Genomic DNA, 54,932 nt, shown 5'->3' on the forward strand with positions numbered 1-54,932 from the left:
AGGGCCACCAGGCGCCCGCCGCGAGGCATTCAGCGCCTGTGAGATCGAGCGCCGCCCGTGCGGCGCTCGATCTCACAGGCGCCACACATCTAAAGCCAAGCACACCTAACCACTCATCGCCCATCCGCCCTGCCTGTCGATTCCCCGCCCCCTCAAATCGACCAAAAGCTGAATCCCCCAAGCGGAGTCAGCACCATGAGCCCCCCCGATCAGAAACACCCGGTCACCTCACGCGAGGAATGGCTGGCCGCCCGCCGCCAACTGTGGCTGCACGAAAAAGCCTTCACCCACCAACGCGACGAACTGGCCGCTGCCCGCCGTGCCCTGCCCTGGGTCAAGGTCGAACAGCCCTACCGCTTCCACGGCCCGGACGGCGAACTGAGCCTGACCGACCTGTTCGCCGGGCGTAGCCAGCTGCTGGTCTATCACTTCATGTTTGCCGAAGGCTGGAGCGAAGGCTGCCCAGGCTGCTCGTTCCTCGCCGACCATTTCGATGGCGCCAACCTGCATCTGGCCCATCACGACGTCTCGCTGGTCACCGTGTCACGCACGCCCTACCCCGAATTCCAGGCTTTCCGCCGGCGCATGGGCTGGCGCTTCCCCTGGTATTCATCCCACGGCAGCAGTTTCAACGAAGACTTCGGCGTCAGCGTCGGCACCGAGGGCCAACGCCAGTACAACTACGCGCCGTACACCGGCAATGAGGCCGAGCTGCCGGGCCTGAGCGCGTTCTACAAGGACCCGGATGGCACGCTCTACCATACCTACTCCACCTACGCCCGTGGCCTGGACATCCTGGTCAACACCTACAACTTCCTCGACATCGCGCCGCTGGGGCGCAACGAGGCCGGGACCATGGACTGGGTACGGCACCACGATCGCTACGAGGGCCAGCCCGGCAAGCCCCATTGCTGCCATGAGTGACCCGTCGCCCAAGTGCCGCCTGCCGCAAGGTGGCGGCACTTGGGGCAGCAGCCGGGCAGAAACCGGCCATACTTGAGCCCGTCACCCTTGCCGGACAGGCCCACCATGCCCAAGCGCTTGCCCATGATCGACCTGCGAACCCTGGTACTCGGCATCGTCGTGCTGGCCTGCCTGGCGACGCTGGGCAATGCCCTATATGTCGCCTACCGGGTGCAGCACAACACCTTGGTGCAATTCTCCCTGCGGGCCAACCAGGCCTACGCCAGCAAGGTGGCCTCTAGCATCACCGAGTTCCTGCGCTCGGCCCGCAGTCACCTGACCTACAGCGCCCAGCAACTGGCCAGCAACCTGGAAGACCCGGCATTGCTGGACGCCGAAGCCAAGCGCCTGCAAGCCCAGGATGATGACTTCAACTCCATCGTCATCGTCGATGCGCAGGGGCAAGTGCGGGTGGCCTACCCGGATATTCGCCAGATCGCCAGCCACCGCCAGCGCGCCTCGGAAATCCAGCAGGCCATCGATGCCCGCAAGCCGCGGGTCAGCCCTGCGTATACCTCGCGGGGTGGCGAGCTGGTGGTGTTCGTCTCGGAGCCGATCTTCGCCGCGGATGGCCGCTATCTGGGCCTTGTCGGTGGCTCGGTGTTTCTCAAGAAAGAAAGCGAACTGCACTCGGTGATCGGCCAGCACTACCAACATGACGGCACGTTTGCCTTCGTCGCCGACGCCAACCAACGCCTGCTGTACCACCCTGACCATGAACGCATCGGCGCCTTGGCCACCGGCAGCCCGACCATCGAGGCAGCCCTGCGCGGCGAGACCGGCAACCTCGATGCACCCAACTACATCGGCATTCCCATGCTCGCCGGCTTCGCCCCGGTGCCTGACACGCACTGGGCAGTCGTCGCCCAGCAGCCACGCGAACTGGCGCTGGCCCCGCTGCATGAATTGATGCGCAAAGTGCTGTTGTACATAATTCCGGCCAGCCTGATCGGCTTTCTCCTGTTGTTGTGGCTGACCTACTGGCTGATCAAGCCGCTGCGCCAGTTGGCACACGGCGCCACGCACCTTTCAGCCAGCGAAACCGCCAATGAACTGCACCGCATCGACGCCTGGTATGCCGAAGCCGCTGCCATCCGCCGCGCGCTGATCACCGCCGAACGCCTGTTGCAGGAAAAGTTCGGCAAACTGCGCCAGGAAGCCCAGAGCGATGCCCTTACCGGCCTGGCCAACCGCCGGGCGCTGCAACTGGCACTGGATGCCTTGATGGAAAGCGAACGGGCCTATGCCGTGCTGGCCCTGGACATCGATTTCTTCAAACGGGTCAATGACACCTATGGCCATGACGCCGGCGATGACGTGCTCAAGCACCTGGGGGAAGTGCTGCGGCAGAATTCCCGCCTGCATGACCTGCCTTGCCGGGTAGGCGGCGAGGAGTTCACCATGCTGTTGCCCGATACCACCCTGGCCGATGCCCGGCGTATCGCCGAGCGCATCCGTGAGGCGGTCGAGCAGGCCGACACGCCCCACTGCGGCAAACTCACCCTGTCGGTCGGTGTGGCCTGCCGCCAGCCCGACACCGAACTGGCCGAGACCCTGCTCAAACAGGCCGACGAGATGCTGTACAAGGCCAAGCAGAATGGCCGCAACCGCGTCGAGGTGCTGGACTTCAGCCCCTCACACCCAGCATCCCCCGCTCCACGATGAAATCGATCACGGCTTGCAGGCCTTCGCCTTTCTTGAGGTTACTGAACGTCCACGGGCGCTGCGGGCGCATACGCTGGGTGTCACGCTCCATCACCTCCAGCGAAGCCCCCACGTAAGGCGCCAGGTCGGTCTTGTTGATCACCAGGAAATCCGACTTGGTGATGCCAGGCCCCCCCTTGCGCGGGATCTTCTCGCCCTCGGCCACGTCGATCACATAGATGGTCAGGTCGGCCAGTTCAGGGCTGAAGGTGGCACTGAGGTTGTCGCCACCGCTTTCGACGAAGATCACTTCAAGGTTGCCGAACTTGCGCGCCAGCGCTTCGACGGCGGCCAGGTTCATCGAGGCATCTTCGCGGATGGCGGTGTGCGGGCAGCCACCGGTCTCGACGCCGACGATACGTTCAGGCTCCAGGGCACCGGCCTCGGTGAGGATGCGCTGGTCTTCCTTGGTGTAGATGTCATTGGTGACCACGGCGATCTGGTAGTGATCGCGCATGGCCTTGCACAGGCATTCGAGCAGCGCGGTCTTGCCAGAGCCGACCGGGCCGCCGACACCGACGCGCAGGGGTTGCTGATAGCTTTGCATGTAGGCAGTCCTCAGGAACGGAACAAACGGGTGTATTGGGTTTCGTGACGCGAAGAAGCGATTGCCAGCAGCGGCAGGCTGCCGCCGAGCTGGTCATCGGCCAAGGCCAAGGCCTGGTCCAGTACGCCGGGCAGTTCAGCCCCCAGGTCGCGCAGCAGGGTCTGCGCCGCCTGCTGGCCGAACGGCACCAGCTTGACCCCGGCCATCACCGCGCCTTCGAGCCAGGCGAAGGCATGGCCGAGGGCCAACTGGCGCAGCGGAATCTGCCAGTGGGCGGCCAGCCAGGCCATGCCGCCAAGCTGGCTGAGTTCAAGGCTGGCGCGCCAGGCCGGGCCCTGGCCCAGCTGCCAGCCATCGAGCAGGCGCGCCAGGGCCGAGCCACGCTGCTGCTCTTCCAGCCGCAGTTCGGCGGTTTCGCGGTTGGCCAGCAGGAACCTGCTCCAGTGCGCAAAGGCCTCTGCATCGCCTGCCTCGCAGGCGCGATACAGGCGCGCCAGCACCGGCCAATCCAGACAAGCCAGGGTGTCGTGCAGCTGCTCCCGTTGCCAGGCGCTGAAGCTGGCAGTGTCACGCACCCAGCCAGCCTCCACGGCCCACTCCAACCCTTGTGAGTAGGTGAAGCCACCCACCGGCAGGCCAGGGCTGGCCAGCTGCAGCAGACGCAGCAGTGCCAGGTCGCTGTTCATCAACCGGCCAGCACCAGCGCGGCGCCAGCCAGCATGCCGCCACCGAAGGCCTTCTGCAGGCCGCTATGACGGCGCAGCAGGCATCCGACGCCGAAGCCGACGGCCAGCAGCAGGCCGCTGACCGTGACGAAGCCAGCGCTGAACATCCAGAAAGCGCTTGGCGTGGCTTCCACGCCGTGCGCCCAGCCGTGGAACAAGGCAAACACCGGCATGGCCAGGGCCAGCAGCAACTGACGGCGCGGCAGCAGCACGGCAACGGCAGCCACCAGCACCGACACGGCAATCATGCTTTCCATGCCCAGCACATCGCCGAACAGGTGGCCACATACGGCACCTGCGAACATCGAGGCCAGGGTGGCCAGTGGCAGGGCGAGGTTGCGACGGGTCAGCGCAGCCAGCACACCGGTACCCAGCAGCATCAGCAGGTGGTCAAGACCGGTCAGCGGGTGCAGCAAGCCATCCTGCAGCGGGTTGCCGTCGTGACCAGGGTGGGCGAAAGCTGGCAGTGCGACCATCAGCAGGGCAAGGGCGAAAGTCTTTTTCATGGTGGGCTCCTTGTATGAGGGATTCAGGAATGGGCTGGCAGGCGCACGAACGGGTGGTCGTTGCCATGGCTGTGACTGTGGCTGTGCGGTGCGCTCTGGTAGGCGCCGGCTTCAGGCTCGAACGGTGCCTGCTCGGCCAGCACCGTCAGGCCCAGGCCACGCAGCATCTCGTCGAGCACATGATCGTGCTGGTAACGCAGCAGGCCTGGCTCGATCTGCAAGGGCACATGACGGTTACCCAGGTGATAGGCGGCACGGGCCAGCAGATGCGGGTCGTCGCAGCGCACCGTCGAAACCGCTTCAGCTGCAGCGAGGATGCGGATCACCTGGTTGCCTGCGGCATCGGCAAGCAGCTCGCCACCGCGCAGCAGGTGGCCACGTTCGAGCATCAGGCCGGCTTCGCGGCCGTCATCGAGGACCACGCGCAGGCGGCTCTTGATGCGGCTGTCGACGTCCAGGGTCACAGTACCGGTGACGCTCTCGGATGCCTCGATCCGACGGGTCAGGACAATCATCTTCACTCCTTCAGAACAGGAAATAACGCTGGGCCAGCGGCAGTTCGCTGGCCGGCTCGCACACCAGCAACTCGCCGTCGGCGCGTACCTGGTAGGTCTGCGAGTCGACTTCGATCACTGGCTGCAAGGTGTTGTGGACCATGTCGGCCTTGCGCACCCGGCGGCAGCCGTGGGCCACGCCGATCAGGCTCTGCAGCCCCAACGCCTGGTGCAGGCCACGGTCCATGGCGGCCTGGGGCAGGAAGGTCATGCGCGTGGCGTGACGGGCCGCACCCAGGCCACCGAACATCGGCCGGTAGTGCACTGGCTGCGGGGTTGGAATCGAACCGTTGATGTCGCCCATCGGCGCGGTGGCGATCATCCCGCCCTTGATCACCAAGGCCGGTTTGACCGCGAAGAACGCCGGTGACCAGAGCACCAGGTCAGCCAGCTTGCCCACTTCCACCGAACCGACTTCATGGGCGATACCGTGGGTCAATGCCGGGTTGAGGGTGTACTTGGCGATGTAGCGCTTGACCCGGAAGTTGTCACTGTATGCGCTGTCCGGCGCCAGCGGGCCGCGACGCAGCTTCATCTGGTGCGCCACTTGCCAGGTGCGCAGCACCACTTCGCCGACCCGGCCCATGGCCTGGGAGTCGGACGAGGTCATGGCGAAGGCGCCCATGTCGTGGAGGATGTCTTCGGCGGCAATGGTCTCGCGGCGGATTCGCGACTCGGCAAAGGCCACGTCCTCGGCAATGCTCGGGTCCAGGTGGTGACAGACCATCAGCATGTCGAGGTGCTCGTCGACGGTGTTGACCGTGTACGGCAGGGTCGGGTTGGTCGAGGACGGCAGCACGTTGGCCTGCCCTGCCGCACGGATGATGTCCGGGGCGTGGCCGCCACCGGCACCTTCGGTATGGAAGGTATGGATGGTGCGGTCACCAATGGCAGCCAAGGTGTCTTCGATGCAGCCCGACTCGTTCAAGGTGTCGGTGTGGATCGCCACCTGGATATCCATCTCTTCGGCCACACCCAGGCAGCAATCGATGGCGGCCGGGGTCGAGCCCCAGTCCTCGTGCAGCTTCAGGCCCACGGCACCGGCGGCGATCTGCTCGCGCAGCGCTTCGGGGCGCGAGGCGTTGCCCTTGCCCAGCAGGCCGATGTTGATCGGCAGGCAATCGGCGGCCTGGAGCATCCGCGCCAGGTACCACGGCCCGGGCGTGCAGGTGGTGGCATTGGTGCCGGTGGCCGGGCCGGTGCCGCCGCCAATGAAGGTAGTGACGCCACTGGTCAGCGCCTCATCGACCTGCTGCGGGCAGATGAAGTGAATGTGCGAATCGATGCCGCCGGCGGTGACGATCTTGCCCTCGGCGGCGATCACCTCGGTACCTGGGCCGACCGGCACGGTCACGCCCGGTTGCACGTCGGGATTGCCGGCCTTGCCGATGGCAGCGATGCGCCCGCGCTTGACGCCGATATCGGCCTTGACGATGCCCCAGTGATCAATGATCAGCGCATTGGTCAGCACCAGGTCCATGGCCTCGGCCGCGAGCATCTGGCCTTGGCCCATGCCGTCGCGGATGACCTTGCCGCCACCGAACTTGACCTCTTCGCCATAGACCGTAAAGTCCTTTTCGACCTCAACCCACAACGCGGTATCGGCCAGGCGAACGCGGTCGCCGACGGTGGGGCCGAACATGTCGGCGTAGGCCCGACGGGAAATACGGCTCATGCCCTACCCTCCAGTGCGCCATTGACCTTGCCCTGGAAGCCGTACACTTCACGCTTGCCGGCGTAGGCCACCAGTTGCACGGTGCGCGCCTGGCCCGGCTCGAAGCGTACGGCGGTGCCAGCCGGTATATCGAGGCGAAAACCACGGGTCGGCTCACGCTCGAACACCAGCGCATCGTTGACCTCGTAGAAGTGGTAGTGCGAACCGACCTGCACCGGCCGGTCACCATGGTTGGCCACGCTGACGCTGACCGTGTCACGGCCGACGTTGAGTTCGATGTCGCCAGCGGCGACCTGAATTTCACCTGGGATCATGCTGGGCTCCTGCTCCAGGTCAGACGATAGGGTCGTGCACGGTCACCAGCTTGGTGCCGTCGGGGAAGGTCGCCTCGACCTGCACGTCATGCAGCATCTCGGCGACGCCCTCCATGACCTGCTCGCGGCCAATCACTTCGCGGCCCAGGCTCATCAGCTCGGCCACCGTGCGGCCATCGCGGGCGCCTTCGAGCACCGCAGCGCTGATCAGCGCAACCGCCTCCGGGTAGTTGAGCTTCAGGCCACGGGCCAGCCGCCGTTCGGCCAGCAGCGCGGCGGTGAACAACAGCAGTTTGTCTTTCTCTCTCGGGGTCAGCTCCATGGCGCTCTCTCAAGTGGCCCAGATGCGCGGCGGGCATGCAGCCAGGCCGAGAACGGCCGGGCGCAGGGCATGCCAGAGGCGCTGCAGGGTGTGTTGCAGGTGTTGGTTGTCATGATCGAGCAGGCGGATCACCAACAGCGAACCGAGCAAGGTGGCGCCTGCGGGGGTATCCAGTTCATCGAGCAGCGCGCGCACCTGCTCCAGCACGGCCGGGGTCGCAGGCGCTGCGCAGAAGGTGGCGACCAGCGGGTGGCCGCCGACCTTGGCCAGTTGCCCGCCGGCAATGCGCAGCCGCTCGTGCAGGCCGGGGTCGCCGGGCAGCTCGATGCACAGGCGGCTGTCCAGTGCACCCTGTTCGAAACGCTCGTTCATCACCGGCCGGCCCAGGCACAGGGTTTCCCAGGCCAACAGCTTCGCCCCCGGTTCCAGGGTGAAGCGGCTGTCGAGGCTGGCGCGGGCGCCGTTGAACAAGATGCTGTCCTGCGGCAGCCATTCCAGGGTGCTGCCGGCCTGCAGGTGGAAGCGCTGGGCCAGCCGGGCGGTGGGGCCGATGCTGCGGTAGAACTTGCTGGCACCCGGCATGGTCAGCAGCGCATGGCTGCCCGGCTCGAGGTGGATATCCAGCTCCAGCCGGTCACCGGCAACGATGCCGCCGGGCGGGTGCAACACATACACGTGGCACGGTCCACCCTCTGGGTAGAACGGGCGCTGCACCAAAAGCGGGCCGAAATGCCGGCGCGCACCAATGCGGGTCACGCCATTGCGCTCGACGAAGCGCAACTGCAAGTGCGCGCTCCAGCCGGCGTCCTGCTCCGATGGTTCGATCTGCTCCGCGAGCGACATCCTGCGGCCCCTTGATATCCGTGGCCTGACGGCCGTTTTGAGGGTCATGCGTGGCCTTTTCGGGCAACTGCAGACTGACCACTCGATCAAATTTCGCTGGCTGGATATAGCAGGTTGCGGGCCAACTACGCAGGTGAATGAAGATGAAACCTTCACGGCGACGGCTCTGGCATGGGGCATAGGGGGTTAAATCGCACATTGCCGGGGCGGCACTTGGCCCTGTTTCGGTGCTGCGCTACAGTCTCTGTTTTACCTACGGCCAAGGAACCGCCATGCCCCTCGCCCCTGCCATTCCGGTCCTGCGGATTTTCTCGGTCGACAAGGCCAAGGAGTTTTATCTCGACTTCATGGGCTTTCAGCTCGACTGGGAGCACCGCTTCAGCCCGGACCTGCCGCTCTACGCGCAGATCCACCGGGACGGCCTGATCCTGCACCTGAGCGAGCACCACGGCGATGCCTGCCCAGGCTCGACCGTGTTCGCCCGCACTGAAGACCTGCGCGCACTGGAGCGGGAACTGCTGGACAAGAAGTACGGCTACGCCCGCCCCCAGGCCGAGCGGGTGGACTGGGGGTTGCAGATGCAGATTCGCGACCCGTTCGGCAACCTGTTGCGCTTCTGCCAGCAGATTGATGATGAGAGCGCTCAATGAAAGCCCTGAGAAAACGCGACCTAGCGCGCCTTGAGCGTGAGCTGGTCGCCTGCCTGACTGACGCTTGCGAAGCCGCCAAGGCAGAGATCTTAGGGTTCAGCTGGCTGACCCATCGGCTGGATCCGGATGACTTTCCGGCTAGCTTGCGCATTACCTGGGTGTTCGAGCGTGAGGCCGAAAAAGCAGCAGCGTTGGCTGGGGAGACCAAGGCACGCATGCTGGCGCTGACGACACAGGCGCTCGATGAGGCCGGTGTGAAGCTGGACCACGTTGCCTGGCATGTACGACTCGACAGTGAAGAGGCCTGTAATCGCAGCCATGCTGGCGATTGGAGTCGACGGCTTGCGGGTGCCAGCCGATAGAGGTTCAGCGCCTGTGAGATCGAGCACCGCCCGCGCGGCGCTCGATCTCACATGCCATGAAAAACCACCGTCCTACACCTGCCAGCCCCCCAATTCGTGACTGACCGTTCCCGATCCGCGATGGATGTATTATCGTGGCGAGGTGCGCATATAACAGCAGCCCGAGCGATCGGGCACTTGCAAGACAATCGAGGGTGTCATGAGTAACGAAAGCATTAACTGGGACAAGCTGGGTTTCGACTACATCAAGACCGACAAGCGCTACCTGTCCGTATGGCGCAATGGTGAGTGGGACAAAGGCACCCTGACCGAAGACAACGTGCTGCACATCAGTGAAGGCTCCACCGCCCTGCACTATGGCCAGCAGTGCTTCGAAGGCCTCAAGGCCTACCGTTGCAAGGACGGCTCGATCAACCTGTTCCGCCCAGACCAGAACGCCGCCCGCATGCAGCGCAGCTGCGCGCGCCTGCTGATGCCGCAGGTGCCGACCGATGTCTTCATCGAAGCGTGCAAGCAAGTGGTCAAGGCCAACGAGAAGTTCGTCCCGCCGCACGGCAAAGGCGCCCTGTACCTGCGCCCGTTCGTCATCGGCACCGGCGACAACATTGGCGTGCGCACCGCCCCCGAGTTCATCTTCTCGATCTTCGCAATCCCGGTTGGCTCGTACTTCAAGGGCGGCATGAAACCGCACAACTTCCAGATCTCCAGCTTCGACCGTGCCGCCCCTCAGGGCACTGGCGCAGCCAAGGTCGGTGGTAACTACGCGGCCAGCCTGCAGCCAGGCGCCGAGGCCAAGAAGGCCAACTTCGCCGACGCCATCTACCTCGATCCGCTGACCCATACCAAGATCGAGGAAGTCGGTTCGGCCAACTTCTTCGGCATCACCGCCAACAACGAATTCGTCACCCCGAAATCGGCCTCGGTACTGCCAGGCATCACCCGCCTGTCGCTGATGGAACTGGCACAAGCGCGCCTGGGCCTGACCGTGATCGAAGGCGACGTCGAGATCAACAAGCTCGACCGCTTCGTCGAAGCCGGCGCTTGCGGTACCGCTGCGGTGATCACCCCGATCGGTGGTATCGAGTACAACGGCAAGCTGCACGTGTTCCACGATCTGGAAAAGGTCGGCCCGGTCACCCAGAAGCTCTACAACGAGCTGACCGGCATCCAGAGCGGCGACGTCGAAGCGCCAGCCGGCTGGATCGTCAAGGTCGCCTGAGACGCTGCACCACGCTGATCGACGGGGCATGCCAGACACTGGCATGCCCCGTTTTGTTTTACCCGGCGTAGATGAATTTTTCTTAAATCGCCGTTTGGCTATTCTTTGGCACAATCAAGTCTCCAATAGACGCCCAGGAACGAGCATGCCACGCGTACTGACCATCGAAGACGACGCCGTCACCGGCCAGGAAATCGTCGCCGAACTCTCCAGCCACGGCCTGGAAGTGGATTGGGCCGACAACGGCCGCGAGGGCCTGGCCAAGGCCATCGCCGGCGGTTACGACCTGATCACCGTAGACCGGATGCTGCCCGAGGTCGATGGCCTGACGATCGTCACCACCCTGCGCAACCTGAAAATCACCACGCCGATCCTGATGATCAGCGCCCTGTCCGACGTGGATGAGCGCGTGCGCGGCCTGCGCGCCGGCGGCGACGACTACCTGACCAAGCCGTTCGCCTCCGACGAAATGGCGGCACGGGTCGAAGTGTTGTTGCGCCGCAACAGTGTACCGATGACCCAGACCCGCCTGCAGGTCGCCGACCTGCAGCTGGACCTGATCAGCCACGAAGCCCGCCGCGGCGAGCAGACCCTCAACCTGCTACCCACCGAGTACAAACTGCTGGAATACCTGATGCGCCACAGCGGCCAGGTGATCACGCGGATGATGATCTTCGAGGAAGTCTGGGGCTACCACTTCGACCCGGGCACCAACCTGATCGACGTGCACATCGGGCGCCTGCGCAAGAAAATCGACTCCCCCGGCCAGTCGCCGCTGATCCGTACGGTACGGGGCTCGGGCTATGCCATTGCTGAACCCGTCTAAGGGCTGGAGCTCGTCCACCAGCCGCCTGCTGGCGCTGTACAGTTTCCTCTTCGTGGCCTGGAGCAGCATCCTCATGGGGGTGCTGTATTTCGAGGTGTCCAGCTACCTGAACAAGCTGACCCGCCACTCGATGCTGCAGCGCCAGCACCTGTTCGCACACATGAGCGGCAAGCAGCTCGACGATGCCCTGGTCGCCAGCCAGGCGTTCGAGGAACGCAGTTTCGATGCCTATGGCCTGTTCGACGCCCAGTTCAACCCGGTGGGCGGGCGGATTCGCGCGATCCCCCCGGACCTGGGCCTGGACGGCAAGGTGCACGAACTCAAGCGCTGCCTGGATGCCGATGACCCGCACATGCCACGTGACAGCTGCGATGCGGTGGCGATCAGGGTGCAAGATGGCCGTTGGCTGGTGCTGTTCCGCGACAATGGCTCACTGTTCGTGGTCACCCGCATCATCCTGCATGCCTTGCTGTGGGGCATCTCGCTGACCCTGATTCCGGGGTTTGCCGGCTGGTACCTGCTACGCCGCCGCCCGCTCAAGCGCATTCGTGCCATTCAGGCCCAGGCCGAGCTGATCGTTGCCGGCGACCTCACCCACCGCTTGCCACTGTCAGCGCGCCGCGATGAGCTGGACATGCTGGCCGATATCGTCAACGCCATGCTCGACCGCATCGAGCGGCTGATGCATGAAGTCAAAGGCGTCTGCGACAACATCGCCCACGACTTGCGCACGCCCCTTACCCGCTTGCGGGCCCAGCTTTACCGTATTCGTCAGCAAAGCGCGCACGATTCACCACAAGCCGAAGCGCTGGACCAGGCGATTGGTGAGACCGATACGTTGATGGCACGCTTTCGTGGCTTGCTGCGCATCAGCGAGCTGGAAGACCGCCAGCGCCGCGCCGGCTTCGTTCAGCTTGATCCGCACGACTTGCTGGTGGAACTGCACGACTTCTATCTGCCGCTGGCCGAAGATGGCGGCATTCGCCTCAACCTGGAACAGCCGGCCCAGTTACCGGCGCTGCACGGTGATCGCGAGTTGCTGTTCGAAGCACTGGCCAACCTGGTGGGCAATGCCATCAAGTTCACGCCCGAAGACGGCCGGGTTGCCATCAAGGCGACCCAGGATGAGCTGGGGGTGCACATTGCCGTCGAAGACAGCGGGCCGGGGATTCCCGAAGAGGAGCGCGCTGCGGTGCTGAAGCGGTTCTATCGCAGCGAGGAAGGCCACCGCCATTCCGGGTTCGGGCTGGGGTTGTCGATCGTTGCCGCGATCGTCGACCTGCACGGGTTCGGGCTGGAGATTGGCGAGAGCGAGCTGGGTGGGGCGAAACTGGTGTTGCACTGCCCGCTGGCCGGGGTAGCCAAGTAAAAGCCGGGGCCGCTTTGCGGCCCATCGCGGCCAAAGCTGCTCCTGCAGGGGCTGCACCACGCTTGCATGCTGCGCGGTCCCTGTAGGAGCGGCTTTAGCCGCGATGGGCTGCAAAGCAGCCCCCGTTACGCCGATCAGTCAGCCAGACGCCAGGTAGTAGCGCCCTTGCTGTCTTCCAGCACCACACCCATGGCCGTGATCTGGTCACGGATACGGTCGGACTCAGCCCAGTTCTTGTCCGCACGCGCCTGCAGACGCGCCTGGATCAAGGCTTCCACCTGCGCCGCATCGACCTTGCCTTCGGCGCCGGCACGCAGGAAATCATCGGCCTCCAGCTGCAGCACACCCAGCACATCGCCCAGCTCACGCAGGCGACCGGCCAGGCCCGCCGCCGCATCGACATCGCTGTCACGCAGGCGGTTGATCTCGCGCACCAGGTCAAACAGCACGGCGCACGCTTCCGGGGTACCGAAGTCGTCGTTCATCGCCACGCTGAAGCGCTCTACGAACGCCTCGCCACCCTTGGCGGCAACCCGCGGCAGGCCACGCAGCGCGTGGTAGAAGCGCTCCAGGGCGCCCTTGGCATCGCGCAGGCTGTCTTCGGAGTAGTTGATGGCGCTGCGGTAGTGGCTGGCCACCAGCAGGTAGCGCACCACCTCCGGGTGATACTTGTCGAGCACGTCGCGAATGGTGAAGAAGTTGTTCAGCGACTTGGACATCTTCTCGCCGTTGATACGGATCATGCCGCAGTGCATCCAGCTGTTGGCGTACTGCTTGCCAGTGGCCGCCTCGCTCTGCGCGATCTCGTTCTCGTGGTGCGGGAACTCCAGGTCGCTGCCACCGCCGTGGATGTCGAAGCTCTCACCCAGGCAGCAGGTGGACATCACCGAGCACTCGATGTGCCAGCCCGGACGGCCCGGGCCCCACGGCGAATCCCAGTACGGCTCGCCCGGCTTGACGCCTTTCCACAGGACGAAGTCCAGTGGGTCCTGCTTGGCCTCGTCGACCTCGATGCGGGCACCGATGCGCAGGTCTTCGATCTTCTTGCGCGACAGCTTGCCGTAACCGGCGAACTTGCCGACCCGGTAGTACACGTCGCCGTTGCCGGGCGAGTAGGCGTAGCCCTTGTCGATCAAGGTCTGGATCATCGCGTGCATGCCGGCGATATGGTCGGTGGCACGCGGCTCCAGGTCCGGCTTGAGGATGTTCAGGCGGCGCTCGTCTTCGTGCATCGCGTCGATCATGCGCGCGGTCAGGGCATCGAACGCCTCGCCGTTTTCGTTGGCGCGGTTGATGATCTTGTCGTCGATGTCGGTGATGTTGCGCACGTAGGTCAGGTCGTAGCCGCTTTTACGCAGCCAGCGGGTCACCAGGTCGAACGCCACCATGCTGCGGCCATGGCCAAGGTGGCAGTAGTCGTACACGGTCATGCCGCACACGTACATGCGCACCTTGTTGCCATCGAGCGGCTTGAAGGCCTCCTTGGTCTTGCTCAGCGTGTTGTAGATGGTAAGCACGGCGGTTCCTTAGCTGCCCCAGGAGTCACGCAGGGTGACGGTGCGGTTGAACACCGGGCGACCCGGCTGGCTGTCCTTGAGGTCGGCGCAGAAGTAGCCTTCGCGCTCGAACTGGAAGCGGTCCTCAGGCTGCGCCTGGCCCAGCGATGGCTCGGCGCGGCAGGCCTTCAGCACTTGCAGCGAATCCGGGTTGATGTTGTCGAGGAAGCTGCCGCCGTCTTCGGTCTTTTCCGGGTTGGCGGAGCGGAACAGGCGGTCGTACAGGCGCACTTCGCACTCGACACTGCCTTCGGCCGGTACCCAGTGGATCACGCCCTTGACCTTGCGGCCTTCCGGGTTCTTGCCCAGGGTGTCCGGGTCATACGAGCAGCGCAGCTCGACGATGTTGCCGTCGGCATCCTTGATCGCCTCGTCGGCGCGGATCACGTAGCTGCCGCGCAGGCGCACTTCACCGGCGGGCTCCAGGCGCTTGTAGCCCTTTGGCGGCTCTTCCATGAAGTCGTCGCGGTCGATGTACAGCTCGCGGGCGAACGGCAGCACGCGCATGCCCATGTCTTCCTTCGGGTGGCGCGGCAGTTCAAGCTGCTCGACCTGGCCTTGCGGATAGTTGGTGATGACCACCTTCAGCGGGCGCAGCACGCACATGGCGCGTGGCGCGGTGCGGTCGAGGTCGTCACGGATACTGAATTCGAGCATCGACATGTCGACCACGCCGTCGGAACGGTTGGTACCGATCATTTCGCAGAAGTTGCGGATCGACGCCGGGGTATAGCCGCGGCGGCGGAAGCCCGACAGGGTCGACATGCGCGGGTCGTCCCAGGCACTGACGTGCTTTTCGTCGACCAGTTGCTTGAGCTTGCGCTTGGAGGTGATGGTGTAGTTCAGGTTCAGGCGGCTGAACTCGTACTGGCGCGGGTGCGCCGGGACCGGCAGGTTGTCGAGGAACCAGTCGTACAGCGGGCGGTGGCCTTCGAACTCGAGGGTGCAGATCGAGTGGGTGATGCCTTCGATGGCGTCCGACTGCCCGTGGGTGAAGTCGTAGTTCGGGTAGATGCACCACTTGTCACCGGTCTGGTGGTGGTGGGCATGGCGGATGCGGTACAGGATCGGGTCGCGCAGGTTCATGTTCGGCGAAGCCATGTCGATCTTGGCACGCAGCACGCGCTCGCCATCCTTGAACTCGCCGGCCTTCATGCGCGCGAACAGGTCGAGGTTCTCCTCGACGCCGCGCTCGCGGAACGGGCTGTTCTTGCCGGGCTCGGTCAGGCTGCCACGGTATTCCTTGGCCTGATCAGGGGTCAGGTCGCAGACATAGGCCTTGCCACGCTTGATCAGTTCAACGGCCCAGTCGTGCAGCTGGTCGAAGTAGTCGGAGGCATAGCGCACCTCGCCAGCCCAGTCGAAGCCCAGCCATTTCACGTCGCGCTGGATGGCGTCGATGTATTCCTGGTCTTCCTTGGCCGGGTTGGTGTCGTCGAAGCGCAGGTGGCAGACGCCGCCGAACTCCTTGGCCAGGCCGAAGTTGACACAGATCGACTTGGCGTGGCCGATGTGCAGGTAGCCATTGGGCTCCGGCGGGAAGCGGGTGACGATGCTGCTGTGCTTGCCCGAGTCCAGGTCGGCCTGGATGATCGGCCGCAGGAAGTTCGCAGGGACAGCGGGGGCGCCTTTGGCAGCGGCGTTGGGCGCGTTGTCGGCAGTGGGCTTGCTCATAGGATCCTTGAATGCACGTGTCCGGCCTGGGTAGGCCGATTGAATCAAAGGGCCTATCATAGCCGAAGCAGTCAAGCTGCTGACAGCCGGGCACCGACAAACTGGCGCGATTTATCGCGAACCGTGCAAAATGGCCGCTGCGCGCCATGAACCATCGACATGTGTCGCGGTTGCCCGATCTTGCGTCAGGTGACTAAACGCGCCCTGCGCACCCTATTCCCGTATGCCTTGAAAGAGCGAATTTCAGCATGTCCAAAGTCAAACTGACCACCAACCACGGCGACATCGTTCTGCAACTGAACGCCGAGAAAGCGCCGCTGACCACCGAAAACTTCGTTCAGTACGTCAAGGATGGCCACTACAACGGCACCGTGTTCCACCGTGTGATCAAGGGCTTCATGATTCAGGGCGGCGGTTTCGAAGCCGGCATGAACCAGAAGAAGACCCGTGCCAGCATCCAGAACGAAGCCGACAACGGCCTGAAGAACACCAAGTACAGCATTGCCATGGCCCGCACCATGGAGCCGCACTCCGCCTCGGCGCAGTTCTTCATCAACGCCGCCGACAACGACTTCCTCAACCACAGCGGCAAGAACGTACAGGGTTGGGGCTACGCCGTGTTCGGTGAAGTGACCGAAGGCCGTGAAATCGTCGATGCGATCGAAAAAGTTGCCACCGGCTCCAAGGCTGGCCACCAGGACGTGCCGAAGGACGACGTGATCATCGAGAAAGCCGAGATCATTGAGTGATCCTGCTGATCTCCGATCTGCACCTGCAAGAAGAACGCCCGGACATCACCCGGGCGTTTCTTGATCTGCTCGACGGCCGCGCCCGTCACGCCAAGGCGTTGTACATCCTCGGTGATTTTTTTGAAGCGTGGATCGGCGACGACGCCATGACACCGTTCCAGCAGTCGATCTGCCAGGCCTTGCGCCAGCTCAGCGACAGCGGCACGGCGATCTACCTGATGCATGGCAACCGCGACTTCCTGATTGGCCAGGACTTCTGCACGGCCGCTGGCTGCACACTGCTGGCCGACCCCAGCGTGATCGAGCTGGGCGGTGAACCGGTGCTGCTGATGCATGGCGACACCCTGTGCACCCGCGACCTGGCCTACATGAAGATGCGCCGTTACCTGCGCAACCCGGTGAGCCTGTGGATCCTTCGGCACCTGCCGCTGGCCACCCGGCAGAAACTGGCGCGCAAGCTGCGCAGCGAAAGCCGTGCGCAGACGCGCATGAAGGCTACCGAGATCGTCGACGTCACGCCGGAAGAAGTGCCGAAAGTGATGGCGGCGCACGGCGTACGCACGCTGGTGCATGGCCACACCCACCGGCCGGCGATTCACAAGCTGGTGGTCGAAGGTGAACCGGCCCGGCGCATCGTGCTGGGGGATTGGGACCGACGGGGCTGGACCTTGCAGGTCGACGGGCAAGGCTTTGCCCTGGAGCCGTTCGAGTTCTCCTGAAAGCCCAAGTCGCCCTTTTCGCGGGCTCGCCCGCTGCCACAGGGAAACCACTGGACTCAGGCCTGTGGAGTTTCCTGTGGCAGCGGGTTCACCCGCGAACACGCCGTTACAGGTTCAAGGCCGGCTGGCCACCGCGGCTTTGTCCCGTTCACTGATCACATAGTGACGATACTCCGGGTCCGCCTTGATCTGCGCCTCGGTAAACGGCAGCGCTGCCAGCTGCTTGGCCGAAAACGCCTTGGTCTGGTCGCTGAAGTGCGCCGAGCCGGCTTCGCTGGACTGCGAGAACGCCAATAGCCCACGCGCCTGTGGCCCATCTTCAGTGAAACTCACCACCTGCAGGTAGCTGGTACCACTGACCACCAGCCGCTTGCCCGGCCCGTGCGGCACGCTGAACATCGCGTTATAAACCCCCAGCTGCTGCGGCCCGCCTGGTACAGGCGTGCCATCGGCGGCCTGCTGGATCTGCCCCCAGCGGCTGCCCTCCTCCACACCGGCCTTGGCCACTTGCTGCTTCGATGCCAAGGCTGCTTCGCGCAACAGCTGGCGCACGGCCGCCTGCTCCACCGCCAGGCCACGCGGGGTGTGCTGCGGGTCTGCCGGGTCGAAGGCCACGCGCCAGCTTTGCGGCTGCTTGGCCATGGCCTCGACCATGTTCTGGAAATGCACCAGGCCGACACCACTGGACAAATCGGCCTTGCCATTCCAGGCGGCGAGGCTGGCGCACACAGCCTGCAGGTCGGCTTCTGCCCCTTTGCACCACTGCAGCAGGTCGGGCAGCACCAGGCTGGCCAGGTAAACGTCGTCATCCAGCACCATGCGCTGCAAGTCATCGACACCCAGCTTGGCGTTGCCTTGCAGGCGCTCGAGGGCAAAGCGGCCGCGCATGCCCAGTGGCTGGTCGCTGCGGCTGATCAACGGCGAGAAACCGGTCAACGGCTGGGCTGGGTTGGTCATCCAGGCCGGGTCGTTGGAGTTCTGCACGAAGTCGTTGCGCTCCAGGCTGGGCAGCATCCGCGCCGGGAAGATGCCAGGCTGCGCGGCATCCGCATCGACCTTCCACTGGCAGGCGCTGCGCGACCCGTCCAGCACCACCAGAGGGCCTTGCACCACCGGGTTGCTGCATTCGCTCAGCAGTTGCTGATCGACATAAGGCACCACGGACTGGTTCAGGTACAGCGCCGTGCCTGCGGCATCGACCGCCAGGGTGTTGACCCAGGGGATGCCCTGCAACTGTTCGGTGGACCCCTTCAGGGCCTCCAGGCTGTCGGCACGGTTGATGCGATACCACTGCTGCAGCACACGCGTGTTGTCCAGGTTGGCATCGCGCAGGCTATAGGCTGCCTGGGTGTCCCAGTCCAGTCGCCCAGGCCACTGCACCACCGGCCCGAAACCGGAGCTGTAGACCTGGCGCTCGACCTGGCTGAGGGTGCCATCGGCGGCCTTGACCGTGACGCTCACGGTTTGCCGTGCCATCGGGATGGACTTGCCATCCTGCAGGTAATGGGTCGGATCCTTGGGGTCCAACTGCAAGCGATACAGGGTGAAGTGCTTTGAGGTATCCACCGTGTGGGTCCAGGCCAGGTGGCGGTTGAAGCCGATGTTCACCACCGGCAGGCCAGGCAAAGCGGCGCCCATCACATCCAGCTTGCCTGGAATGGTCAGCTGCATCTGGTAAAAACGCATGCCACCCATCCACGGGAAGTGCGGGTTGGCCAGCAACAGGCCGCGGCCATTGGCCGAGCGTTGCGCCCCCACAGCCACCGCGTTGCTGCCGCGCTCGGAGGCGAAGCGCTGCTGCTGGGCCAGCGCCACGTCAAAGGCCGGGGTTGCTCGCTGGGCTGCCAGCCTGGGGGGCTGGGCGCCCGCCAGCGCTTCGGCGAACTGACCCACGCCCCCTTCAGCCAGCAGGCGACGGGTCAGTTTGACCAGGTCCTGGCTGGTAATCGGGCGTACCCACTGGCCGTCGCCGCATTCCGCAGGCAGGCCTTGCTTGCGCCGCTCGGCCAAGGCGCGGTTGAAGCCGCTGGCATAACCCTCCAGCAGTTCGCGCACCTGCGCTGGCTGGGCCTGCATGAAGCCAGTGACTGCCGCCGGCGTGTTGAGCCAGCTGAAGAACAGGTCACTGGCGAGGTTGTCGCGTTGTTCGAGGGTCTTGGCCTGAGCGCCGAAATAGCGCGAGCGCTCACCGTTGACCGTCAGCACTTCATTGGCCAGCAGGCACAGGTTGTTCTGGGCATAGGCATAGCCAATGCCATACCCCAGGCCGCGCTCATCCTTGGCGACGATATGCGGCACACCAAAACTGGTGCGACGGATCTGCGCACTGGCATCAGCGCCGGTTTCCCGCGCCTGCACGGCTACGCTGGAGGCGACCAGGGCAGCCGCCAGGCTGGCACAGGTCAAGGGACGCGAAATTGACAACACGGGCATTCCTCGGATTCAGGGATCATTCCCGATCAAACGAACGGCTGGATGAAAATTTTACGCGCAGTGGCGCCGCGAACCGTCTTCAACAGACACCGGCAGAAAATTTTGCAGGCAGACGCTGCAGATTTGCCGTTCTCATTCGTCCTTAATCAGTGAGCCACCCATATTTCGGGACAGTCCACGAAAAGGAGCATTCACATGTACGACCCGCAACCCTCATTGCAGACCGGGCGCATTCCGGGGAAGGCGGCCATCGGCGCGGCCACCAGCGTGGACGAGCGTACCGGCAACGAGCAGATTCGCGAACTGCTGCGCAATTACGGCCTGCGCACCAGCCTCATTCGCCTGAAAGTGATCGATGCGCTGTACCACGCAGATCGCACCGGGCGCAGCATCGGCGTGCGCGGCGTGCATGCGCAACTGGAGCAACTGGACATCCCGTTGTCGTTCCTGAGCGTGCGCGAGGTGCTCAAACGGCTGTGCACAGAGGGTGTGATCAGCCTTGGCAGCGACAAGTGCTACAGCCTCAAGCCCGAAGCACGCGCCGTACTCGAACAGCCCTTGCCGCGCTGACTGCAGGCCGCCTGACGCTGCCGCCGGGCCGGCGTCAGGGCTTGACCTTGCGCCGCAGAATCCCGTTGATCACGACCACCACCACGGCAATCGCGATAGCCAGCATCTGGAAGGTCTGTTCACTGATCGTGCCTTGCTTCTGCAGATGCGACAGGCCCAGCATGAGGCCCAGCACCACCAGGATGATCAGAAGCGAATATTTGAGGCGCTGCACGTGGGTCATCGAAAAATCCTTCAACATCGGGGGTATTTGCTCACAACGAGCGGCGACAATGATACAACGTCAACGCCTTGCAGCGCTGCATTTCCTGCTTAGCATGGCAAGGCATGCCTGAAAGCATTGGGCTTCCTCAATCCATGCTGGAGGCACCATGCGCAGGTTCGCGCTGTTCATCATGCTGCTCGCGCCATCACTTCCCATTCAGGCCCTCGACACCGGCCAGGCGCCGCCTGAACAATTGCTCACACTAGGTGACCAATTGGCTGCCCATGCAGGCAGCAGCCAGTGGCAACAACTATGGCAAAGAAGCCGCGCAGCCGGGCACCTGCAAGCAAGGCCCGGTCACCCCTATTTCACCATCCCGCAGCCATTGCTGCCCGCACTGGCTCGCCAGGCGCTGGCACAGGCGGATCAGGTCGAACCCCGGGGCAAAACCGTCGCCCGCTACCGGCGGACCTTTCCCGACCGGGTCATCGGCATGCTCGATAACCAGCCATTGAACAGCCTCTGCCTGGAGATCGACTGGCGCACCTTGCCACACCGGCATTCGGATGACGCTCACGACTATCTTTCAGGTGCGAGCCTGCTGAACAGTTATCCGTGTGAATAAGGGTTCGGGCACTCACTAGCGCGATGGAAATGCAACCCAACGAGCAATCGGGCCTGCAAAGCAGTGTTGACGCAACGTCCTACATCCCGCGACTTCGTTGCCTGCAAGCCCTGCTCACCAAAACTACAACTGCCAGCCCACTTGGCGCCTAGTCGCAACATTCGGCGTTCACCGAGAATTCCTCCATGCCAACGACAGGCATCGCGCTCCATCCACCGCGAGGAAGTCTTTATGGAACTGCCAGATCTCACATCCATCGACATCGGCCAGTTACCGCATTCGTTGCAGGCCCTGATCGAATGCATCGGCCTTGAAAACGCCTACCAGTTGACCTGCGCCTACGGCGGCAGGCCCAAGTACATCCCCAAGCACCGAGCGCGCACCAAACTCGCCGACGTGCTTCCGGCAGACGCACTCGACGCCCTGATCAAGCGATTTGCCGGTGTGGCCCTGGAAATACCCAAGGCAGATCATTTCCTGAGGCAATTGCGCAATCTGCAAATCCAGAAAGAAAGCGCCGAAGGTTTGTCTCGCAGTCTGCTCGCCAACAAGTATGGGTTGAGCCTGCGACAGATCGGCAACATCCGGCGCCAGGAGCATGACGCTCGCTAATGATGAATGCGGCGCCAAACAACGGCCCTATCGAAAACTTAATATCCACACAGGGGAATACCCATGATAGATAACAGTCTCATCGGCTCCGTGATCAACTCGCTGCCAATGGATAAAATGATCGCTGCCCCGCTGCAGGCGATGATCAAGGCTCAAGTGAGTGCAAGCAAATCCTACGCTGACTTCCTCATGCAAGTGTGCATTCAGGATGGCAAGGCAGTCGCTATCCAGTTCGACTACGACGAAACGATCGTCAATGAGCAAGGCGAATATCAAGGTGTTGTCAGCAAAACCATGAAGGTGCCCCTGCTGGCAGCCATCACCCACCCGAATATCTCGATCATGGAGGGTAATGTAGAGTTCGAACTGACCATCAACCAGTTTGCCGAAGACAAGAGCACCAGCAAAAAAGAAGGCGGTGTGGAAGGCAAAGTGGGGTGGGGGCCGTTCAGCGTAAGCGTCAAGGGCAGTATCAGTAACCATTCCGAGCAAACTCGCAAAACCGACACGACTGCCCGTTATAAATTCAATACTCGAATCGCGCGCCAGGAACCGCCTGAGGCCATGATGAAAGTTATTGATTTTCTGGTAAGTGCAAGTACCAAACCCGTCGTGGTCAAAGGTGACGAAGCACCGCGCAGTCTCGAAAAGATATCCGACGCTGACGTTCTGAAGATCGACAATGCCGCGGCTGCCAATTCAGCAGCACCTGCTAATGCCAATACGGCTGCACCTTGAGCACTGCGTCATTACCCCCGCCGTCCGCGACGGGGGACCTTACGGCAAAGAGGAAATATTGAGTGGACACGTCACCCTCCCCCATGACCTCGCTTGACCTGCGCGATATCACTCGCGGCCTGCAAGAGGCCGCGGCGGCGACGAACAGCCTGATCGCGCAACAGTATATAAACCTCTTCGACCAGTTTTTCGATTTCGATGATCAGGCGCTGGGCGCCCCCATGAGGGCAAAGATGGTAGAAGTCGCCATGGACGACTTCCATATCATGCGTGTGCCCCTCTTTGCACTGGTATCCCCCAAAGGGCTGGCACTTGAACGCATGCAAGTCGACTTGTCGGTCCGTGTCAAAGGGACCGATATATTGCAGGACCTGAATGCAGAAGCGGAGAAAAGCCCCGCTGCGAAGTTCAAGGTTTCCATAGGCTCGCAGGGGCGTCAGGGTGAAGCGCGCGACCCTGACGAAGTGCAGATTCGCATGCAGTTCCAGGCATGCGAGCCCCCTGAAGCACTGAACCGGCTGATTGAGCAGTACACCAACATGATCATTCCAGTACGCACTGACCCTCCCCCTCCACCCAGTGACAGCAATGAATTCATCGAGGCCGCCACCGTACGCTGACGCGCCCCTCAGAAGTCTCGCTTGTAGAAGATATCCAAGGAGCTTGCCAGCCCGCTGGCAGCCTCCAGATAAACCTTCTTGCTCAACTTGTAACGCAGCGCAATGGTATTGGCCGGCTCGAACACCCCGACCCCGTAGCGCAAGCTGAGCTTCTCGGTCAGGTTGCCACTGGCCACCACGCTGGTGCTGTTACCGGAGCCTTCGGTATCCAGCTGGAAATCATCGATCCCCAGGCCCGAGGCCAGGCTGCCGGTAATCCCCGCACTGCCCGCCAGGCCCAGGCCCAATGCCGCTTCGGCAAGCATGTTGTTATCCTCGCCAGAAGTCCCCAGCGGGCGCCCCAGCACCAGGTACGACAACGCCTGCTCCTGGCTCATGGCCGGTTCCGAGAACACCGTGGTGGTCGGTTGCTCGGCGCTGCCGCTCAGGCGGATACCGGCAATCACATCGTCGACCTTGCGGATGGCCTCGATATCCAGATAAGGCTGGTCGATCGGCCCGGCAAACAGCAACCGTGCGCGGCGAATGGTCAGGCGCTGGCCGTAGGCACGGTAACGACCATCGGCCAGGCTCAGTTCGCCACGGGTGTCCATGTTGTCGCCAATGTGCACATGGCCGAGCAGGTTGGCGGTCAGGCCGAAGCCGCTGAATGACAGCGTGTCCTGCCCCACGACCACGTCGATATCCATGGCCATCGCCATGGGCGGCTTGCCCTCTTCGGTCTGGTGGCCGACGATGACCGTGTCGTCCGAGACCTTGACGGTAGAAGGTGGCAACTCGCGCACAATGATCTTGCCCTTGGGTACCAGCACCTTGCCGGTCACCGCCAGCTTGTCATCAATCAGCCGCAGGTTCAGGTCCGGGGCAACTTCCAGTGTGGCGTAGGGCTCGACGGTCACGGGCAGTTGCTGGCCCTGCAGACGCAGGTCCATGCCCAGGGCCTGGCCCCAGGTCAGCTGGCCGTTGAGCTGGCCGCGGCCGGCATCGCCGCTGCGCCAGCCGCCGTTGATCTGCACCTGCTCGCCAGCGATCAAGGCCTGCAGCGACAGGTCCTGCAGGCTGACCGGCAGCTCGGCACCACTGACCTCGCCCCCCGTGAGCATCAGGTTGCCGTTGACTTGTGGCGCCAGCAAGGTGCCGGTCAAGCGGCCGCTGCCATTCAACTGCCCGGCCAGGCGTTCGACCATAGGCACGAACGGACGGGCAATCGACACGTCCAGCCCCGCGAGACGGAACTCGCCCGACAGCGGCTTGTTCTTGCCCAGCGGATCGAGGCGCGTGTTCAGGCTCAGCTCCCCGAGGCGCTCACCGCGAAAATCCAGGCGCGTATCGACCCGGCGTGGCGCCAGGGTGCTGTCCAGACGCAGGGCCTGGTAAGGGAAGTCGATCCAGCGGCCGTTGTCGCGGACACGCAACGTACCGCCACTGGCATCGACACGGATGTTGCCCTTCGGGCCGCTGGCCGGAATGTCCAGGTTCACGTCGGCATTGAGCATGCCTTGCCAGGCGAAGTCCTTCGGCAGCCATTGCGCCAGGCTATCCAGCGGGAACTGCTTGAGGTGATAGCGCAAACGCGGCTCGGGCGCCAGCCGTTGGTCCTCGCCGCACAGGCTGGCCTGGCCTGAACGCCAGCAATGGGCACCGAAATCCAATTGGCCACTGGCCAGCCGCTGCAGGCGCGCCGGTGACTGCAGCTGCCAGTCCTGGCCACCGGCCTGGATCCTGCCGCTGGCCAGGCGACCACGCCAGTCACCCTTGCTCAGCTGGCCATCCAGGCCCAGGTCGAGCTTGAGTTGCGGACCGTCCAGGGCCAGGGTCAGCGCCTGCTGGCGGATATCACCCTTGCCGTTGGCCTGCAAGGTGCCCAGCACCGTGTCCCCCACGCGGATGCCGCTGGCCTTGAGGTCGATCACGCCCCGTTGGGCGCTGTCCAGACGTCCCTCCAGCTCGAGCCGCTGGAGGTGGTTTTCTTCCTGCGCCAGTTGCTGGCCCTGCAGGGTCAGGTTGCCTTGCGGTACGTTCAGCGTGCCGCTGACGTCCAGGCGCCCTTTAACCTGCCCTTGCAGCCTCGGCCACAACTGGCCAAGCCGTGGCAGATCGAGGTCGACACGCCCGGCCAGGCGCTGCTGCAGGCTACCGCTACCGTTGATACGGTTATCGCCCAGTTGCACAGCCAGCGCGCCGAGCGTCCAGCTCTGCCCGGCCCCTTGGGCTTCGATCTTGAGCACCGCCGGCTGCCCGCGCAGGCGCCCCTTGAGGTCGAGCTGGGCATCCAGGCTGAGTTGTTCGCCCTTCATCTCACCCTTGCTGCGCAAAGGCCCGGCCAGGGTGCCCGGCAACTCGGCGAGCCAGTACGCGGGGTCCAGCGCTGACAACTGCAGGTCGACGTCCCAGGCCAGCGTATCGGCAAAGCGCACGGCGACACTGCCCGCCGCCTTGCCCTGCCCGGCGGTCAGCGCCAGCTGCGGCAGGCGCACCTGGCCCAGGTCACCCTGGAACGGGCTGGCCAGGGTGAATGCCCCTGCCGGGCCGTCGAGGTCACCGTTGAGGGTGCCCTGGTAGTTGCCATCCTGGTATTGAACCTGGGCAATGAAACGCTTGAGGGTAACCTGCGGCGGCGTTTCCAGCGGGTACAGACGCAACCACGGGAAGTCCTGCCAATCCAGTTGAGCGTCGGCCTTCAGCGCCTGCTGCCAGTCAGCGCTGGCCTGCAGCTTGACGCGCTGGGTGTCGCTGGCTGTCAGGTCCAGGGCATCCAGCTTGGCGCCCTTGGCGTCGACCTTGCCGGCCAGCGCCAGTGCGATCGGTGCCTGTTCGGCCGGCAGGCTGGCGCTACCAGTCAGTTGATAGCCCTTGAGGAGATCGCCCTGGGCCTCCAGCACAAGCTGGTTGAATTGCAACGTGTCGGGCAACGAGCCCGTTGGCTTGAAGGCGTCGGCGCGTAGCTGCAGCGTTGCCGGCAAGTGTTCGGCCAGGGCCTGTAGCGTCCCGTTCAGGCGGGCATCCAGGTAGCCGCTGCTGGTGGCGTCGAGGGTAAGGGTTTTCTGCAATTCACCTTTGGCGGTCAGGGCCAGTTGCCAGGCTTTGCCCTCCACCGCTGGCAACTGCACCTGGCCTTGAAGTTGTACCGGCCAATCGCCCTCAGGCTGCACATCGCCCTGCATCTGCACACGCAAATCGTCACGTTGCAACTGCAGGCTGTCGATGCGCAGGCCGCTCGCGGTCCAGTGCGCCGCCAGGTGCAGATCGCCGAGCAGATCACTGCCATCCAGGCGCAACTGCCCCACCTTCACCTCACCGACCTCGATCGCCACCGGCAATCGCAGGGCGGGTAACTGCAGCGGAGCACTTTCGGCCGGTTGATCGCCTGGCGCGAAGGCCATGTCGACCCGCTGAGCCTGTAGCTGGTCGATACACAGCGTGGCGCGCATGAGGCAAGCGGGAGACCAGCTCAGTAGCGGCGCCTGCAACTGCACCGTGTTGTCGCCGTCGACCCAGCGCAGCTGGCTGGCCTGCCAGGTGCCTGCCAAGCGGCCCTGGAATGCTTCGACCGTCAGCCCTGGCACCCGGCCGAGCACCCAGCGGCTGCCGCCTTCGGTACCCAGTAACAGCCCCAGGGCCAGGGCCACCAGCAGCACACTGCCGAGCACGCCCGGCAGAACGAATTTCAACACACGCATCACAGCTCGGGCCCCATGGAGAAGTGCAGGCGAATACCGCCGTCGTCATCGAGCGCCTTGGCCAGGTCCAGGCGCAGCGGCCCTACCGGCGAAACCCAGCGCACACCAAAACCGACCCCGGTCTTGAGGCTGGGCAGTTCCAGCGTGTTGAACGCGTTGCCCTGGTCGATGAAGGTCGCCACCCGCCATTTTTCGGCCAGCGAATACTGGTACTCGACACTCCCCGCGACCAGGTAGCGCCCGCCAATGCGGTCACCGTCGCTATTCTTCGGCGAGAGCGTCTGGTAGTCATAGCCGCGCACGCTCTGGTCACCACCTGCGAAAAAGCGTAGCGACGGCGGGATGTTGTTCTTGTAGCCGTTGGTGGCACTGCCACCGAACTGGACCCGGCCGAGGAAACGGTGATTGTGGCCGAGCGTAGTCAGGCCCTTGAGCAGGACATTGCCGTGCAACAGGTTGGTATCGGACACCAGCCCCTCCTTGGCCACCTGGGTGTCGAACTGCAAGCGGTAGCCGTTGTGCGGGTCGATGCGGTTGTCACTGCGCAGGTAGGAAAAACTCACGCCCGGCATCAGCAGGTTGCTAAGCCCCGAGTCATCGCCCAGGCGATACTCTTCGCGCTGGTACTTGAGCGAGACCACCCGCTGCCAGCCGCTGCCCAGTTTGCTGTGCCACTCCGGGCCGACGGTCAGCAACTTGCTGAGGGTGTCGGTGCCGGCAATTTCCTCGTTCTGGTAACCACCGGCGAAGCGCAGCTTGTCGGTCAAGGGTGGATCGAGCGGCACGTCGTACCACAAGCCCACGTTCTGCCGCGGCGCCGAAAGCTCGGTTTCCCAGCCATAACTATGGCCTTGCGGATTGACCCAGTGCCGTGTCCAGTTGGCCTTGCCACGCGGCCCCACGTCAGTCGAGAAGCCCAGGCCCAGGCCCAGGGTGCGCGGTTTGCGGGTGTCGAGACGCACGTCTACCGGGATGTCCTCGCCCACTGCCGCAGTGGGGGCGGCATCGACCCGCACGCCTTCGAAATAGCCACTCGATTGCAGGTCGTTGTTGAGTTGGGCAATCAGTTCGGAGTCGTAAGGCGTGCCGGGCTTGAACGAGACCATGCGCTGCAGCAGGTCTTCATCGAGCGGCGTGTCACCCGTGAATTTCACGGCGCCGAGGCGATAACGCGGACCGCTCTGGTAAACCAGTTCGATATCGGCCACGCCGGCCTGAGGGTCGACCGCCAGGCGCTGGCGTGTGAAGTGGCCACTGAAGAAGCCATAGCGCGAAGCCTGGTTCTGGATCAACCGCTTGGCATCTTCGTACGCGCCATGGTTGAGCTGTTCACCCGCCCGCAGGGCCTTGCTGTCGGGTATGCGAAAAGCTTTCATCTCGCTGGCCGGCCCTTCGATGCGCACCGTCACGTTGCGCAGTCGCACGGGCTCGCCGGGGGCGATCTCGATGATCAGTTGTGGGGGCTGGTCGGCCTTGGCTGGCGGCTTGACCTCGGTGTCGATCTGCGCCTGATAGTAGCCAAGGGCCTGCGCGGCCTTGCGCGCCTGCTCCTGGGCCCCGCGACTGAAACGCAGCAGCGCTTGTTCATCGCGGTCTCCGAGGGTACCGATATAGCCTTCGACATTGGCCTTGAGTGCCTTGTTGGCGGGCTTGACCTTCACCAGCAACTCGCTCTGGCCCCATGCTGCAACACTGGCAGCCCAGAAAACCAGGCCCCAGGTAAGTCTTCCTGAATACGTCATGCGGCGCATGCTACCAGAGCCAGGCGCTCAAGGGAGGCGCCTGGCGGCACAGTTCAAGCAATTGATGACATGGATGACACTGGGTTGGGATGAAAGAACACCCTTTCCCGGATCGGCCCTACAGCCACCTCCCCTATCTCTTCATAGCCCTGGCGCGCGTAAAAGGCCAGGTAATGCTCGTTGCCAGAGTCCAGCACCACGCCCTGGGTGTTGGGGTCTTCTGCGCACCAATCGTGAACAGCTTGTAACAATTGCTCGCCATAGTGGCAGCCTCTAAATTGCGGATGCACCCCCAACAGCGGCAGCATGTGCACCTGCCCGCTCGGCAGGCAGCTGGCCAGCGCTGCCTGGTAATCCATGTAGCGTCGGGTACAGCGCTGGCCGGTGCCCAGCAGCATGCGCAAGCGCCAGGCCCAGCTGTCGGCCACACCCAGGCGGCGTTGCGGCGGCACGATCAGGGCCATGGCGATCAGGCGGTCTTCCAGCAGCAGGCCGATGGCCGGCAGCTGCAGGTAAAAATGTTGACGTACCCACTCGCGCACCATCACCCGCAGCCGGCGCTCGTAGCCTGGGCGCTGGGCTTCGAAGATATAGGCAAAAGTCGGTTCGTGGCGGTAGGCGTTGTACAACAGCGAGCGTGCCTCACGGCTGTAGCCGTCATCGAGGGTGCAGATACGCGCCTGGGCGGCAGCGGTTTCGAGCATGGCGGGTCGTCCTCCTGGAAAGGGCATGTCAGTGCCTTGGAGGTGCTCCACTGCGCATCGTTCACCTCACCCAGCACGTTAGCAGTGCCAGGGCCTGGCCGCCATGCTGGTGATCATCGCCGATGTCGGCTAGCATCCGGCCTTTTACCAGGATTGTCTTTCCAATGAAGATCGTCTGTTTCAACATCAACGGCCTGCGGGCCCGTCCGCACCAGCTGGCGGCGCTGATCGAAAAGCACCAGCCGGACGTGATCGGCCTGCAGGAAACCAAGGTCAGCGACGATCAGTTCCCTCTGGCCGATGTCCAGGCGCTGGGCTACCACGTGCACTACCACGGCCAGAAAGGCCACTATGGGGTCGCCCTGCTCTCGCGCCAGGCACCGTTGACCCTGTTCAAGGGCTTTGCCACGGATGAAGAAGACGCCCAGCGCCGATTTATCTGGGGCACCTTCGCCGATGCCGACGGCAACCCGATCACGATCATGAATGGCTACTTCCCACAAGGGGAAAGCCGTGACCACCCTACCAAATTCCCGGCCAAGCAGCGTTTCTACAGCGACCTGCAAGCGTTGCTCGAAGGGCAGTTCAACAACGACCAGCCGGTCCTGGTGATGGGCGACATGAACATCTCGCCCCAGGACTGTGACATCGGCATCGGCCCGGACAACGCCAAGCGTTGGCTGAAGACGGGCAAGTGCAGTTTCCTGCCGGAAGAGCGCGAATGGATGGAACGCCTCAAGGGCTGGGGCCTGGTAGACAGCTTCCGCCACCTGCACCCGGACGTGGCCGACCGCTTCAGCTGGTTCGACTACCGCAGCCGCGGTTTCGAGGACGAACCCAAGCGCGGGCTGCGCATCGACCTGATCATGGCCTCCCTGGGCCTGGTGCCGCGGATCAAGGCGGCCGGTGTGGACTATGAGCTGCGGGCGATGGAAAAGCCTTCGGACCATGCGCCGATCTGGCTGGAGCTGATTTGAGTCCTAGTCCTATGTGCGCGGCGAAAGGGATGTGTCGCCTGTGAGATCGAGCGCCGCCCGCGCGGCGCTCAATCCCAAATCCCCTGCATCCCATCAAGCCCTAACCCCCCCACTACAACCCCAACCGCAACGCCTCTCCCACCCCCGCCCCACGCCCATCATCCGCCGCGCTGACCAGGGCAAAGTTGTACGCTCCGTGCGACCAGTACCGCGCCTCCAGCTGCCCATCGACCCGCTGCCCCTGTGGCATGCGTTCATAGCGGTCGCCCGGCGAGCGCAGGAACAGGCTGATGCGCTGGCCGTTACCATCCTGGAATACCAACAGCGCTGCCGGCCCCTGCTCGTTGCTGAGCAAGCGCGCGCCGACCGGCTCGAAGCCGTAACCCGCCAGGTCAGGGAGCTGGCCCACGCGGTTGAAATGCCGGCCCAGCCAGTCGCGCAGTTGCGCCGGGTCACTGGCCTGGATATCCAGTGCCTCACTGCCGGCGAACAACCGATGGGCCTGCACCGCATCGGCCATCGGCAATTCATTGCTGGCCAAGGTCACCTGGCGTGCCTGCCAGCCCCCCAACCCGCCGACCCCCATGGCCAGCAACAGCACCGCCGCCGAAGCCAGCCGCCGCTGCCGGCGCTGGCGCACCCGCTGCTGCACCTGACGCAGGTCGAGCGTGGCCGCCCCAGGCTGCTCGGCAAACCCTGCCAAAGCCGCACGCAGGCGCCGGGCATCGTTGCGCCAGGCCTCGACCCGCGCCGCTTCCTGCGGGTTGGCCGCCAGCCAGGCCTGCACCTCGGCACGGCGGGTGGGCTCCAGGCGGTCATCGATATAGGCGTGCAGTTCGTCTTCACCAGGAATCAGGCGTGTCATTTGAGTCTCCGCAAGGCCGGCGGCTGGGGGTTGCCTTCGGTCAGTTCACGCAAGGCAGCACGGGCACGCGACAGCCGCGACATCACTGTGCCAATAGGGATTTCCAGGGCTGCCGCCGCTTCCTTGTAACTGAGCCCCTCGATGCTGACCAGCAACAACAAGGCCCGCTGTTCGGTCGAGAGCTGGGCGAAGGCCTGCAAGTCGGCCTGGGCCAGGACGATGTCCTCGGTGTTATCGCCGAGTGCTTCATGCTCCACCGCGCTGCGGCCGAACCATGACAGCCAGCGGGCATGCAAGCGCTCGCGGCGCTTGGCATCGAGAAACAGCCGATAAAGAATGGTAAACAGCCAGGCGCGCAGCGCCTCGGCTTCGCGTTGCTGGTCTCGGCGGCTCAAGGCGCGTTCGACCGTGGCCTGGACCAGGTCATCGGCACTGCCGGGCTCACGGGTCAGCCACAGGGCAAAGCGGCGCAAGCGCTGCAACAGCTCACGCCATTGCTGTTCGTCCAGATCGTGCATGGTCAGGTACCGGGCGCTGGGGTTGTCAGTGTAGGGGCAGACGCCCGGCAAGAAAATTTATTCCCGCCGAGGGAATAAGTTTTTCCCCAGGCCGTCGTACCGCCACCTTCACTGAACCGGATGACCACCATGAACTCACCCTTGCAAGGCCCTGCCAAGGCACTGCGCCTGGCCGGCATCGGCGCCGTGATGCTGGCGCTGGGCGCCGGCTTCGCCTATGCCGCAGGCTGGATAGGCGGGCCGCAGCTGACGCCACAACGCATCATCGACACCTTCGAGGCCCAGGCCGGGCACTACCCGGGCTATCGCAAGAACCACGCCAAGGGCCTGTGCGTCAGCGGCTACTTCGAGCCCAGCGGCCAGGCCGCGAGCTTGTCGACTGCACGGGCTTTCAGCCAGGCGCGAGTGCCGGTGATCGGCCGCTTCGCCATCGGCGGTGCCAACCCGTTCGCCCCGGACACCGGCATACCGGTGCGCAGCCTGGCAATCCAGTTGAGTACCGATGACGGCCAAGTCTGGCGTACCGGCATGAACAACCCGCCCGTGCTGGCGGTCAGCACACCGCAAGGCTTCTACGACCAGGTGCTGGCCGGCGCGCCAGACCCGGCCACTGGCAAGCCAGACCCGGCAAAGCTGCAGGCATTCTTCGCCGCCCACCCCGAGAGCGCGGCATTTCGCCAGTGGGCGGCAAGCTACAAACCCAGCGACAGCTTCGCCAGCACCCAGTACCACAGCATCAATGCCTTCCGCCTGATCGACGCCCACGGCACCGCGCACCCGGTACGCTGGCAGCTGGAACCGCAAACGCCATTCACCGCCCTGCCCGGCCAGGTCGACGACAAACAGTTCCTCCAGCACGACCTGCAACAGCGCCTGGCCCAAGGGCCATTGCGCTGGACCCTGCGCCTGGTGCTGGCCGACCAGGGCGATGCGGTGGACGACCCGGCTCGTCCCTGGCCGGCCGAACGCCGTCGCGTCGATGCTGGCACCCTGGTGATCGAACAGGTCGACGCCCCCGAACAAGGCGCTTGCCGTGACCTGAACTTCGACCCATTGATCCTGCCCGGTGGCATCGAACCGTCAGCCGACCCGATCCTCGCCGCCCGTTCGGCGGCCTATTCGGAATCATTCAACCGCCGCAGCCGCGAGTCTCTCGGCGCAGGAGCACAGCGATGAAACCTGAAGTCTTCCACCCGATGGCGCGCCTGGTGCACTGGCTGATGGCGATCCTGATCATCAGCATGCTGTTCATTGGCGTGAGCATGGTCGGCGACCTGTCACCGCGCCACCCGCTGCTGGTCGAATTGCACAAGGCCACAGGCCTGGCACTGCTGGTACTGGTGATCGTGCGCATCGGCCTGCGCCTGACCTTGCCACATCCGCCCTTGCCCAGCGACCTGCCTGCCTTGCAACGTGTTGCCGCAGGCGCTTCGCACTTGCTGCTCTACGCCCTGATGCTGGCCATGCCGCTACTGGGCTGGGCGATGCTGTCGGCGGGCGGCTACCCACGCCCCCTGCAACTGCCGGCGATCGCCCCGCACGACCTGCACCTGTATGCCGTGCTGCGCCAGGCCCATGGCTGGGCCGGCTACCTGCTGTTCGCCACCGTACTGGTGCATCTGGGCGCGGCGCTGATGCATGCGTTGGTGCGTCGGGACGGCGTGTTGCGTAGCATGTGGCCAAGCCACGTGCGGCGCAGCGAGTGACAGGCTGACGCCAGGCGGGCTCGACGATAACTACTCTTACTCATCTCGACAGCTAGCTTGTCGACCTGCTCTGGACTGCCCGATGAACGCCGCAAAGGACCCTGCCCTGCTTGCCCCTGCCAACACCCTGGACATGCGCCCGCTGCTGCTGGCCAACATGGCCTGCACCATGTCGATGATGGCCTTCGTCGCGCTGATCGGGCCGATCTCGCGCTTGCTGGGCATGGCCACCTGGCAGGCCGGCGCGGCGGTGACGGTGGCCGGCGTGGTCTGGGTGCTGCTCGCGCGCCCTTGGGGGCGATTGTCCGACCGCTTGGGGCGTCGCCGCATCCTGCTGATGGGCAGCGCTGGCTTCACCCTGGCCTACTGGCTACTGTGCCTGTTCGTCGAAGGTGCGCTGCGCTGGCTGCCAGGGGCAGGCCTGGCATTCGTCGGGCTGATGCTCGCGCGCGGTTGCATCGGCGCGTTCTACGCTGCCATACCGGTGGGCTGCAATGCGCTGATCGCCGACCATGTCGAACCGCAGCGCCGGGCGCGGGCCATGGCTTCACTGGGCGCGGCGAATGCCGTCGGCCTGGTGGTGGGGCCGGCGCTCGCAGCCGTGCTGGCCCAGCACAGCCTCAGCCTGCCGTTTCACATCATGTCGTTGCTGCCGGCCAGCGCCTTCCTGGTGTTGTTGTTCAAGCTCAAACCACAGCCCCTTGCCCAGAACTATGCGCCCAGCCCGGTTCGGCTCAGTGACGCCCGCCTGCGCCGGCCACTGCTGGTGGCGTTCAGCGCCATGCTCAGCGTCACGGTTTCGCAGATCGTCGTCGGTTTCTTCGCCCTCGACCGCCTGCAACTGGCGCCGACCGATGCCGCGCAGGCTGCCGGGGTCGCCCTGACCACCGTCGGGGTGGCGCTGATCCTGTCGCAGGTGCTGCTGCGCCAGCTGGAGTGGCCACCGTTGAAGATGATCCGGGTCGGTGCCAGTGTGTCGGCGCTGGGTTTCGCCGCTGGCGCGCTGGCCACCACGGCGCCTTGGCTGTGGAGCTGCTATTTTGTCGCTGCGGCCGGCATGGGCTTTGTATTCCCGGCGTTTTCCGCGCTGGCAGCCAATGCCATGCAGGCCTCGGAACAAGGTGCCACCGCCGGCTCGATTGGCGCAGCCCAAGGCATGGGGGCGGTGATCGGCCCGTTGGCCGGAACGCTGGTCTATGCCTTGGACCCACGCCTGCCGTTCCTGGCGGTGGCACTGCTGTTGCTGCTGGTCGGGCTGTGGCCGCTGCCGCGTGACCAACGCGCCTGAAAGCACAGCGCGCAAGCGTGCAGAGTATGTTTTAATGCGTCGCTAATTATTTTAAACACCTCTGATTACAAGGCGGCTATGGACACGGGGACGCGACTCAAACTGGTGCGTGAACGCAACAACCTCTCCCAACGGGAACTGGCCCGCCGCAGCGGGTTGACCAATTCGACGATCTCGCAGATCGAACAGAACCGTGTCAGCCCGTCGGTCAGCTCCCTGAAAAAACTCCTCGAAGGGATCCCCATGACCCTGGCCGAGTTCTTCAGCTTCGACGAGCCGGTGCGCGAAGAACGCTTCGTGTTCCGCGCCAGCGAGCAGCCGGACCTGGGCCGCAATGGCCTGCGCATGCTGCTGGTCGGTGCCAGCGTCGAGGCCCGCCAGATGCGCATGCTGCGTGAACTGTATGCCCCCGGCGCCGACTCCGGCGAGCCGATCGTGCATGCCGAAGGCGAAGAATGTGGCCTGGTTACCCGGGGCACCGTGGAGCTGTGGGTCGATGGCCAGGTGAGCATCCTCAACTCGGGCGATGGCTATTACATCCCTACTACCCTGCCGCACAGTTTCAAGAACATCGGCCCGGACGAGGCGGAAATCATCAGCGCCAACACCCCGGCGAATTTCTGAGCCCGCGATGGCCTCACCCATGGGGAGGCCATCCAGCCTCAACGGCTCAGCGCTTCTTCGACGAAATCCAGGCGATCCTGGCCGAAGAACATTTCCCCATCGACAAAGCAGGTCGGCGCACCAAACACACCCCGCGCAACCGCCTCCTCGGTCACTCGCTTGAGTTCGGCCTTGACCTCGCCATCCGCCGCCAGCGCATGAAACGCCGCAAGGTCGAAGCCGGCCTGGCGCAGCGTTTCATCCAGTACCGCGGCATCGCTCAAGTTGCGCCGGTGTTCCCACAGCCCCTTGAACAGCACGGCCAACAACGCATCGAACTGCGCGGGCGCACGAAGCTGCGTGCCGAGGGTGCCGCGCATCAGGGTCAGGGTGTTCACCGGAAACCCCGGCGGCAGCCCGAACGGCACGTCATAACGGCGGGCGTAACGGCCGAGATCGATGGACATGTAGCGGCCCTTGGCAGGGATCATCGCCGGTGATGCGTTGCCGGTGGCCTGGAACACCGCACCCAGCAGCATGGGCCGGTAGACCAGGGCCGCGCCATGCCGGGCGCAAAGGGCAGGCAGCTGGGTCCAGGCCAGATAACTGGCCGGGCTGCCCAGGTCGAAGTAGAACTCCACAGTCTTGCTCATACGTCTCGCTCCTTGCTCAGGCAGGCTTACCAACGCTCCATCCACGGGCGCAGGTCCAGTTCGAAGGTCCAGGCATCCCGGGGCTGGGCATGCAGGAACCAGTAGCTGTCGGCGATGTGCGCCGGGTCGAGGATACCGTCCTGGTCCTTCAGCGCGTAGCGTTCGGGGAACGTGTCACGAATGAACGCGGTGTCGATGGCCCCATCCACCACCACATGGGCCACGTGGATGTTGCGCGGGCCAAGCTCGCGCGCCATGCTCTGGGCCAAGGCGCGCAGGCCATGCTTGGCCCCGGCGAAGGCGGCGAAACCGGCAGCCCCACGCGTGCCTGCGGTGGCGCCGGTGAAGAGGATCGTGCCGCGCTCGCGGGTGACCATGCGCCGGGCCACGGCCTGGGCGGTGAGGAAGCCGGCGAAGCAGGCCATTTCCCAGATCTTGAAGTATTTGCGCGGGGTCTCCTCAAGGATGCTGCATGGCACATTGGCGCCGATATTGAAGACAAAGGCCTCAATCGGGCCAATATCACGTTCGATGGTTTCGACCAGCTCGGCAACTTCCTGCTCTTTGCGCGCATCCGAGCCGAAACCATGGGCCTGACCCCCTTCAGCTCGGATCTCGTCGATCAACGGCTGCAGCTTATCGGCCTGGCGGCGCGTGACACAGGCGACATAACCCTCACGGGCAAAGCGCTTGGCGATTGCGCCACCGGTGGCGTCTCCGGCCCCGATCACCAGCACCACTTTTTGTTGTTCTGCCATGCCTGACTCCATTGGTGAATGATCGTTTAGTAAACGAACGCTATGTTATGATCGCCCCCATCGTCAAGCAGCGCGAAGAGGTCGTGCATGCGCTATTCCACCGAACACAAGCAGCAGACCCGCGACAAGCTGCTGGCCAGCAGCGGCGCGCTGGCCAAGCGTGGCGGCTTTTCCAGCACCGGCGTGGCCGGGTTGATGAAGGCCATCGGCCTGACCGGCGGTGCCTTCTACAACCATTTCCCGTCCAAGGACGACCTGTTCACCGAGGTGGTCCGCCAAGAGCTGTGCAACAGCCCGCTGGCCCGCCTGGCCAATCAGGGGGCCAGCCGCGAACGCCTGGCCCGTTGCCTCCAGCAGTACCTGAGCCTGGCCCACCTGCACAATGCCGAGGGCGGCTGCCCGCTGCCACCGCTGGGGGTGGAAATCGCCCGCGCCGAACGGCCTGTGCGCGAAGAGGCCGAGCACTGGCTGGTAGGCTTGCATGGGGCGTGGAGCGAAACCCTGGAAGACCCGGCGCTGGCCTGGGTGCTGATCAGCCAGTGTGTCGGCGCCCTGGTGGTTGGGCGCATGCTGGCCAGCGAGGAGGTGCAACAGCAATTGCTTGATGCCAGCAAAGGCTTTGTCGACAGTGCATTGAATGAAAGCCATTAACCTGCTGTTGGGGCTGCTGCTGGCAGCGCCCGCCCTGGCCGAACAGGCCTGCCCGGCCGGGCAGTACCAGGTGTGCCTGATGGGCTGTTTCTGCGCGCCGATCGATCCCGGCCAGGCCGGGCAGATACTGCAGGATGTCGAAACCGTAGCGTCGAGCAGCCTGGCGTTTGCCTTGCAACAGGCACGCGACGAGGCCACCGCCAGTGGCAGTCAACCGATCCCTTTGCACATCCGCGCACAACTGGAGCCCTGGTATGACTTTGCCGTGCTCGATGCAGCGCGCTACCGGGTCGGTGACGAGCAGCAAGTCACGGCGGCCAACGCCATGCTGCAGAACCCGGACGTGAACGCGGTAACCCTGATCGATACCATCATCTTCCGTCGCGCCAGCGATGCCGAGGACAACGTGGCCTTGTGGGCACACGAGCTGAAGCATGTGCAGCAGTACCAGCAGCTGGGCGTGAGTGAGTTTGCCCGGCGCTACACACGCAACTATGAAGAGCTGGAAGGCCCGGCCTACAAGATCGAGGCCGAAGTGGGGAAGGCATTGCACGAGCGCAGTTCGGGGCAGGCTCGATGACCTGCACCGGCCCCTGCGGGAGCGTGTGCGTCGCGACGCCGCGAACAGGCCGGTGCAAGCAACCTGCAGCGATCAGGACGAAGCAGTCGCCCCCTCACCCACCGGCTCCCGACTGGCATAGCGCTGCGCCAGCACCGCACACACCATCAGCTGGATCTGGTGGAACAGCATCAGCGGCAGAATCATCGCGCCGATGCCGCTCCCCACGAACAGCACCTGGGCCATTGGCACCCCGGTGGCCAGGCTCTTCTTGGACCCGGCAAACAGGATGGTGATGCGGTCTTCCAGGTTGAAGCCCAGCAGCTTGCCCAGCAGGCGCGTACCGAACAGCACCACCGCCAGCAGGACGCCGCAGACGGCGAACAGCCCGGCCAGGTGCTGCGGCGACACGGTGTGCCACAGGCCGGTGACCACCGCCTCGCTGAACGCGGTGTACACCACCAGCAGGATCGAACCCTGGTCGACGCTCTTCAGCCAGCGGGCATTCTTCTTGACCCACGCACCGATCCAGCGGCGTGCAATCTGCCCGGCCACGAACGGCACCAGCAACTGCAGCGTGATCTTCAACACGGCGTCCAGCCCCGAACCCGTATCGCCACTGGCGCCCAACAGCATCATCACCAGCAGCGGGGTCAGGAAGATGCCGATCAGGCTGGACGCCGCCGCACTGCAGATGGCAGCCGGCACGTTGCCGCGGGCCAGCGAGGTGAAGGCGATCGCCGACTGCACGGTGGCTGGCAGCGCGCACAGGTAAAGCACGCCAAGGTACAGTTCGTTGCCTACCAGCGGCACGAACAGCGGCTTGAACGCCAGGCCCAGCAGCGGGAACATCACGAAGGTGCAGGAGAAGACCAGCAGGTGCAGGCGCCAATGGCCGGCACCCGCGATGATTGCCTCGCGCGACAACTTCGCACCGTGCAGGAAGAACAGCAGGCCGATCGCCAGGTTGGTCAGCCAGCCGAAATACACCGCGCCGTCGCCCGAGCAAGGCAGCACGGTGGCGATCAGTACCACCCCGAGCAGGCACAGGGTGAAGTTGTCGAACAACATGCGCAAATACTTCATAACAGTTTCCATCTTGTCGTTGTGCAGGGCCTGACGATAAGGTCTTGGCTTTTTTCCCGCTAACGCCGGAACCCCCATTGGTGTCGCTCAACGGACACATCCACGAAAAGGACCCTTTGCATGCCTCGCGTACGTCTATCTCCACTGCTGATGCTGTTCGGCCTTGCCTCGGCGCACGCGGCCGAGCCGCTGCAGGCCCAGGTGGACGAGGTCATCCGGCCGCTGATGAAACAACAGGACATCGCCGGCATGGCCGTGGCGGTTTATGACAACGGCCAGGCCCACTACTTCAGCTATGGTGTGGCCAGCAAGGCCGACGGCAAGCCGGTGACCGCCGACACCCTGTTCGAAATCGGTTCACTGAGCAAGACCTACACCGCCACTCTCGGGGCGCTGGCCAGTGCCGAAGGCAAGCTCGACCTGGACGCCCCTGCCCGGCGCTACGAGCCGGCCCTGGCCGGTGCGCCATTGGGCGAGGCCAGTGTGCTGGAGTTGGGCGCCTACAGCGCCGACTGCCTGCCGCTGCAATTTCCCGACGAGGTACAGACTGCAGAACAGGCACTGGCATTCCTGCGCAACTGGAAGGCCCACAGCGAACCTGGCACTCAACGCTGCTATTCCAACCCGAGCCTGGGGCTGTTCGGCGACCTCGCGGCACGCGCGCAACATCAGCCTTTCGCAGCCGTCATGACCCAGCACCTGCTACCTCAGATGGGCCTTCGGCACACCTACCTGCAGGTGCCAGAAGCGGCAAAGGCCTTGTATGCACAGGGCTACGACGCGCAAAACCACCCGGTGCGCGTCAGCCCTGGTCCCTATGCCGACGAAGCCTACGGCATCAAGACCAGCGCCAGTGACCTGCTGCGCTACGTGCGCCTGCACATGCAGCCTGCGCAACTGACGACGGCACTGCGCAAAGCCATCGGCATCACCCAGGCGGGCTACTTCAGGGTTGGCAGCATGACCCAGGGCCTGGGCTGGGAGCGCTACCCTTACCCGGTCGCGCTGGAGACGCTGGTCGATGGCAACAGCCCGCGCATGATTCGTGAACCCCAGGCCACCCAGCGCCTGCAGCCGGCGCTTCCGGCCCTGCCCGCCGCCTGGTACAACAAGACCGGCTCCACCAACGGGTTCGGCGCCTACGCTGCCTTCATCCCGTCCGAAGGCAGGGCCATTGTCCTGCTTGCCAACCGCAACTACCCCAACGAAGCCCGCGTTCGGGCGGCCTTCCAGATCCTGTCCGGGCTCGACCGCTGAGTCACCGCCGAGCTGATTGCCAGACAATATGACAAGAATGTAGTGAGTGAAAATATTCACTACAAAACCATTGACGACGCTCATCGGCCTTGTGCATGATGAGGCCGTCTCCCTGATCGGGAGCGGTGGCAAGGGTGTTCCAGACGGCTTGCGCGGTAACGCAGGCCGTCCGTGGAGAGGGAATCTGTCCAAAAGGCAGCGTGAGAAAGCCCCTGTTGCGATGCTGCTGTAGCAGCCTTGGTAGTGCGCTACAACCTGTGGCGCCAACTGTGACAATCAACAACAAATAGGTGATGGGGGCTTTATGATGAACTTGAACGACAATCCGACTATCGACCAACTGGCCCAGCTGTTCGCGGTACGCAAGGACAGCCTCGATGACCACCTGCTGTGGGTCAGCCAGACCGGCGAGGTGCGCATCGACCGCCTGCCGCCGAACACGGTCGAAGATGAATTCGAAGCGCACCTGCCCAGCATGCGCGCCCGCTTCAAGGTCTACCGCCGTGGCCAGGGCTACGTCGGCAAAAAGGCCGCCGCCGACACCGAGTTCGTCGGCCGCGTGCTACAGACCCTGCAACAAGAATGGCCCGCCGTCCGTGAGCGGCAGGCAGTCAAGGTGATCGATCCGCTGAACTGAGGGTTGGCCACCACTTAGCGAGCCCGGCCTGCATAGGCCGGGCTTTTTCATGCCCGCTGTCGGCGCTGCGGCATCGGTAACGCACCGATCGCCAGCGCCCGGGCCCGGTTCACCCCCCACACCAGCGCACGGGTCATGGTTTCGCCGGGCCGCGCCGGGTAATACTCCTCCAGCAGTGCCCTGCCGTCCTGCCCGTAAAGCCCAAGGAACAGTTGCGTCGCGCCGAGCCGCGACAGGCGCACCTGGATATCCAGCGAAGTGCCGTCGCTGAGCACTTCGTCATGGCAGCGGCTATGCAGCTGCGCATCGGCCCACTGCCAATAGGTCTCGTCCCTGACTCGCATGGAAAATCAATCCTCCCTTTCCTGGATGCCGCGCCAGAAGACCACAACTGCGCCGCCGCCGCGAGAGCAACTCACGGTTACCATGAGCGGGATCAAACAACATCAACAAAAACCCCGCCGTTGGGCGGGGATCTGTGAGCAGGTTCACCTTTTGACTGGCCTATTTCCTGGCCGGCACCCGGGGTGTGAAGCGGCCCTTCTTGATACGCTGCAGGTAGGCAGGCTTGAGGTCTTCCGACTCCTCCAGGGTCATGTGGACGAAGCCGAGGCGAAACGCCGCCTGACCGCAACGCACCTGGCTATTGATCGGAAATGCATCGTTGCTGTCTTCGAAAAAGGACTCGCTCATGCCCCTATCTCCATTGAGTGGCGACCGCGTCAGCCAGCAATGGGCTGACCTGAAAAACGCGACCTGTGCCAATGAGACTAGCCGGTCACAAGCGGACCGCTCGGACGAAGCCGGCAGACCCGACCAGTGGCATTTAGCTACTTCAGCCGCACGGCAGTACCGGTGGCGAACACCACGACCATGCCGCCTTGCACCGACGGCATGCTGATCTCGAAGTCCACGCCTACCACCGCATCGGCTTGCAACTGCCGCGCCCGCGCCATGAGCTCTTCGGTGGCCTGCTCGCGGGCCTCACGCAGGGCGCTCTCCAGGGTTTGCGAACGGCCGCCGAAGACGTCGCGCAAACGTGTGAAGAAATCGCGCACGAAGTTGATGCCCTGCACCGATTCGGAGCTGACCACGCCAAGGTACTCGGCGATCGGGCGGCCTTCGAGCTGGCTGGTGGTGGAGATGATCATGTTTGCGCTCCTTGGCCTTGCAAAAAAGGCCAAGTCTAACAAAAGCGCCGGTGGTTCCCGCTATTGCGCACTGGCTGCCCGCAAACGCTGCCCCAGCCTGGGTCCGAACACGTTGACCAGCAAACCAAGCATCACCAGCAATGCGCCCCAGCCCTGGGTGGCCGTCAGCCGCTCACCCAGCAACCAGGCTGACGAACTCAGGCCGATTACCGGCACCAGCAGCGAAAACGGTGCCACCTTGCCCGCAGGATGGCGCGACAGCAGCTTGCCCCACAGGCTGTAACCGATCATGGTGGCGACGAAGGCCAGGTACGCCAGCGCCAGTACCGAGCTCCAGCCGATATTGGCCAGGGCATGACCAATCCACTCCGGCCCTTCCAGCCACCACGACAACGCCAGGAACGGCAGCGGTGGAATCAGCCCGCCCCAGATCACCAGCGCCACCAGGTCCACCGAGCCAAAGCGGCGGGTAATGATGTTGCCCATGCCCCACATGGCCCCGCCACACAAGGTCAGCAGCAGCGCCACCAGCGGTACATGGCCGCTGTCCTCGCTACCGATCAGTGCCAGGCCGCTGGCCGCCACTATCAGGCCGAGCACGCTGGCCAGACGCAACCGCTCACCGAGGAACAGCGCGGCGAAGCCAAGCGTGAAGAACGCCTGCGATTGCAGCACCAGCGACGCCAGGCCCGGTGGCATGCCGCTGTACATGGCCTGGAACAGGAAGGCGAACTGGCCGAGGGAGATGGTCGCGCCATAGGCGACCAGCCAGCCCCACGGCAGCTTCGGCCGCTTGACCAGCAGCACAGCCGGAAACGCCACCAGCAGAAAACGCAATGCCCCGAGCAGCATCGGCGGCAAGCCATCGAGGCCGACCTTGATGACCACGAAATTGACTCCCCAGGCGACAATCACCACCAGGGCGATCAGCAGGTCCTTGAGCGGCATTGCAGCTTCCTTCTTCCGGCGTTCTAGACATATTTCGTAACAGCATAAGGCCATTTTCCGCCCACGGACCAGCACAGTTATGGCCAACCCTTGCGCTACAGATTGGCTGTTATGCCCCGCAGACTTCACTTGACCCTACTTGTATAGACATGCTGATATCAGGCAGACGCCATCCGCGCAGTGCAGCGGCGATGGCCCTCCCTGACACAAAAACAATGAAGTGGAGCCCTCAATGTCCCGCAAATCTGTGCTCGAACGGCGCTCTATCGACTACATCCCGGAAGCCGAGCGCCATGGCAAGCTGTACAGCCAGTTCACCCTCTGGCTCGGCGCCAACCTGCAGATTACCGCCATCGTCACCGGCGCCCTGGCCGTGGTGCTGGGCGGCGACGTGTTCTGGTCGCTGATCGGCCTGCTGCTGGGCCAGCTGATCGGCGGCGCGGTGATGGCCTTGCATGCAGCCCAGGGCCCGCGCCTGGGCCTGCCGCAGATGATTTCCAGCCGCGTGCAGTTCGGCGTGTATGGCGCAGCCATCCCGATGGTGCTGGTGTGCCTGATGTACCTGGGCTTCACCGCCACCGGCACGGTGCTGTCCGGGCAGGCCATCGGCCAGTTGCTGAGTGTCAGCGATAGCACCGGCATTCTTGTCTTCGCCTCGGTGATCGTGCTCGCCACCCTCGCCGGCTACCGGGTGATCCACTGGATCGGCCGGGTCGCCAGCGTGCTGGGCATCATTGCCTTCGTCTACCTGTTCAGCCGCATCCTGATGCTCGCCGACATCGGCCAGTTGCTGGAAAACCGCCACTTCAGCTGGGCCACCTTCTTGCTCGCGGTGTCGCTGGCCGCCTCCTGGCAGATCGCCTTCGGCCCCTACGTGGCGGATTACTCGCGCTACCTGCCGAGCAGCACCTCGCCGGTGAAGACCTTTCTCGCCGCCGGCCTGGGCTCTGTCATTGGAGCACAAGCGTCGATGATCCTCGGCGTGTTCGCCGCAGCCATCGCCGGCGGGCAATTCAGCGGGCGTGAAGTGGCCTACATCGTCGGCCTCGGCGGTGCCGGCACCACTGCCGCGCTGCTGTACTTCAGCATCGCGTTCGGCAAGGTGACGATCTCGACGCTGAATTCCTATGGCAGCTTCATGTGCATTGCCACCATCATCAGCGGTTTCCGAGGCCACCTGGCAATCAGCCGCGTGCAACGCCTGGTGTTCGTGCTGGCCATCGTCGGCGCCGCCACCCTGGTGGCCCTGCTCGGCCAGCACACCTTCCTCAGTGCGTTCAAGTCGTTCATCCTGTTCCTGCTGACGTTCTTCGTGCCCTGGAGCGCGGTCAACCTGGTGGATTACTACTTCATCACCAAGGAGCGCTACGACATCCCTGCCCTGGCCGACCCGGAAGGCCGCTACGGCCGCTGGAACTGGCCTGGCATCAGCGTCTACACCCTCGGCGTGCTGGTGCAGATGCCGTTCATCGACACCAAGCTGTACACCGGCCCCATGGTCGCGCACCTGGGTGGCGTGGATGTGTCGTGGCTGATCGGGCTGGTGGTGCCGAGCGTGCTGTATTACTGCGTGGCGGGCCGCCGAGGCGCCGGCCGGCCTGATCGTGCCGCAGGCGCGCTGATGCCGTGTGCTGAGTTCTCCTTGCACCGGCCTCTTCGCGGGTAAACCCGCGAAGAGGCCCGAGAGTCAGTCGCAGTAGTCCGGGGCGATTCGCTCCAACATCCTCAGCAAAGCGCTCCAGGCCAGCTGAAGCGCATCCGGGTCATTCAGTTCACCCTGCTTCAACCCGCGCATCGGCGCATTGAACTGCCGCTCGGTATGCGCGCACACCGCTTCCGACGGCAACACCAGCTGCCCGGCGCTCTGCGCCGCCAGCTGGATCTCGCAAGCCTTTTCCAGGTAATACATTCGCAGGAACGCCTCGGCCACCGAGCGCCCGGTGGTCAGCAAGCCGTGGTTGCGCAGGATCATCACCGGCTTGTCGCCCAGGTCCGCCACCAGCCGCTGCTGTTCGTCCAGGTCCAGCGCGATGCCTTCGTAGGCGTGGTAGGCGACCTTGCCATGGAACTCCATCGACATCTGGTTGACCGGCAGCAACCCGCACTCCAGCGCCGCCACCGCGCAACCGGCGCGGGTGTGCGTGTGCAGCACGCACTGGGCGTCCTCGCGGGCGGCATGGATCGCACTGTGGATAACGAAACCGGCCGGGTTGACCGGATATTCAGTGGGCGCCACCGGCCGGCCTTGCAGGTCGATCTTCACCAGGCTCGAGGCGGTGATTTCTTCGAACAGCAAGCCGTAGGGGTTGATCAGGAAATGATGCTCGGGGCCCGGCAGGCGCAAGGAGATATGGGTAAAGATCAGGTCCGACATGCGGAAGTGGGCAATCAGGCGATAGCAGGCGGCCAGTTGCTGGCGCAGGGTCTGTTCCGTGGTGTCCATCGTTGTTCTCCCTGTTGGCAGTTCGGGGGTGCCGGGCAGCCCCGATAAGCGACATCATTTGCTGGCCCAGGCATTGAAGCGTTGCTCCAGCTCCTCGCCGTGATCGACCCAGAACTCTACATCCATCGCCAACGCACCTTGCAGGTTCTCAGGCGAGGTCGGCACCCAGCTGGCCAGCGCCGGGTCAAGCCTGGCCGCCGCCTGAGTATTGGTCGGCCCGTAGGGAATCTGCTGGACGTAACGCACCTGGGTATCCGCCTGGTTGGCGTAGCTGATCAAGCGTTTCGCCTGATCGACATGCTTCGAGCCCTTGATGATCGCCCAGTAGTCCATGCCATACAGACTGCCAGGCCAGACCACCGCCAGCGGGCTGCCTTGCTGCGCGGCCACGGCGATGCGGCCACTGTAGGTCGAGGTCATCACCACATCGCCCGCCGTCAGCCACTGCGCCGGTTGCGCGCCGGCATCCCACCACTGGATATACGGCTTGAGCTCGGTGAGCTTGGCAAAGGCGCGCTCGACGCCTGCCGGGGTCGACAACACCTTGTACACGTCAGCGACCTTGACCCCGTCGGCCAGCAAGGCGAACTCCAGGTTGTACACCGCGCGTTTGCGCAGGCCGCGTTTGCCCGGGTACTTCTGCACGTTCCAGAAGTCGGCCCACGAGGCCGGTGCCTGGGCCAGCTTGTCGCGGTCGTAGGCAATCGCCACGCTCCATACCAGCGCCGCCGAGCCGCAGTCCTGGGCCGCAGCGGGGATCAGTTCGGCGGCATGCCCCAGGCGCTGCCAGTCGAGGTGCTCGTAGATGCCCTCCTCGCAGCCGCGCATCAGGTCTGGCCCCTCGATCTGCACCACGTCCCAGTCGACATTGCCGGTATCGGCCATCACCTGGATGCGCGCCATCTCACCGTTGTATTCGCTCTGGATCAACTGGCTGCCGTCCTGGGCGCTGAAAGGCTGGAAGATCGCCACATCCTGGGCTTTCTGACCGGCGCCGCCATAGCCGACCACGACCATCTGCGGCGCCGCTTGCGCACTGCCCAGGCCCAAGGCCAAGAGCGCTGCGCAAAGGCCGGTACTGCAAGGAAATGCCTGCATCGAGTTGCCTCCTGTCGGTACCGCCGAGCGTTGGCTCGAAGGCCCGTTTGTTGTTGTAGTGAGGTCACGCGCCACGGCCGTGGCGAGGGAAAAGCTAGTCCGGCCCCAGTAAAAAAACAAGTTGATTTTTTACTGGGGCTACACTTTCATGAGGAAAACAAGAACGACACCGCACCGGAGCCGCCCGCATGACGACCGCCTTCGCCCATTTGTTCGAACCCCTGCAGATCCGCGGCAAACGCCTGAAGAACCGCATCATGTCGACCGGCCACGACACTTGCCTGCCCACCGACAACCTGGTCAACGACAAGCTCATCGCCTACCAGCGCGCCCGTGCCGCCGGTGGTGTCGGCCTGATCGTGCTGCAGGTGGCGGGGGTGCATGAGAGTGCCCGTTACACCTCGCACGTGCTGATGGCCACTGACGACGCCTGCATCGACGGCTACCGCCGCCTGGCCGAGGCCTGCCATGCCCACGGCACGGTGGTGTTGTCGCAATTGTTCCATCCGGGACGGGAGATCATGGAGTCGGCGGACGGCCTGCTGGCAGTCGCCTACTCGGCCTCGTCGGTGCCCAACGAGCGCTTCCGGGTGATGCCGCGTGCCCTCGACCAGGCGATGATCGACGAGATCGTCCAGGGCTACGCCAGCGCTGCGCGGCGCCTGCATCAGGCGGGGCTGGACGGTGTCGAGGTGGTGGCCAGCCATGGCTACCTGCCGGCGCAGTTCCTCAACCCGCGGGTCAACCAGCGCAACGACAGCTACAACGGCGAACTGGAACAGCGCCTGCGCTTCCTGCGGGAAGTGCTGGCAGCGGTCAGGGCGGCCACCGACGAGCAGTTCATTGTCGGCCTGCGCATCAGCGCAGACGAACGCGACAGCGAGGGCCTGAGCGAAGACGAATCGCTTGCCGCCGCCCAGGCCGTGCAAGGCCAGGTCGATTACCTGCACATCGTCGCCGGGACCTCGGCGTCGCTGGGTGGCGCCGTGCATATCGTGCCACCCATGGCCATCGCCCCGGCCTACCTGGCACGCGAGGCCGGCACTTTCAAGCAGCACCTGGACATCCCGCTGTTCGTCACCGGGCGCATCAACCAGCCGCAGGAAGCCGAACTGATCCTGGCCCGTGGCCAGGCCGACGTGTGTGGCATGACCCGCGCACTGATCTGCGACCCGCAGATGCCGGCCAAGACCGAGCGCGGCCAGGTCGAAGACGTGCGCGCCTGCATTGCCTGCAACCAGGCCTGCATCGGCCACTTCCACCGCGGCCTGCCGATCTCCTGTATCCAGCACCCGGAGACCGGGCGCGAATTGCAGTACCAACACCCAGCCCCCGCTACTGCGCGCAAGCGCATCCTGGTGGCGGGCGGTGGTCCCGCCGGCATGAAAGCCGCAGCCGTGGCTGCCGCCCGGGGGCATGACGTCACCCTGTACGAAGCCAGTGCACAACTCGGCGGCCAGGTACAGCTTGCCCAGCTGCTGCCCCGGCGCAGCGAGTTCGGCGGCGCCAGCACCAACCTGCAGCGCGAAATGGAACTGGCCGGCGTACGCGTAGTACGTAATACGCGTGTTGATCGCGCACTGGTCGAACGCGAACGCCCCGACCTGGTGATTGCCGCCACCGGTGCCACGCCCTACTGGCCATCGTTCGAACGCAGCGGCGAGCTGCAGGTGGTGGATGCCTGGCAAGTCCTGCGCAATGAAGTCGCCCTTGGCCGCTCGGTGCTGGTGATCGACTGGCGCTGCGACTGGATCGGCCCCGGCATCGCCGAGCGCCTGACCCGGGATGGCCACCAGGTGCAGCTGGCGGTGAACGGCACCCACTGCGGCGAAACCCTGCCGCTGTACGTGCGCGACCAGATGGCCGGCGAACTGCACCGCCTGGGCATCCCGATCACACCCTATGCCCGCCTGTACGGCTGCGATGACAACACCGTCTACCTGCAGCACACCGCCAGTGGCCAACCGATGATCTTCGAAGGTATCGACACCCTGGTACTGTGCCTCGGTCACCAACCTCAGGACACCCTGGCCATGGAGCTGGCAGGCCTGGTGGAGGTACGGCGCATTGGCGACTGCCTGGCCCCGCGCACGGTCGAAGAGGCGATCCATGAGGGCCTGACAGTTGCCTGGGCACTCTGAGGCTGTCCATACTGCGGCTTTCCCGATGGACCGAAGCGCATGAGCCAGCAACCCCAGTTCCCGCCCGCTGCCGCAGAGGGTGGCAGCGCGCCACAGTTCCTCGGTGGCCGCATCCGCGGCCTGCGCAAGCGTCGCGGCATGACCCTGGCGGAGCTGGCGGCGCACAGCGAGCTGACCGCCGGCTACATCAGCCAGCTGGAGCGTAACCTGTCATATCCGTCGATCCCGGCGCTGTTCAACATTGCCCGCAGCCTCGGCGTGACCATCCAGTGGTTCTTCGCCAGCGAGGCCACCACCGCACCGGAAGACCAGGGTTACGTGGTGCGGCGCAACAGCCGGTTGAGCGTGCATTACGAGGACGGCATCGTCGACCAGCTGCTCACGCCGCAACCCAACCGCCAGTTGGAGATGCTGCACTCGCGTTTTCCACCTGGTACCTACAGCCAGCAGAGCTACAGCCATGAGGGTGACGAAGCGGGCTATGTGCTCTCGGGCAGTTTCGAAGTGTGGGTGGGTGAACGTCACTTCCTGCTGGGCGAAGGCGACAGTTTCAGTTTTTCCAGCCAGGAGCCGCACCGCTACGGCAACCCTGGCGAGGTGGATGCCGTGGTGATCTGGGTCATCACCCCGCCCACATTCTGAAAAGAGCTGTCAGCAGGCCCGGTTCAACTGTGGCCCTGCTGAGCCGCACGGCCAGCGCACCTTGCAATTGACGCTCGCGCCCGTTGCATTTGCGCTTTTCTCCGAACCCATGGCATAGATGCAGGTCGACGTCCTTAGGTGGACGCTTTCGCGCTTTCCAAGGAGACCCTCTGCATGAGCAAGCCCCCCTATGTCCCGCCCAAGGTCTGGCGCAACGATGCCGCATCCGGTGGCCAGTTCGCCAGCATCAACCGGCCGATCGCCGGGCCGACCCATGACAAGGACCTGCCGGTCGGCAAGCACCCGTTGCAGCTCTACTCCCTGGCCACCCCCAACGGTGTCAAGGTCACCATCCTGCTCGAAGAACTGCTCGCCCTGGGCCACAGCGGCGCCGAATACGATGCCTGGCTGATCCGCATCGGCGACGGTGACCAGTTCTCCAGCGGCTTCGTCGAGGTCAACCCCAACTCGAAGATCCCCGCCCTGCTCGACCGCAGCGCTGAACCGCCGGTGCGGGTGTTCGAGTCCGGTTCGATCCTGCTGCACCTGGCGGAGAAGTTCGGCGCCTTCCTGCCCAAGGCGCCGGCTGCACGCACCGAGAGCCTCAACTGGCTGTTCTGGCAGATGGGTGCGGCGCCTTACCTGGGCGGCGGCTTCGGCCACTTCTATGTGTACGCGCCGGAAAAGATCGAGTACGCGATCAACCGCTTCACCATGGAAGCCAAGCGCCAACTCGACGTGCTGGAGCGCCGCCTGGCGGTCAGCCGCTACCTCGGCGGCGACGAATACAGCATCGCCGACATCGCCGTGTGGCCGTGGTACGGCCAGCTGGTGCGCGGCAACCTGTATGGCGCGGCCGAATTCCTGGCGGTGGATGAATACCCACAGGTCAAGCGCTGGGCCGAAGAAATCGCCCAGCGCCCGGCCGTGCAGCGTGGCACCCGGGTCAACCGTACCTGGGGCGATGAAGCCAGCCAGGTACCCGAGCGGCACTCGGCGGCCGACCTGGGCTGAAGCTGTCGGGGCCGCTGGGCGGCCCCGACAATGCCCCGTTGCAAAAAACCATTTCTGCCGCGCAAACCTCCCAGCCCTGATCCCTTCTTGTACACTCCTCGCACTAGCCCCAACCTGCACAAATTTTGGTGAAAGCATGATCGAGGTAACCGAGGTTTCCATTGCCGAGCTGCGCGACGCACTCGAAACGGGCCGCACGACGGCCGTCGAGCTGGTCAAGGCCTACCTGGCGCGCATCGACGCCTACGATGGAGCCGACACCGCCACCGCGTTGAACGCCGTGGTCGTACGCAACCCTGACGCGCTCAAGGAAGCCGAGGCCTCCGACGCCCGCCGCGCCAAGGGCCAGACCCTGAGCCCGCTGGACGGCATCCCCTACACCGCCAAGGACAGCTACCTGGTCAAGGGCCTGACCGCCGCCTCCGGCAGCCCGGCGTTCAAGGACCTGGTCGCCCAGCGCGACGCTTTCACCATCGAGCGCCTGCGCGCCGCCGGTGCCGTGTGCCTGGGCAAGACCAACATGCCACCGATGGCCAATGGCGGCATGCAGCGTGGCGTCTACGGCCGCGCAGAAAGCCCGTACAACGCCAACTACCTGACCGCACCATTCGCCTCCGGCTCGTCGAACGGCGCCGGTACCGCCACCGCCGCCAGCTTCAGCGCCTTCGGCCTGGCCGAGGAAACCTGGTCGAGCGGCCGCGGCCCTGCCTCGAACAACGGCCTGTGCGCCTACACCCCCTCGCGCGGGGTGATCTCGGTACGTGGCAACTGGCCGCTGACCCCGACCATGGACGTGGTGGTGCCGTATGCCCGAACCATGGCCGACCTGCTGGAAATCCTCGACGTGGTGGTTGCCGACGATGCCGACAAGCGCGGCGACCTGTGGCGCCTGCAGCCATGGGTACCGATCCCGGCCGCCTCCTCGGTGCGCCCGGCGTCTTACCTGGACCTGGCCGTTGACGCCAGCTCGCTCAAGGGCAAGCGCTTTGGCGTACCGCGCATGTACATCAATGCCGACGCTGAAGCCGGCACCTCTGAGAAGCCAGGCATCGGCGGCCCGACCGGCCAGCGCATCATCACCCGCGACAGCGTCATCGCCCTGTGGCAGCAGGCTCGCCAGGCCCTGGAAGCGGCCGGCGCCGAAGTGCTGGAAGTGGACTTCCCGCTGGTGTCCAACTGCGAAGGCGACCGCCCGGGCGCGCCGACCGTCTACAACCGTGGCATCGTCAGCAAGGAATTCCTCCACGACGAGCTGTGGGAGCTGTCGGGCTGGGCGTTCGACGACTTCCTGCGGGCCAACGATGACCCCAAACTCAACCGCCTGGCCGATGTCGACGGCCCGCAGATCTTCCCGCACGACCCGGGCACCCTGCCCAACCGTGAGGACGACCTGGCCGCTGGCATGGACGAATACGTCAACATGGCCAAGCGCGGCCTGAAGACCTGGGACCAGATCGAGACCCTGCCCGATGGCCTGCGCGGGCTGGAAAAAACCCGCAAGATCGACCTCGAAGACTGGATGGACGCGCAGGGCCTGGACGCCGTGCTGTTCCCGACCGTGGCCGATGTCGGCCCGGCCGATGCCGACGTCAACCCGGCCTCGGCCGACATCGCCTGGAGCAACGGCATCTGGGTGGCCAACGGCAACCTGGCGATCCGCCACCTGGGCGTGCCGACCGTGACCGTGCCGATGGGTGTGATGGCCGATATCGGCATGCCGGTGGGGCTGACCTTTGCTGGCAAGGCGTATAGCGACAATGCGCTGCTGAGCTTTGCTGCGGCCTTTGAATCGACCGGTTCGCGCCGGATGGTACCGCCGCGTACCCCGCCGCTGGGCTGATCATCCTGGCCCCAGCGTCGACTTGCCGACGCTGGGGCCAGCTGGTATGACAGGCTTCCTTTGTATTGCGCAAACCAGCCGGCGTGTGGGGCGGCGTTGGCGCTGGCTTATGAGTCAGCAGCTTTGGCTGGCTACCAGAATGGTGGTTTGTGGGGGCGCTACTGCAACTCTGCAGCAGATTCAGGCGTGGTTGAAGCAGGTAGGATGAACGGCGGTATGGCCTCCGGGTGCTCGCCGAGGCATTTTCGGCGCCTGTGAGATCGAGCGCCGGGCGGGCGGCGCTCGGTCTCACAGGCGCAAAAAACTGCCACGGCGAACACATACCACCGGTCACCCTGTCATCAGAATATTCATTTCCTCCTGTACCACTGAACCCGCCGCTGCCGAATCATTTCACCTGCAACAACCGCCACGCAGACGAAATACACCATCCGCCCTTTCGATCTGCGGCAAGTGAAGGCACAATGCGGATCTTTTTTTTGGCCGGCCTGGCCGGGGGCCTTTAAATGATCAAGACGCCGCACTACCTCATCGACAAAACCAAGCTCCTGCGCAACATGGAGAAGATCGCCTACGTGCGTGAAAACTCCGGTGCCAAGGCGCTGCTCGCCCTCAAGTGCTTCGCCACCTGGTCGGTGTTCGACCTGATGCAGCAGTACATGGACGGCACCACGTCGTCCTCGCTGTTCGAGCTCAAGCTCGGCCGCCAGAAGTTCGCCGGCGAAACCCACGCCTACAGCGTGGCCTGGGCCGATGACGAAATCGAGGAAATGCTCGAGAACTGCGACAAGATCATCTTCAACTCGATCGGCCAGCTGCAGCGTTTCGCCGAACAGTCCGAAGGCAAGGTCCGCGGCCTGCGCGTCAACCCGCAGGTGAGCAGCTCCGACTACCTGCTGGCCGACCCGGCCCGCCCGTTCAGCCGCCTCGGCGAGTGGGACCCGGTGAAGATCGAACAGGTGATCGAACAGATCTCCGGCTTCATGTTCCACAACAACTGCGAGAACGGTGACTTCGGCCTGTTCGACAAGATGCTGACACACATCGAAGAGCGCTTCGGCCACCTGCTGCACAAGGTCGAGTGGGTCAGCCTGGGTGGCGGCATCCATTTCACCGGCGAAGGTTATGCCCTGGACGCCTTCTGTGCACGCCTGAAAGCCTTCTCCGAGCGATACGGCGTGCAGGTCTACCTGGAGCCGGGCGAAGCGGCCATCACCAACAGCGCCTCGCTGGAAGTGACCGTGCTCGACACCCTGTACAACGGCAAGCACCTCGCCGTGGTCGACAGCTCGATCGAAGCGCACCTGCTCGACCTGCTGATCTACCGCCTCAACGCCAAGATGGCCCCTAACGACGGCGAGCACACCTACATGGTCTGCGGCAAGTCGTGCCTGGCCGGCGACATCTTCGGCGAGTACCAATTCGATCGTCCGCTGGCCATCGGCGACCGTCTGTCGTTCATCGACACCGCCGGCTACACCATGGTCAAGAAAAACTGGTTCAACGGCCTGAAGATGCCATCGATCGTGGTCAAGCAGCTCGACGGCAGCGTCGAGGTGGTGCGCGATTTCGGTTTCGAAGACTACGTTTCCAGCCTGTCGTAAGACTGGCTACCCAAGTAAGGAGCAACAGGTAAATTGAAGAAGAACGTTCTTATCATTGGTGCAGGAGGTGTCGCCAAGGTGGTGGCCCACAAGTGCGCGCAGCATAACGACGAACTGGGTCGTATCGCTATCGCGTCACGGAACATCTCCAAATGCCAGGCCATCATCGACAGCGTCAAGGCCAAGGGTAGCCTCAAGGTGCCCGCCGACATCCAGGCCTTCTCGCTCAACGCCCTCGATGTCGAGGCGACCAAGGCACTGATCCGCGAGACCGAATCGCAGATCGTGATCAACGTCGGTTCCGCCTTCCTCAACATGTCGGTGCTGCGTGCCTGCATCGATACCGGTGTCGCCTACCTGGACACCGCCATCCACGAAGAGCCGGGCAAGATCTGCGAGACCCCGCCGTGGTACGGCAACTACGAGTGGAAACACCTCGAAGAGTGCCAACAAAAGAACATTACCGCCATTCTCGGCGTCGGTTTCGACCCGGGTGTGGTGAACAGCTACGCAAAACTTGCGCAGCAGCAATACTTCGACAGCATTGATTCGATCGACATTCTCGACGTCAACGCCGGTTCGCACGGCAAGTACTTTGCCACCAACTTCGACCCGGAAATCAACTTCCGCGAGTTTACCGGGCAAGTATGGAGCTGGCAGAACAGCCAGTGGACCAGCAACACCATGTTCGAAGTCAAGCGTACCGACGACCTGCCGGTGGTCGGTTCGCAGAACCTGTACCTGACCGGTCACGACGAAGTTCATTCGATCTCGAAGAACCTCAACGTACCGAACGTGCGTTTCTGGATGAGCTTCGGCGAGCACTACATCAATGTGTTCACCGTGCTGAAGAACCTTGGCCTGCTTTCCGAGCAACCGGTGAAGACGGCCGAGGGCCTGGAAGTGGTCCCGCTGAAAGTGGTCAAGGCCGTACTGCCTGACCCGGCCTCGCTGGCCCCGGGCTACACCGGCAAGACCTGCATCGGTGACCTGGTGAAGGGCACCAAGGACGGCAAGCCGCGTGAAGTGTTCATCTACAACGTGGCCGACCACGAGGAAGCCTACGCCGAGACCGACAGCCAGGGCATCTCCTACACCGCCGGTGTACCGCCGGTGGCTGCGGCCCTGCTGGTCGCCCGTGGTGAGTGGGACGCCAAGCGCATGGTCAACGTCGAGGAGCTGCCGGCCGAGCCATTCCTCAAGGCGCTGGACGTGATGGGCCTGCCAACCCGCGTGAAAGATGAGAATGGCGACCGTCCGTGGGACGCTGAAGCCTAAGCCGTAAAA

The 54,932-nt window shown here is 64.1% G+C and carries 56 protein-coding genes and 1 pseudogene; 31 read left to right on the forward strand and 26 right to left on the reverse strand.

Annotated features, from left to right (window positions below; translation table 11 throughout):
* Positions 1-195: 195 nt before the first annotated feature.
* A complete protein-coding gene (locus HU738_RS23925) occupies positions 196-924 on the forward strand; it encodes a DUF899 domain-containing protein (RefSeq protein ID WP_186604499.1) in 729 nt (242 codons plus the stop codon).
* A gap of 105 nt (positions 925-1,029) precedes the next feature.
* Entirely contained in the window at positions 1,030-2,628 is a 1,599-nt protein-coding gene (locus tag HU738_RS23930) for a sensor domain-containing diguanylate cyclase (protein ID WP_186604501.1), read from the forward strand.
* Here HU738_RS23930 and ureG read toward each other — a convergent pair.
* From ureG to HU738_RS23970, 8 genes are read right to left on the reverse strand one after another with little or no spacing between them, the layout of a single operon-like run.
* Positions 2,591-3,214, reverse strand: coding sequence for an urease accessory protein UreG (gene ureG, locus HU738_RS23935; protein ID WP_027916761.1), 624 nt, complete (start codon positions 3,212-3,214; stop codon positions 2,591-2,593). The two genes, HU738_RS23930 and ureG, sit on opposite strands and share 38 nt — an antisense overlap.
* Before the next feature lie 11 nt (positions 3,215-3,225).
* On the reverse strand, positions 3,226-3,900 hold the full coding sequence (locus tag HU738_RS23940) for an urease accessory protein UreF (protein WP_186604503.1): 675 nt from the start codon (positions 3,898-3,900) through the stop codon (positions 3,226-3,228).
* Positions 3,900-4,445 carry a HupE/UreJ family protein gene (locus tag HU738_RS23945; protein WP_099813961.1) on the reverse strand — a complete coding sequence of 182 codons (546 nt, stop codon included), beginning with the start codon at positions 4,443-4,445 and terminating at the stop codon, positions 3,900-3,902. The genes HU738_RS23940 and HU738_RS23945 overlap by 1 nt, the downstream gene beginning before the upstream one ends.
* 23 nt (positions 4,446-4,468) lie before the next feature.
* Positions 4,469-4,960: an urease accessory protein UreE gene (ureE, locus tag HU738_RS23950; protein WP_186604505.1), complete on the reverse strand. Its 492-nt coding sequence runs from the start codon at positions 4,958-4,960 to the stop codon at positions 4,469-4,471.
* Between the two features lie 10 nt (positions 4,961-4,970).
* Positions 4,971-6,674: an urease subunit alpha gene (gene ureC / locus HU738_RS23955; protein ID WP_186604507.1), complete on the reverse strand. Its 1,704-nt coding sequence runs from the start codon at positions 6,672-6,674 to the stop codon at positions 4,971-4,973.
* Positions 6,671-6,988 carry an urease subunit beta gene (locus HU738_RS23960; protein ID WP_099813958.1) on the reverse strand — a complete coding sequence of 106 codons (318 nt, stop codon included), beginning with the start codon at positions 6,986-6,988 and terminating at the stop codon, positions 6,671-6,673. Before HU738_RS23960 ends, ureC begins: the two co-directional genes overlap by 4 nt.
* Before the next feature lie 19 nt (positions 6,989-7,007).
* Positions 7,008-7,310, reverse strand: a complete 303-nt coding sequence (locus HU738_RS23965) for an urease subunit gamma (RefSeq protein WP_027916767.1) — start codon at positions 7,308-7,310, stop codon at positions 7,008-7,010.
* A 9-nt stretch (positions 7,311-7,319) separates the two neighbouring features.
* Entirely contained in the window at positions 7,320-8,153 is an 834-nt protein-coding gene (locus HU738_RS23970; protein WP_099813957.1) for an urease accessory protein UreD, read from the reverse strand.
* 272 nt (positions 8,154-8,425) lie between these two features.
* On the opposite strand from HU738_RS23970, the gene HU738_RS23975 reads away from it, so the two are divergent.
* The 5 genes from HU738_RS23975 (at position 8,426) to HU738_RS23995 (ending at position 12,579) form a co-directional block, all read left to right on the forward strand.
* Entirely contained in the window at positions 8,426-8,803 is a 378-nt protein-coding gene (locus tag HU738_RS23975) for a glyoxalase superfamily protein (RefSeq protein ID WP_176510119.1), read from the forward strand.
* The gene (locus HU738_RS23980; protein WP_186604509.1) at positions 8,800-9,165 is read left to right on the forward strand and encodes a hypothetical protein; all 366 of its coding nucleotides are present in this window, start codon (positions 8,800-8,802) and stop codon (positions 9,163-9,165) included. The genes HU738_RS23975 and HU738_RS23980 overlap by 4 nt, the downstream gene beginning before the upstream one ends.
* Before the next feature lie 199 nt (positions 9,166-9,364).
* Complete coding sequence (locus HU738_RS23985) at positions 9,365-10,384, forward strand: branched-chain amino acid aminotransferase (protein WP_176510121.1); 1,020 nt, start codon at positions 9,365-9,367, stop codon at positions 10,382-10,384.
* 145 nt (positions 10,385-10,529) lie between these two features.
* Positions 10,530-11,210 (forward strand): response regulator transcription factor, encoded by a 681-nt coding sequence (locus HU738_RS23990; RefSeq protein WP_054887312.1) that lies wholly within the window; start codon positions 10,530-10,532, stop codon positions 11,208-11,210.
* A complete protein-coding gene (locus HU738_RS23995) occupies positions 11,188-12,579 on the forward strand; it encodes a sensor histidine kinase (protein ID WP_186604511.1) in 1,392 nt (463 codons plus the stop codon). Before HU738_RS23990 ends, HU738_RS23995 begins: the two co-directional genes overlap by 23 nt.
* A gap of 134 nt (positions 12,580-12,713) precedes the next feature.
* Here HU738_RS23995 and cysS read toward each other — a convergent pair whose 3' ends face one another.
* Complete coding sequence (gene cysS / locus HU738_RS24000) at positions 12,714-14,096, reverse strand: cysteine--tRNA ligase (RefSeq protein ID WP_186604513.1); 1,383 nt, start codon at positions 14,094-14,096, stop codon at positions 12,714-12,716.
* Between the two features lie 9 nt (positions 14,097-14,105).
* Entirely contained in the window at positions 14,106-15,809 is a 1,704-nt protein-coding gene (locus HU738_RS24005; RefSeq protein WP_186604515.1) for a glutamine--tRNA ligase/YqeY domain fusion protein, read from the reverse strand.
* A 248-nt stretch (positions 15,810-16,057) separates the two neighbouring features.
* Here HU738_RS24005 and HU738_RS24010 point away from each other — a divergent pair, with 248 nt between their 5' ends.
* Entirely contained in the window at positions 16,058-16,558 is a 501-nt protein-coding gene (locus HU738_RS24010; RefSeq protein WP_054887316.1) for a peptidylprolyl isomerase, read from the forward strand.
* Positions 16,555-17,277, forward strand: a complete 723-nt coding sequence (locus HU738_RS24015; RefSeq protein WP_186604517.1) for a UDP-2,3-diacylglucosamine diphosphatase — start codon at positions 16,555-16,557, stop codon at positions 17,275-17,277. Before HU738_RS24010 ends, HU738_RS24015 begins: the two co-directional genes overlap by 4 nt.
* 114 nt (positions 17,278-17,391) lie before the next feature.
* On the opposite strand, the gene pvdQ is transcribed toward HU738_RS24015, so the two are convergent.
* Positions 17,392-19,710: a bifunctional acylase PvdQ gene (gene pvdQ / locus HU738_RS24020; RefSeq protein ID WP_186604519.1), complete on the reverse strand. Its 2,319-nt coding sequence runs from the start codon at positions 19,708-19,710 to the stop codon at positions 17,392-17,394.
* Positions 19,711-19,905: 195 nt separating this feature from the next.
* On the opposite strand from pvdQ, the gene HU738_RS24025 reads away from it, so the two are divergent.
* On the forward strand, positions 19,906-20,280 hold the full coding sequence (locus HU738_RS24025) for a fe2+ zn2+ uptake regulation protein (protein ID WP_176510127.1): 375 nt from the start codon (positions 19,906-19,908) through the stop codon (positions 20,278-20,280).
* A gap of 34 nt (positions 20,281-20,314) precedes the next feature.
* On the opposite strand, the gene HU738_RS24030 is transcribed toward HU738_RS24025, so the two are convergent.
* Positions 20,315-20,503, reverse strand: coding sequence for a hypothetical protein (locus HU738_RS24030; RefSeq protein WP_003248064.1), 189 nt, complete (start codon positions 20,501-20,503; stop codon positions 20,315-20,317).
* A 148-nt stretch (positions 20,504-20,651) separates the two neighbouring features.
* Here HU738_RS24030 and HU738_RS24035 point away from each other — a divergent pair, with 148 nt between their 5' ends.
* The 4 genes from HU738_RS24035 to HU738_RS24050 all read left to right on the forward strand — a co-directional run bounded on the left by HU738_RS24035 (position 20,652) and on the right by HU738_RS24050 (position 23,080).
* Positions 20,652-21,110: a hypothetical protein gene (locus tag HU738_RS24035; RefSeq protein WP_186604521.1), complete on the forward strand. Its 459-nt coding sequence runs from the start codon at positions 20,652-20,654 to the stop codon at positions 21,108-21,110.
* Between the two features lie 231 nt (positions 21,111-21,341).
* On the forward strand, positions 21,342-21,722 hold the full coding sequence (locus HU738_RS24040) for a Mor transcription activator family protein (protein ID WP_186604523.1): 381 nt from the start codon (positions 21,342-21,344) through the stop codon (positions 21,720-21,722).
* A gap of 63 nt (positions 21,723-21,785) precedes the next feature.
* Complete coding sequence (locus HU738_RS24045; protein ID WP_186604525.1) at positions 21,786-22,460, forward strand: DUF2589 domain-containing protein; 675 nt, start codon at positions 21,786-21,788, stop codon at positions 22,458-22,460.
* A gap of 83 nt (positions 22,461-22,543) precedes the next feature.
* The gene (locus HU738_RS24050; RefSeq protein ID WP_186604570.1) at positions 22,544-23,080 is read left to right on the forward strand and encodes a DUF2589 domain-containing protein; all 537 of its coding nucleotides are present in this window, start codon (positions 22,544-22,546) and stop codon (positions 23,078-23,080) included.
* An 8-nt stretch (positions 23,081-23,088) separates the two neighbouring features.
* Here HU738_RS24050 and HU738_RS24055 read toward each other — a convergent pair whose 3' ends face one another.
* Genes HU738_RS24055 through HU738_RS24065 form a run of 3 tightly spaced genes read right to left on the reverse strand, consistent with a single transcriptional unit; the run spans position 23,089 to position 29,206 of the window.
* Positions 23,089-26,763 (reverse strand): translocation/assembly module TamB domain-containing protein, encoded by a 3,675-nt coding sequence (locus HU738_RS24055; protein WP_186604527.1) that lies wholly within the window; start codon positions 26,761-26,763, stop codon positions 23,089-23,091.
* Entirely contained in the window at positions 26,760-28,502 is a 1,743-nt protein-coding gene (locus HU738_RS24060) for an autotransporter assembly complex protein TamA (RefSeq protein ID WP_186604529.1), read from the reverse strand. Before HU738_RS24060 ends, HU738_RS24055 begins: the two co-directional genes overlap by 4 nt.
* A gap of 53 nt (positions 28,503-28,555) precedes the next feature.
* A complete protein-coding gene (locus HU738_RS24065) occupies positions 28,556-29,206 on the reverse strand; it encodes a GNAT family N-acetyltransferase (protein WP_186604531.1) in 651 nt (216 codons plus the stop codon).
* A 164-nt stretch (positions 29,207-29,370) separates the two neighbouring features.
* Between HU738_RS24065 and xthA the strand changes: the two genes are divergently transcribed.
* Positions 29,371-30,183 (forward strand): exodeoxyribonuclease III, encoded by an 813-nt coding sequence (xthA, locus tag HU738_RS24070; RefSeq protein WP_186604533.1) that lies wholly within the window; start codon positions 29,371-29,373, stop codon positions 30,181-30,183.
* A 112-nt stretch (positions 30,184-30,295) separates the two neighbouring features.
* Here xthA and HU738_RS24075 read toward each other — a convergent pair whose 3' ends face one another.
* Positions 30,296-31,048 (reverse strand): anti-sigma factor family protein, encoded by a 753-nt coding sequence (locus tag HU738_RS24075; protein WP_186604535.1) that lies wholly within the window; start codon positions 31,046-31,048, stop codon positions 30,296-30,298.
* Positions 31,045-31,566 carry a sigma-70 family RNA polymerase sigma factor gene (locus HU738_RS24080; RefSeq protein WP_186604537.1) on the reverse strand — a complete coding sequence of 174 codons (522 nt, stop codon included), beginning with the start codon at positions 31,564-31,566 and terminating at the stop codon, positions 31,045-31,047. The genes HU738_RS24075 and HU738_RS24080 overlap by 4 nt, the downstream gene beginning before the upstream one ends.
* A gap of 129 nt (positions 31,567-31,695) precedes the next feature.
* Here HU738_RS24080 and HU738_RS24085 point away from each other — a divergent pair, with 129 nt between their 5' ends.
* The 4 genes from HU738_RS24085 to HU738_RS24100 all read left to right on the forward strand — a co-directional run bounded on the left by HU738_RS24085 (position 31,696) and on the right by HU738_RS24100 (position 35,184).
* Complete coding sequence (locus HU738_RS24085) at positions 31,696-32,742, forward strand: catalase family peroxidase (RefSeq protein ID WP_186604539.1); 1,047 nt, start codon at positions 31,696-31,698, stop codon at positions 32,740-32,742.
* Positions 32,739-33,272 carry a cytochrome b gene (locus tag HU738_RS24090; RefSeq protein ID WP_186604541.1) on the forward strand — a complete coding sequence of 178 codons (534 nt, stop codon included), beginning with the start codon at positions 32,739-32,741 and terminating at the stop codon, positions 33,270-33,272. The genes HU738_RS24085 and HU738_RS24090 overlap by 4 nt, the downstream gene beginning before the upstream one ends.
* 82 nt (positions 33,273-33,354) lie before the next feature.
* Positions 33,355-34,560 carry an MFS transporter gene (locus HU738_RS24095; RefSeq protein ID WP_186604543.1) on the forward strand — a complete coding sequence of 402 codons (1,206 nt, stop codon included), beginning with the start codon at positions 33,355-33,357 and terminating at the stop codon, positions 34,558-34,560.
* Positions 34,561-34,638: 78 nt separating this feature from the next.
* Entirely contained in the window at positions 34,639-35,184 is a 546-nt protein-coding gene (locus tag HU738_RS24100) for a cupin domain-containing protein (protein ID WP_054887330.1), read from the forward strand.
* A gap of 38 nt (positions 35,185-35,222) precedes the next feature.
* On the opposite strand, the gene HU738_RS24105 is transcribed toward HU738_RS24100, so the two are convergent.
* Together HU738_RS24105 and HU738_RS24110 are read right to left on the reverse strand one after the other, a co-directional pair.
* Positions 35,223-35,816 (reverse strand): 2-hydroxychromene-2-carboxylate isomerase, encoded by a 594-nt coding sequence (locus HU738_RS24105; protein ID WP_186604545.1) that lies wholly within the window; start codon positions 35,814-35,816, stop codon positions 35,223-35,225.
* Between the two features lie 26 nt (positions 35,817-35,842).
* Positions 35,843-36,574, reverse strand: coding sequence for an SDR family oxidoreductase (locus HU738_RS24110; RefSeq protein WP_186604547.1), 732 nt, complete (start codon positions 36,572-36,574; stop codon positions 35,843-35,845).
* 87 nt (positions 36,575-36,661) lie between these two features.
* Between HU738_RS24110 and HU738_RS24115 the strand changes: the two genes are divergently transcribed.
* Both HU738_RS24115 and HU738_RS24120 read left to right on the forward strand, forming a co-directional pair.
* Positions 36,662-37,225, forward strand: coding sequence for a TetR/AcrR family transcriptional regulator (locus HU738_RS24115; RefSeq protein WP_186604549.1), 564 nt, complete (start codon positions 36,662-36,664; stop codon positions 37,223-37,225).
* Positions 37,212-37,805 (forward strand): eCIS core domain-containing protein, encoded by a 594-nt coding sequence (locus HU738_RS24120; protein WP_186604551.1) that lies wholly within the window; start codon positions 37,212-37,214, stop codon positions 37,803-37,805. Before HU738_RS24115 ends, HU738_RS24120 begins: the two co-directional genes overlap by 14 nt.
* 72 nt (positions 37,806-37,877) lie before the next feature.
* On the opposite strand, the gene HU738_RS24125 is transcribed toward HU738_RS24120, so the two are convergent.
* Positions 37,878-38,870: a bile acid:sodium symporter family protein gene (locus HU738_RS24125; protein ID WP_371870343.1), complete on the reverse strand. Its 993-nt coding sequence runs from the start codon at positions 38,868-38,870 to the stop codon at positions 37,878-37,880.
* 120 nt (positions 38,871-38,990) lie between these two features.
* Between HU738_RS24125 and ampC the strand changes: the two genes are divergently transcribed.
* Together ampC and HU738_RS24135 are read left to right on the forward strand one after the other, a co-directional pair.
* Positions 38,991-40,127: a class C beta-lactamase gene (gene ampC, locus HU738_RS24130; RefSeq protein ID WP_186604553.1), complete on the forward strand. Its 1,137-nt coding sequence runs from the start codon at positions 38,991-38,993 to the stop codon at positions 40,125-40,127.
* 304 nt (positions 40,128-40,431) lie between these two features.
* Positions 40,432-40,764, forward strand: coding sequence for a hypothetical protein (locus HU738_RS24135; protein WP_176510313.1), 333 nt, complete (start codon positions 40,432-40,434; stop codon positions 40,762-40,764).
* Between the two features lie 47 nt (positions 40,765-40,811).
* Here the strand turns inward: HU738_RS24135 and HU738_RS24140 are convergent, their stop codons facing one another.
* The 4 genes from HU738_RS24140 to HU738_RS24155 all read right to left on the reverse strand — a co-directional run bounded on the left by HU738_RS24140 (position 40,812) and on the right by HU738_RS24155 (position 42,863).
* The gene (locus HU738_RS24140; RefSeq protein ID WP_099813939.1) at positions 40,812-41,108 is read right to left on the reverse strand and encodes a hypothetical protein; all 297 of its coding nucleotides are present in this window, start codon (positions 41,106-41,108) and stop codon (positions 40,812-40,814) included.
* Between the two features lie 160 nt (positions 41,109-41,268).
* Positions 41,269-41,457, reverse strand: a complete 189-nt coding sequence (locus HU738_RS24145; RefSeq protein ID WP_176510315.1) for a hypothetical protein — start codon at positions 41,455-41,457, stop codon at positions 41,269-41,271.
* Between the two features lie 137 nt (positions 41,458-41,594).
* The gene (locus HU738_RS24150) at positions 41,595-41,915 is read right to left on the reverse strand and encodes a YbjQ family protein (RefSeq protein ID WP_176510316.1); all 321 of its coding nucleotides are present in this window, start codon (positions 41,913-41,915) and stop codon (positions 41,595-41,597) included.
* Between the two features lie 60 nt (positions 41,916-41,975).
* Complete coding sequence (locus HU738_RS24155) at positions 41,976-42,863, reverse strand: EamA family transporter (RefSeq protein WP_186604554.1); 888 nt, start codon at positions 42,861-42,863, stop codon at positions 41,976-41,978.
* 232 nt (positions 42,864-43,095) lie between these two features.
* Here HU738_RS24155 and HU738_RS24160 point away from each other — a divergent pair, with 232 nt between their 5' ends.
* A complete protein-coding gene (locus tag HU738_RS24160) occupies positions 43,096-44,529 on the forward strand; it encodes a purine-cytosine permease family protein (RefSeq protein WP_186604556.1) in 1,434 nt (477 codons plus the stop codon).
* 21 nt (positions 44,530-44,550) lie between these two features.
* Here the strand turns inward: HU738_RS24160 and HU738_RS24165 are convergent, their stop codons facing one another.
* Positions 44,551-45,306, reverse strand: coding sequence for a class II aldolase/adducin family protein (locus tag HU738_RS24165; RefSeq protein ID WP_186604558.1), 756 nt, complete (start codon positions 45,304-45,306; stop codon positions 44,551-44,553).
* Positions 45,307-45,360: 54 nt separating this feature from the next.
* Positions 45,361-46,404 carry an ABC transporter substrate-binding protein gene (locus HU738_RS24170; protein ID WP_186604560.1) on the reverse strand — a complete coding sequence of 348 codons (1,044 nt, stop codon included), beginning with the start codon at positions 46,402-46,404 and terminating at the stop codon, positions 45,361-45,363.
* 188 nt (positions 46,405-46,592) lie between these two features.
* Between HU738_RS24170 and HU738_RS24175 the strand changes: the two genes are divergently transcribed.
* From HU738_RS24175 to HU738_RS24200, 7 genes and pseudogenes are all read left to right on the forward strand, one after another.
* Positions 46,593-48,545 carry an oxidoreductase gene (locus HU738_RS24175; RefSeq protein WP_186604562.1) on the forward strand — a complete coding sequence of 651 codons (1,953 nt, stop codon included), beginning with the start codon at positions 46,593-46,595 and terminating at the stop codon, positions 48,543-48,545.
* 39 nt (positions 48,546-48,584) lie between these two features.
* A complete protein-coding gene (locus HU738_RS24180) occupies positions 48,585-49,187 on the forward strand; it encodes a helix-turn-helix domain-containing protein (protein WP_186604564.1) in 603 nt (200 codons plus the stop codon).
* A 174-nt stretch (positions 49,188-49,361) separates the two neighbouring features.
* Positions 49,362-50,201 (forward strand): glutathione-dependent disulfide-bond oxidoreductase, encoded by an 840-nt coding sequence (yghU, locus tag HU738_RS24185; RefSeq protein WP_186604566.1) that lies wholly within the window; start codon positions 49,362-49,364, stop codon positions 50,199-50,201.
* 136 nt (positions 50,202-50,337) lie between these two features.
* Positions 50,338-52,041, forward strand: coding sequence for an amidase (locus HU738_RS24190; RefSeq protein ID WP_176510324.1), 1,704 nt, complete (start codon positions 50,338-50,340; stop codon positions 52,039-52,041).
* 75 nt (positions 52,042-52,116) lie between these two features.
* Positions 52,117-52,249: pseudogene (locus HU738_RS26085) on the forward strand (serine dehydratase); the annotation flags it as partial.
* Between the two features lie 298 nt (positions 52,250-52,547).
* Positions 52,548-53,645, forward strand: coding sequence for a carboxynorspermidine decarboxylase (locus HU738_RS24195; RefSeq protein ID WP_186604568.1), 1,098 nt, complete (start codon positions 52,548-52,550; stop codon positions 53,643-53,645).
* 33 nt (positions 53,646-53,678) lie between these two features.
* Positions 53,679-54,923, forward strand: a complete 1,245-nt coding sequence (locus HU738_RS24200) for a saccharopine dehydrogenase family protein (RefSeq protein WP_054887353.1) — start codon at positions 53,679-53,681, stop codon at positions 54,921-54,923.
* The last annotated feature ends 9 nt before the right edge of the window (positions 54,924-54,932 follow it).

This window comes from Pseudomonas vlassakiae (genome assembly GCF_014269035.2).
Classification (GTDB): domain Bacteria; phylum Pseudomonadota; class Gammaproteobacteria; order Pseudomonadales; family Pseudomonadaceae; genus Aquipseudomonas; species Aquipseudomonas vlassakiae.

What these genes read in the sequence shown, in the direction of transcription:
- HU738_RS24080 (WP_186604537.1), bottom strand. Translation starts at nt 31,566, where the DNA reads ATGCACGATCTGGACGAACAGCAATGGCGTGAGCTGTTGCAGCGCTTG.
- HU738_RS23975 (WP_176510119.1), top strand. Translation starts at nt 8,426, where the DNA reads ATGCCCCTCGCCCCTGCCATTCCGGTCCTGCGGATTTTCTCGGTCGAC.
- xthA (WP_186604533.1), top strand. Translation starts at nt 29,371, where the DNA reads ATGAAGATCGTCTGTTTCAACATCAACGGCCTGCGGGCCCGTCCGCAC.
- HU738_RS23990 (WP_054887312.1), top strand. Translation starts at nt 10,530, where the DNA reads ATGCCACGCGTACTGACCATCGAAGACGACGCCGTCACCGGCCAGGAA.
- HU738_RS24125 (WP_371870343.1), bottom strand. Translation starts at nt 38,870, where the DNA reads ATGAAGTATTTGCGCATGTTGTTCGACAACTTCACCCTGTGCCTGCTC.
- pvdQ (WP_186604519.1), bottom strand. Translation starts at nt 19,710, where the DNA reads ATGCCCGTGTTGTCAATTTCGCGTCCCTTGACCTGTGCCAGCCTGGCG.
- HU738_RS24030 (WP_003248064.1), bottom strand. Translation starts at nt 20,503, where the DNA reads ATGACCCACGTGCAGCGCCTCAAATATTCGCTTCTGATCATCCTGGTG.
- HU738_RS23960 (WP_099813958.1), bottom strand. Translation starts at nt 6,988, where the DNA reads ATGATCCCAGGTGAAATTCAGGTCGCCGCTGGCGACATCGAACTCAAC.
- HU738_RS24160 (WP_186604556.1), top strand. Translation starts at nt 43,096, where the DNA reads ATGTCCCGCAAATCTGTGCTCGAACGGCGCTCTATCGACTACATCCCG.
- HU738_RS23985 (WP_176510121.1), top strand. Translation starts at nt 9,365, where the DNA reads ATGAGTAACGAAAGCATTAACTGGGACAAGCTGGGTTTCGACTACATC.
- ureE (WP_186604505.1), bottom strand. Translation starts at nt 4,960, where the DNA reads ATGATTGTCCTGACCCGTCGGATCGAGGCATCCGAGAGCGTCACCGGT.
- HU738_RS23925 (WP_186604499.1), top strand. Translation starts at nt 196, where the DNA reads ATGAGCCCCCCCGATCAGAAACACCCGGTCACCTCACGCGAGGAATGG.
- HU738_RS24120 (WP_186604551.1), top strand. Translation starts at nt 37,212, where the DNA reads ATGAAAGCCATTAACCTGCTGTTGGGGCTGCTGCTGGCAGCGCCCGCC.
- HU738_RS24175 (WP_186604562.1), top strand. Translation starts at nt 46,593, where the DNA reads ATGACGACCGCCTTCGCCCATTTGTTCGAACCCCTGCAGATCCGCGGC.
- ureC (WP_186604507.1), bottom strand. Translation starts at nt 6,674, where the DNA reads ATGAGCCGTATTTCCCGTCGGGCCTACGCCGACATGTTCGGCCCCACC.
- HU738_RS23980 (WP_186604509.1), top strand. Translation starts at nt 8,800, where the DNA reads ATGAAAGCCCTGAGAAAACGCGACCTAGCGCGCCTTGAGCGTGAGCTG.
- HU738_RS23945 (WP_099813961.1), bottom strand. Translation starts at nt 4,445, where the DNA reads ATGAAAAAGACTTTCGCCCTTGCCCTGCTGATGGTCGCACTGCCAGCT.
- HU738_RS24100 (WP_054887330.1), top strand. Translation starts at nt 34,639, where the DNA reads ATGGACACGGGGACGCGACTCAAACTGGTGCGTGAACGCAACAACCTC.
- HU738_RS24085 (WP_186604539.1), top strand. Translation starts at nt 31,696, where the DNA reads ATGAACTCACCCTTGCAAGGCCCTGCCAAGGCACTGCGCCTGGCCGGC.
- HU738_RS24180 (WP_186604564.1), top strand. Translation starts at nt 48,585, where the DNA reads ATGAGCCAGCAACCCCAGTTCCCGCCCGCTGCCGCAGAGGGTGGCAGC.
- HU738_RS23970 (WP_099813957.1), bottom strand. Translation starts at nt 8,153, where the DNA reads ATGTCGCTCGCGGAGCAGATCGAACCATCGGAGCAGGACGCCGGCTGG.
- HU738_RS24010 (WP_054887316.1), top strand. Translation starts at nt 16,058, where the DNA reads ATGTCCAAAGTCAAACTGACCACCAACCACGGCGACATCGTTCTGCAA.
- yghU (WP_186604566.1), top strand. Translation starts at nt 49,362, where the DNA reads ATGAGCAAGCCCCCCTATGTCCCGCCCAAGGTCTGGCGCAACGATGCC.
- HU738_RS24155 (WP_186604554.1), bottom strand. Translation starts at nt 42,863, where the DNA reads ATGCCGCTCAAGGACCTGCTGATCGCCCTGGTGGTGATTGTCGCCTGG.
- HU738_RS24060 (WP_186604529.1), bottom strand. Translation starts at nt 28,502, where the DNA reads ATGACGTATTCAGGAAGACTTACCTGGGGCCTGGTTTTCTGGGCTGCC.
- HU738_RS24195 (WP_186604568.1), top strand. Translation starts at nt 52,548, where the DNA reads ATGATCAAGACGCCGCACTACCTCATCGACAAAACCAAGCTCCTGCGC.
- HU738_RS23930 (WP_186604501.1), top strand. Translation starts at nt 1,030, where the DNA reads ATGCCCAAGCGCTTGCCCATGATCGACCTGCGAACCCTGGTACTCGGC.
- HU738_RS24115 (WP_186604549.1), top strand. Translation starts at nt 36,662, where the DNA reads ATGCGCTATTCCACCGAACACAAGCAGCAGACCCGCGACAAGCTGCTG.
- HU738_RS24090 (WP_186604541.1), top strand. Translation starts at nt 32,739, where the DNA reads ATGAAACCTGAAGTCTTCCACCCGATGGCGCGCCTGGTGCACTGGCTG.
- HU738_RS24140 (WP_099813939.1), bottom strand. Translation starts at nt 41,108, where the DNA reads ATGCGAGTCAGGGACGAGACCTATTGGCAGTGGGCCGATGCGCAGCTG.
- HU738_RS24110 (WP_186604547.1), bottom strand. Translation starts at nt 36,574, where the DNA reads ATGGCAGAACAACAAAAAGTGGTGCTGGTGATCGGGGCCGGAGACGCC.
- HU738_RS24045 (WP_186604525.1), top strand. Translation starts at nt 21,786, where the DNA reads ATGATAGATAACAGTCTCATCGGCTCCGTGATCAACTCGCTGCCAATG.
- HU738_RS24040 (WP_186604523.1), top strand. Translation starts at nt 21,342, where the DNA reads ATGGAACTGCCAGATCTCACATCCATCGACATCGGCCAGTTACCGCAT.
- HU738_RS24025 (WP_176510127.1), top strand. Translation starts at nt 19,906, where the DNA reads ATGTACGACCCGCAACCCTCATTGCAGACCGGGCGCATTCCGGGGAAG.
- ampC (WP_186604553.1), top strand. Translation starts at nt 38,991, where the DNA reads ATGCCTCGCGTACGTCTATCTCCACTGCTGATGCTGTTCGGCCTTGCC.
- HU738_RS24145 (WP_176510315.1), bottom strand. Translation starts at nt 41,457, where the DNA reads ATGAGCGAGTCCTTTTTCGAAGACAGCAACGATGCATTTCCGATCAAT.
- HU738_RS24165 (WP_186604558.1), bottom strand. Translation starts at nt 45,306, where the DNA reads ATGGACACCACGGAACAGACCCTGCGCCAGCAACTGGCCGCCTGCTAT.
- ureG (WP_027916761.1), bottom strand. Translation starts at nt 3,214, where the DNA reads ATGCAAAGCTATCAGCAACCCCTGCGCGTCGGTGTCGGCGGCCCGGTC.
- HU738_RS24190 (WP_176510324.1), top strand. Translation starts at nt 50,338, where the DNA reads ATGATCGAGGTAACCGAGGTTTCCATTGCCGAGCTGCGCGACGCACTC.
- HU738_RS24095 (WP_186604543.1), top strand. Translation starts at nt 33,355, where the DNA reads ATGAACGCCGCAAAGGACCCTGCCCTGCTTGCCCCTGCCAACACCCTG.
- HU738_RS24135 (WP_176510313.1), top strand. Translation starts at nt 40,432, where the DNA reads ATGATGAACTTGAACGACAATCCGACTATCGACCAACTGGCCCAGCTG.
- HU738_RS24150 (WP_176510316.1), bottom strand. Translation starts at nt 41,915, where the DNA reads ATGATCATCTCCACCACCAGCCAGCTCGAAGGCCGCCCGATCGCCGAG.
- HU738_RS24050 (WP_186604570.1), top strand. Translation starts at nt 22,544, where the DNA reads ATGACCTCGCTTGACCTGCGCGATATCACTCGCGGCCTGCAAGAGGCC.
- HU738_RS23965 (WP_027916767.1), bottom strand. Translation starts at nt 7,310, where the DNA reads ATGGAGCTGACCCCGAGAGAGAAAGACAAACTGCTGTTGTTCACCGCC.
- HU738_RS24170 (WP_186604560.1), bottom strand. Translation starts at nt 46,404, where the DNA reads ATGCAGGCATTTCCTTGCAGTACCGGCCTTTGCGCAGCGCTCTTGGCC.
- HU738_RS24065 (WP_186604531.1), bottom strand. Translation starts at nt 29,206, where the DNA reads ATGCTCGAAACCGCTGCCGCCCAGGCGCGTATCTGCACCCTCGATGAC.
- HU738_RS24105 (WP_186604545.1), bottom strand. Translation starts at nt 35,816, where the DNA reads ATGAGCAAGACTGTGGAGTTCTACTTCGACCTGGGCAGCCCGGCCAGT.
- HU738_RS23995 (WP_186604511.1), top strand. Translation starts at nt 11,188, where the DNA reads ATGCCATTGCTGAACCCGTCTAAGGGCTGGAGCTCGTCCACCAGCCGC.
- HU738_RS24035 (WP_186604521.1), top strand. Translation starts at nt 20,652, where the DNA reads ATGCGCAGGTTCGCGCTGTTCATCATGCTGCTCGCGCCATCACTTCCC.
- HU738_RS24075 (WP_186604535.1), bottom strand. Translation starts at nt 31,048, where the DNA reads ATGACACGCCTGATTCCTGGTGAAGACGAACTGCACGCCTATATCGAT.
- HU738_RS24005 (WP_186604515.1), bottom strand. Translation starts at nt 15,809, where the DNA reads ATGAGCAAGCCCACTGCCGACAACGCGCCCAACGCCGCTGCCAAAGGC.
- HU738_RS23940 (WP_186604503.1), bottom strand. Translation starts at nt 3,900, where the DNA reads ATGAACAGCGACCTGGCACTGCTGCGTCTGCTGCAGCTGGCCAGCCCT.